51 protein-coding genes and 2 pseudogenes (1 of these 53 running past the window's edge) are annotated in these 57,671 nt (G+C 67.9%); 10 read left to right on the forward strand and 43 right to left on the reverse strand.

What is annotated here, in order from left to right:
• Positions 1-287: 287 nt before the first annotated feature.
• The 4 genes and pseudogenes from Q0A27_RS02235 to nadA all read right to left on the reverse strand — a co-directional run.
• A pseudogene (locus tag Q0A27_RS02235) lies at positions 288-587 on the reverse strand (DUF6308 family protein); the annotation flags it as partial.
• A pseudogene (locus Q0A27_RS15000) lies at positions 577-966 on the reverse strand (DUF6308 family protein); the annotation flags it as partial. The pseudogenes Q0A27_RS02235 and Q0A27_RS15000, both read right to left, overlap by 11 nt.
• Positions 967-1,277: 311 nt before the next feature.
• On the reverse strand, positions 1,278-2,246 hold the full coding sequence (nadC, locus tag Q0A27_RS02240; RefSeq protein WP_291473453.1) for a carboxylating nicotinate-nucleotide diphosphorylase: 969 nt from the start codon (positions 2,244-2,246) through the stop codon (positions 1,278-1,280).
• Positions 2,247-2,257: 11 nt separating this feature from the next.
• Complete coding sequence (gene nadA / locus Q0A27_RS02245; RefSeq protein ID WP_291473454.1) at positions 2,258-3,352, reverse strand: quinolinate synthase NadA; 1,095 nt, start codon at positions 3,350-3,352, stop codon at positions 2,258-2,260.
• Between the two features lie 59 nt (positions 3,353-3,411).
• Between nadA and Q0A27_RS02250 the strand changes: the two genes are divergently transcribed.
• On the forward strand, positions 3,412-4,617 hold the full coding sequence (locus tag Q0A27_RS02250) for an alanine racemase (RefSeq protein ID WP_291473455.1): 1,206 nt from the start codon (positions 3,412-3,414) through the stop codon (positions 4,615-4,617).
• Entirely contained in the window at positions 4,614-5,924 is a 1,311-nt protein-coding gene (locus Q0A27_RS02255; protein ID WP_291473456.1) for a D-arabinono-1,4-lactone oxidase, read from the forward strand. The genes Q0A27_RS02250 and Q0A27_RS02255 overlap by 4 nt, the downstream gene beginning before the upstream one ends.
• Here Q0A27_RS02255 and rarD read toward each other — a convergent pair.
• From rarD to lspA, 4 genes are read right to left on the reverse strand one after another with little or no spacing between them, the layout of a single operon-like run.
• Entirely contained in the window at positions 5,894-6,814 is a 921-nt protein-coding gene (gene rarD, locus Q0A27_RS02260) for an EamA family transporter RarD (protein ID WP_291473457.1), read from the reverse strand. The two genes, Q0A27_RS02255 and rarD, sit on opposite strands and share 31 nt — an antisense overlap.
• A complete protein-coding gene (locus tag Q0A27_RS02265; RefSeq protein WP_291473458.1) occupies positions 6,811-7,497 on the reverse strand; it encodes a hypothetical protein in 687 nt (228 codons plus the stop codon). The genes rarD and Q0A27_RS02265 overlap by 4 nt, the downstream gene beginning before the upstream one ends.
• On the reverse strand, positions 7,497-8,432 hold the full coding sequence (locus Q0A27_RS02270; RefSeq protein ID WP_291473459.1) for an RluA family pseudouridine synthase: 936 nt from the start codon (positions 8,430-8,432) through the stop codon (positions 7,497-7,499). The genes Q0A27_RS02265 and Q0A27_RS02270 overlap by 1 nt, the downstream gene beginning before the upstream one ends.
• On the reverse strand, positions 8,429-8,905 hold the full coding sequence (gene lspA / locus Q0A27_RS02275) for a signal peptidase II (protein ID WP_291473512.1): 477 nt from the start codon (positions 8,903-8,905) through the stop codon (positions 8,429-8,431). The genes Q0A27_RS02270 and lspA overlap by 4 nt, the downstream gene beginning before the upstream one ends.
• Before the next feature lie 167 nt (positions 8,906-9,072).
• On the opposite strand from lspA, the gene Q0A27_RS02280 reads away from it, so the two are divergent.
• Entirely contained in the window at positions 9,073-9,990 is a 918-nt protein-coding gene (locus Q0A27_RS02280) for a hypothetical protein (RefSeq protein ID WP_291473460.1), read from the forward strand.
• Between the two features lie 7 nt (positions 9,991-9,997).
• On the opposite strand, the gene Q0A27_RS02285 is transcribed toward Q0A27_RS02280, so the two are convergent.
• The gene (locus Q0A27_RS02285) at positions 9,998-10,594 is read right to left on the reverse strand and encodes a hypothetical protein (protein ID WP_291473461.1); all 597 of its coding nucleotides are present in this window, start codon (positions 10,592-10,594) and stop codon (positions 9,998-10,000) included.
• Positions 10,595-10,651: 57 nt separating this feature from the next.
• Here Q0A27_RS02285 and Q0A27_RS02290 point away from each other — a divergent pair, with 57 nt between their 5' ends.
• On the forward strand, positions 10,652-11,569 hold the full coding sequence (locus Q0A27_RS02290; protein ID WP_291473462.1) for an asparaginase domain-containing protein: 918 nt from the start codon (positions 10,652-10,654) through the stop codon (positions 11,567-11,569).
• Here Q0A27_RS02290 and Q0A27_RS02295 read toward each other — a convergent pair.
• The 23 genes from Q0A27_RS02295 to Q0A27_RS02405 all read right to left on the reverse strand — a co-directional run bounded on the left by Q0A27_RS02295 (position 11,475) and on the right by Q0A27_RS02405 (position 39,307).
• Complete coding sequence (locus Q0A27_RS02295; RefSeq protein WP_291473463.1) at positions 11,475-12,887, reverse strand: DNA polymerase IV; 1,413 nt, start codon at positions 12,885-12,887, stop codon at positions 11,475-11,477. The genes Q0A27_RS02290 and Q0A27_RS02295 overlap by 95 nt on opposite strands.
• 24 nt (positions 12,888-12,911) lie before the next feature.
• Positions 12,912-14,381, reverse strand: coding sequence for an amino acid permease (locus tag Q0A27_RS02300; RefSeq protein WP_291473464.1), 1,470 nt, complete (start codon positions 14,379-14,381; stop codon positions 12,912-12,914).
• Between the two features lie 160 nt (positions 14,382-14,541).
• A complete protein-coding gene (gene ileS, locus Q0A27_RS02305; protein WP_291473465.1) occupies positions 14,542-17,748 on the reverse strand; it encodes an isoleucine--tRNA ligase in 3,207 nt (1,068 codons plus the stop codon).
• Between the two features lie 282 nt (positions 17,749-18,030).
• Positions 18,031-18,189 (reverse strand): hypothetical protein, encoded by a 159-nt coding sequence (locus Q0A27_RS02310; RefSeq protein ID WP_291473466.1) that lies wholly within the window; start codon positions 18,187-18,189, stop codon positions 18,031-18,033.
• A 21-nt stretch (positions 18,190-18,210) separates the two neighbouring features.
• Positions 18,211-19,257, reverse strand: coding sequence for a DivIVA domain-containing protein (locus Q0A27_RS02315; RefSeq protein WP_291473467.1), 1,047 nt, complete (start codon positions 19,255-19,257; stop codon positions 18,211-18,213).
• Positions 19,258-19,581: 324 nt separating this feature from the next.
• The gene (locus Q0A27_RS02320; protein WP_291473468.1) at positions 19,582-19,881 is read right to left on the reverse strand and encodes a YggT family protein; all 300 of its coding nucleotides are present in this window, start codon (positions 19,879-19,881) and stop codon (positions 19,582-19,584) included.
• A 6-nt stretch (positions 19,882-19,887) separates the two neighbouring features.
• Positions 19,888-20,484 carry a cell division protein SepF gene (locus tag Q0A27_RS02325; protein ID WP_291473469.1) on the reverse strand — a complete coding sequence of 199 codons (597 nt, stop codon included), beginning with the start codon at positions 20,482-20,484 and terminating at the stop codon, positions 19,888-19,890.
• Between the two features lie 51 nt (positions 20,485-20,535).
• Positions 20,536-21,306, reverse strand: a complete 771-nt coding sequence (gene pgeF, locus Q0A27_RS02330; RefSeq protein WP_291473470.1) for a peptidoglycan editing factor PgeF — start codon at positions 21,304-21,306, stop codon at positions 20,536-20,538.
• Positions 21,278-22,537 (reverse strand): cell division protein FtsZ, encoded by a 1,260-nt coding sequence (gene ftsZ / locus Q0A27_RS02335; protein WP_291473471.1) that lies wholly within the window; start codon positions 22,535-22,537, stop codon positions 21,278-21,280. Before ftsZ ends, pgeF begins: the two co-directional genes overlap by 29 nt.
• 146 nt (positions 22,538-22,683) lie before the next feature.
• Positions 22,684-23,379, reverse strand: coding sequence for an FtsQ-type POTRA domain-containing protein (locus tag Q0A27_RS02340; RefSeq protein ID WP_291473472.1), 696 nt, complete (start codon positions 23,377-23,379; stop codon positions 22,684-22,686).
• Between the two features lie 5 nt (positions 23,380-23,384).
• A complete protein-coding gene (gene murC, locus Q0A27_RS02345) occupies positions 23,385-24,869 on the reverse strand; it encodes a UDP-N-acetylmuramate--L-alanine ligase (RefSeq protein ID WP_291473473.1) in 1,485 nt (494 codons plus the stop codon).
• Positions 24,870-24,872: 3 nt separating this feature from the next.
• Positions 24,873-25,985 (reverse strand): undecaprenyldiphospho-muramoylpentapeptide beta-N-acetylglucosaminyltransferase, encoded by a 1,113-nt coding sequence (gene murG, locus Q0A27_RS02350; RefSeq protein ID WP_291473474.1) that lies wholly within the window; start codon positions 25,983-25,985, stop codon positions 24,873-24,875.
• On the reverse strand, positions 25,982-27,511 hold the full coding sequence (locus tag Q0A27_RS02355) for an FtsW/RodA/SpoVE family cell cycle protein (protein ID WP_291473475.1): 1,530 nt from the start codon (positions 27,509-27,511) through the stop codon (positions 25,982-25,984). Before Q0A27_RS02355 ends, murG begins: the two co-directional genes overlap by 4 nt.
• Before the next feature lie 13 nt (positions 27,512-27,524).
• Positions 27,525-28,946, reverse strand: a complete 1,422-nt coding sequence (murD, locus tag Q0A27_RS02360) for a UDP-N-acetylmuramoyl-L-alanine--D-glutamate ligase (protein WP_291473476.1) — start codon at positions 28,944-28,946, stop codon at positions 27,525-27,527.
• A 12-nt stretch (positions 28,947-28,958) separates the two neighbouring features.
• Positions 28,959-30,059 carry a phospho-N-acetylmuramoyl-pentapeptide-transferase gene (gene mraY / locus Q0A27_RS02365; protein ID WP_291473477.1) on the reverse strand — a complete coding sequence of 367 codons (1,101 nt, stop codon included), beginning with the start codon at positions 30,057-30,059 and terminating at the stop codon, positions 28,959-28,961.
• Positions 30,060-30,071: 12 nt separating this feature from the next.
• A complete protein-coding gene (gene murF, locus Q0A27_RS02370) occupies positions 30,072-31,589 on the reverse strand; it encodes a UDP-N-acetylmuramoyl-tripeptide--D-alanyl-D-alanine ligase (RefSeq protein ID WP_291473478.1) in 1,518 nt (505 codons plus the stop codon).
• Entirely contained in the window at positions 31,586-33,217 is a 1,632-nt protein-coding gene (locus tag Q0A27_RS02375; protein WP_291473479.1) for a UDP-N-acetylmuramoyl-L-alanyl-D-glutamate--2,6-diaminopimelate ligase, read from the reverse strand. Before Q0A27_RS02375 ends, murF begins: the two co-directional genes overlap by 4 nt.
• Positions 33,214-35,136, reverse strand: coding sequence for a penicillin-binding protein 2 (locus tag Q0A27_RS02380; RefSeq protein WP_291473480.1), 1,923 nt, complete (start codon positions 35,134-35,136; stop codon positions 33,214-33,216). Before Q0A27_RS02380 ends, Q0A27_RS02375 begins: the two co-directional genes overlap by 4 nt.
• A 127-nt stretch (positions 35,137-35,263) precedes the next feature.
• Positions 35,264-35,986, reverse strand: coding sequence for a hypothetical protein (locus tag Q0A27_RS02385; RefSeq protein WP_291473481.1), 723 nt, complete (start codon positions 35,984-35,986; stop codon positions 35,264-35,266).
• A 53-nt stretch (positions 35,987-36,039) separates the two neighbouring features.
• Positions 36,040-37,062 (reverse strand): 16S rRNA (cytosine(1402)-N(4))-methyltransferase RsmH, encoded by a 1,023-nt coding sequence (rsmH, locus tag Q0A27_RS02390; protein ID WP_291473482.1) that lies wholly within the window; start codon positions 37,060-37,062, stop codon positions 36,040-36,042.
• A gap of 192 nt (positions 37,063-37,254) precedes the next feature.
• The gene (gene mraZ / locus Q0A27_RS02395; RefSeq protein ID WP_291473483.1) at positions 37,255-37,686 is read right to left on the reverse strand and encodes a division/cell wall cluster transcriptional repressor MraZ; all 432 of its coding nucleotides are present in this window, start codon (positions 37,684-37,686) and stop codon (positions 37,255-37,257) included.
• 587 nt (positions 37,687-38,273) lie between these two features.
• The gene (locus tag Q0A27_RS02400; protein ID WP_291473484.1) at positions 38,274-38,657 is read right to left on the reverse strand and encodes a DUF3040 domain-containing protein; all 384 of its coding nucleotides are present in this window, start codon (positions 38,655-38,657) and stop codon (positions 38,274-38,276) included.
• A gap of 188 nt (positions 38,658-38,845) precedes the next feature.
• On the reverse strand, positions 38,846-39,307 hold the full coding sequence (locus Q0A27_RS02405) for an SAV_6107 family HEPN domain-containing protein (RefSeq protein WP_291473485.1): 462 nt from the start codon (positions 39,305-39,307) through the stop codon (positions 38,846-38,848).
• A 161-nt stretch (positions 39,308-39,468) separates the two neighbouring features.
• On the opposite strand from Q0A27_RS02405, the gene Q0A27_RS02410 reads away from it, so the two are divergent.
• A complete protein-coding gene (locus tag Q0A27_RS02410; RefSeq protein WP_291473486.1) occupies positions 39,469-40,074 on the forward strand; it encodes a GNAT family N-acetyltransferase in 606 nt (201 codons plus the stop codon).
• Between the two features lie 24 nt (positions 40,075-40,098).
• Here Q0A27_RS02410 and Q0A27_RS02415 read toward each other — a convergent pair whose 3' ends face one another.
• Entirely contained in the window at positions 40,099-41,106 is a 1,008-nt protein-coding gene (locus Q0A27_RS02415; protein WP_291473487.1) for a methylenetetrahydrofolate reductase, read from the reverse strand.
• 118 nt (positions 41,107-41,224) lie between these two features.
• Between Q0A27_RS02415 and Q0A27_RS02420 the strand changes: the two genes are divergently transcribed.
• Together Q0A27_RS02420 and Q0A27_RS02425 are read left to right on the forward strand one after the other, a co-directional pair.
• A complete protein-coding gene (locus Q0A27_RS02420) occupies positions 41,225-42,346 on the forward strand; it encodes a polyprenyl synthetase family protein (protein WP_291473488.1) in 1,122 nt (373 codons plus the stop codon).
• Between the two features lies 1 nt (position 42,347).
• Positions 42,348-43,961 (forward strand): alpha-(1->6)-mannopyranosyltransferase A, encoded by a 1,614-nt coding sequence (locus tag Q0A27_RS02425; protein WP_291473489.1) that lies wholly within the window; start codon positions 42,348-42,350, stop codon positions 43,959-43,961.
• Here Q0A27_RS02425 and Q0A27_RS02430 read toward each other — a convergent pair.
• Positions 43,875-44,237, reverse strand: coding sequence for an Rv2175c family DNA-binding protein (locus tag Q0A27_RS02430; RefSeq protein ID WP_291473513.1), 363 nt, complete (start codon positions 44,235-44,237; stop codon positions 43,875-43,877). The genes Q0A27_RS02425 and Q0A27_RS02430 overlap by 87 nt on opposite strands.
• Before the next feature lie 164 nt (positions 44,238-44,401).
• Here Q0A27_RS02430 and pknB point away from each other — a divergent pair, with 164 nt between their 5' ends.
• Positions 44,402-46,579 (forward strand): Stk1 family PASTA domain-containing Ser/Thr kinase, encoded by a 2,178-nt coding sequence (pknB, locus tag Q0A27_RS02435; RefSeq protein ID WP_291473490.1) that lies wholly within the window; start codon positions 44,402-44,404, stop codon positions 46,577-46,579.
• Positions 46,580-46,619: 40 nt separating this feature from the next.
• Here pknB and Q0A27_RS02440 read toward each other — a convergent pair whose 3' ends face one another.
• From Q0A27_RS02440 to Q0A27_RS02450, 3 genes are read right to left on the reverse strand one after another with little or no spacing between them, the layout of a single operon-like run.
• A complete protein-coding gene (locus tag Q0A27_RS02440) occupies positions 46,620-48,008 on the reverse strand; it encodes a class II 3-deoxy-7-phosphoheptulonate synthase (RefSeq protein WP_291473491.1) in 1,389 nt (462 codons plus the stop codon).
• A gap of 57 nt (positions 48,009-48,065) precedes the next feature.
• A complete protein-coding gene (locus tag Q0A27_RS02445; RefSeq protein WP_291473492.1) occupies positions 48,066-48,587 on the reverse strand; it encodes a polyadenylate-specific 3'-exoribonuclease AS in 522 nt (173 codons plus the stop codon).
• Between the two features lie 11 nt (positions 48,588-48,598).
• A complete protein-coding gene (locus Q0A27_RS02450; protein ID WP_291473493.1) occupies positions 48,599-49,735 on the reverse strand; it encodes an acyltransferase family protein in 1,137 nt (378 codons plus the stop codon).
• 58 nt (positions 49,736-49,793) lie between these two features.
• Here Q0A27_RS02450 and Q0A27_RS02455 point away from each other — a divergent pair, with 58 nt between their 5' ends.
• Positions 49,794-51,035, forward strand: coding sequence for a glycosyltransferase 87 family protein (locus Q0A27_RS02455; RefSeq protein ID WP_291473494.1), 1,242 nt, complete (start codon positions 49,794-49,796; stop codon positions 51,033-51,035).
• On the opposite strand, the gene Q0A27_RS02460 is transcribed toward Q0A27_RS02455, so the two are convergent.
• From Q0A27_RS02460 to Q0A27_RS02480, 5 genes are all read right to left on the reverse strand, one after another.
• The gene (locus tag Q0A27_RS02460) at positions 51,023-51,802 is read right to left on the reverse strand and encodes a 1-acyl-sn-glycerol-3-phosphate acyltransferase (RefSeq protein ID WP_291473495.1); all 780 of its coding nucleotides are present in this window, start codon (positions 51,800-51,802) and stop codon (positions 51,023-51,025) included. The two genes, Q0A27_RS02455 and Q0A27_RS02460, sit on opposite strands and share 13 nt — an antisense overlap.
• A 14-nt stretch (positions 51,803-51,816) precedes the next feature.
• Positions 51,817-52,776 (reverse strand): ROK family protein, encoded by a 960-nt coding sequence (locus tag Q0A27_RS02465; protein WP_291473496.1) that lies wholly within the window; start codon positions 52,774-52,776, stop codon positions 51,817-51,819.
• 77 nt (positions 52,777-52,853) lie between these two features.
• Entirely contained in the window at positions 52,854-54,050 is a 1,197-nt protein-coding gene (locus tag Q0A27_RS02470; RefSeq protein WP_291473497.1) for a glycosyltransferase family 4 protein, read from the reverse strand.
• Between the two features lie 8 nt (positions 54,051-54,058).
• The gene (locus Q0A27_RS02475) at positions 54,059-55,204 is read right to left on the reverse strand and encodes an NlpC/P60 family protein (protein WP_291473498.1); all 1,146 of its coding nucleotides are present in this window, start codon (positions 55,202-55,204) and stop codon (positions 54,059-54,061) included.
• A 183-nt stretch (positions 55,205-55,387) separates the two neighbouring features.
• Positions 55,388-55,981: a C40 family peptidase gene (locus Q0A27_RS02480; RefSeq protein ID WP_291473499.1), complete on the reverse strand. Its 594-nt coding sequence runs from the start codon at positions 55,979-55,981 to the stop codon at positions 55,388-55,390.
• A gap of 401 nt (positions 55,982-56,382) precedes the next feature.
• Between Q0A27_RS02480 and Q0A27_RS02485 the strand changes: the two genes are divergently transcribed.
• Positions 56,383-56,955: a PolC-type DNA polymerase III gene (locus Q0A27_RS02485; RefSeq protein WP_291473500.1), complete on the forward strand. Its 573-nt coding sequence runs from the start codon at positions 56,383-56,385 to the stop codon at positions 56,953-56,955.
• A gap of 128 nt (positions 56,956-57,083) precedes the next feature.
• Here Q0A27_RS02485 and Q0A27_RS02490 read toward each other — a convergent pair whose 3' ends face one another.
• Positions 57,084-57,671 carry the 3' portion of a cytochrome bc complex cytochrome b subunit gene (locus Q0A27_RS02490; RefSeq protein WP_291473501.1) on the reverse strand. It continues 1,059 nt past the right edge of the window, so the window shows 588 of its 1,647 coding nt (coding positions 1,060-1,647); its start codon lies beyond the right edge, outside the window; it ends in the stop codon at positions 57,084-57,086.

The following is a 57,671-nucleotide window of genomic DNA, read 5'->3' on the forward strand; positions in this document are numbered from 1 at the left end:
ATACCCCACCCCCCAAAAACTCCCCTAAAACAATAAACCGTCCTTCCTAAATATTTGTAACCCCTCCCCAATGCCCCAACTCCCCCCCCCCCCCGCTTGCACCCTCGAGAATGTCAGAATTGCCTCCACCGCAATCGCATCTATCTTTGTCGAGAAACTCGGTCGGCAACATCTCTTCCAGATCAGGACCAATGTCCACCAGATCAATTCTTTCGACGGAAGAGCTACCGGAGCCACCGCATCCGGCTACAACTACGATCTATGCAGACACGGCCGCAAGATGCTCTTTACTTTTTACGCAACAAACACCAGGTGAGAGCTTGGCGTGCTGTCAAGCGATGACCGCAAACTTCTTGAAAGCCGCCTAGGTTCGGAATCGTGCCGCCTTGGATTCTGGGGCCGTTCCAGCAAGCTGCCTCGACGATCGAGTATTTAGAACCACCTTTAGTGGCTTGAGCCCTACCCTCCATCCAGACGAGGACGTCGAAGATCCGGAGCAGCGACACATCGGTCGGAAGCCCGGCTTCATCATGGACATCGGCGGGGAACCCATGCAAGCTGTTGTCCTGACACGCCTCATGCACAGTGCCGACGAAGCTTCCAGCCGTTCATCACATCCGCCGGTCGAACCAGGTCCCGACCCACCTTGTCAATGACCGGGTACAACTGCGGTCGCTTGCGCGCAATCAGCTTGGATGCAGTAGTAACCCCGATGCCCCGCACACTGGTGAGAAGCTCTTCCGACTTCCAAGGAGCCCACTGGCCATCGACTGGCTCACGAGCCTCCCACAGAGGCATACCGATCGGAATTCGTTCCAGGAGAAAGGTAACCTGCTTCCCAAAATCCGGATCTAGGAGCAGGCGGCGAGCCGCCACACCCGGCACATACACGCTCAGTAGCTCAACTGACACCAGATCGACAGCCGTGAACTCATTCAGTTTACTGCTCCGAGTAGCTGATGGATCGAACTCGTCGAATCAGGCACCCGTGTAACTCTTCCGCTCGGATGGCTCGTCGCCTGGATACCTGGACCAGTAGTAGTTCCGCAGCGACGCAACCGCACGACCAGCATCATGTTTCTCTATGACCTCGGGCAGATTCAGCCCTTGCTTCGGCATGAGAAATGAGCCTACGCGAGAATCCCTGCGGTCATCCCCGCTGCAGCAAATCTGCGTCAGGCACGAATCGCGATATCCGTGCCACGGATGACCGAATCTGTGCCTGACGCAGATCTGAAGCCCACCCCACCCTGCCTCCACCGGGGAGGGCAAGCGCGTCACTCCAGGTCGAGGCCGATGTCCAGGGAAGTGACAGAGTGGGTCAGCCCACCGACGGCGACGGAGTCCACGCCGGAGGCCGCGTAATCTCCGACCACGTCGAGAGTCAGACCACCGGAGGACTCGAGCAGCACATTCGGCGCCTTCTCCGTACGCATGCCGACCGCGACGACCGTGTCCACGACGGAGAAGTTGTCCAGTAGCACCTGCTGTGGCGGACGCTTCAGCGCCAGCACCTCACGCAGCTGCACGAGGTTGTCGACCTCCACCTCGCACCACAGTTCCGGGTGCGCGGCACGCACGGCCAGGTAGGCGTCCACCACTCCACCACCGGCGGTGACATGGTTGTCCTTGACCATCGCCTGGTCAGAGAGGTTGTAGCGGTGCGGCACTCCGCCGCCGTGGACCACGGCCCGCTTCTCCAGCAGACGCAGCCCCGGCAGGGTCTTACGGGAATCCCGGACAGCGACCGAATGGTCCTCAGGCGCGGTCTCCTCCACCGCGGACACCCAGGCCGCGGTCTGCGTCGCCACACCGGAGGCGTGGGAGAGCATGTTGAGTACCGTGCGCTCCAGCTGCAGGATCGCGCGCACCGGACCTGTGAGCACGCCCACCGTGTCGCCCGGCGCGACGACCGCACCGTTGGCCACTGCGTCAGTCAGCGCGACCGCCCCACCGAGCACGGCGGCGAAGGACGGCTCTGCGGCCTCGACGAGGATGGAGCGGACGGCATCGATACCGGAGACCACGCCACCGGACCGGGCGACCAACAGACCGCGTCCGGTCTCGCCCTTCGCAACGGTGGCCAACGTCGTGGCGTCCCCGTCGGAGAGGTCCTCCGACAGGGCGGTCCGGGCGAGAGTGGTGAACAGGGAGGGTGCGCAGCCCAGGTCGCCCAGCGGGGCGGTGTAGGGGAAACGCTGATCAGCCGGGAACATCTCCCGACGCGAAGTCTTGGTAACAGGCACGGCGGACAAACTTACTCCCCACCGCCCGGATTTCCGACAGCGATCATCCGCTCCACCGCCCGACGTGCCTTTTCCGCCACGTCAGGGGCAACGTCGACCTCGTCTGCGCCCAGGGCGAGACAGCGCAGCAGCGCCGCCGGGGTGATCATCTTCATGTACGGGCACGCCGCCCGCTCGTTGACGGGTGCGAAGTCGACGTCCGGGGCCACGCCGCGCAGCTGGTGGAGCATGCCGACCTCCGTGGCGACGAGCACCTTGCCGCGTCCGGCGTCGGACGCCACCTTCGCCGAGGTGAGCATCTCTCCGGTGGAGAGCATGTGGACGCGTTCCGGGGCGATGACGCCCTCACCCGCCAGGTAGATAGCGGAGTTGGCGCAGCCGCACTCAGGGTGGATGAACAGGTCGGCGTCCGGATTCTCCTCGGCCCGGCGCGCCAGTTCCGGCCCGGAGATCCCGGCGTGGACGTGGCACTCCCCGGCCCAGACGTGGATATTGTCGCGGCCGGTCTGGCGGCGCACATGGGCGCCGAGGAACTGGTCCGGACCGAAGAGGATCTCCTTGTCCGCGGGCAGTCCGGCGACCACGTCGACGGCGTTGGAGCTGGTGCAGCAGACGTCGGTGAGGCCTTTCACCGCGGCGGTGGTGTTGATGTAGCTGACCACCAGGGCGTCCGGGTGCTCGGCCTTCCACTCCGCCAGTTCGGTCTCGGTGAGGGAGTCCGCCAGGGAGCAGCCCGCCTCGGCGTCCGGGATGAGGACGGTCTTGTCCGGCGAGAGGATCTTCGCGGTCTCTGCCATGAAGTGCACGCCGCAGAAGACGATGACCTCGGCGTCGGTCTCCGCGGCGATGCGGGACAGGGCCAGGGAGTCGCCCGTGTGGTCGGCGATGTCCTGGATTTCGGGCAGCTCGTAGTTGTGGGCGAGGATCACGGCATTGCGGGCCTTCTTCAGCCGACGGATCTCCTCGGCCCAGTCTTCGTTACCGTCGATCCCTTCCCAGCGTCCGACCGGTCCGTCGGGGCCGACGTGGCCGGGGGCGCGGTGTACGGCGGACAGTAGTCGGCTGTCCAGCGCATCCAGTGTCTGAGGAGTGGTCGTCACAGTCATGACGAAGAATCATACGGTGTTCAGCTGCGTAAGGACCACAAATATGGAATTATCCGGGAATGAGTGTTCCCCGTCCTTCCGTCCGCGCCGCCGTCGCAGACCGTGAGGCGCCGTTCAGTGTCCTCGACCTGGACGCCGCCCTCGCCAACACCGCCGATCTCGTCCGCCGGGCGTCCGGCACTCCGGTCCGACTGGCCACGAAATCCGTCCGTATCCGCCCGCTGATCTCCCGCCTTCTGGAGTGCGAGGGCATCAAGGGCCTGCTGGCCTACCACCTCGGTGAGGCTCTCTGGCTCGTCGACGGACAGGTCAGCGACGACATCCTCGTCGCCTACCCCTGTGTCACTCCGTCACTGATGCAACAGCTCACGGCGGAGACCCGCTACCTGGACGCGGTGACCGTCATGGTCGACAGCGTCGAGCACCTCGACCTGCTGGACGCTGCGTCCCCGCCCGAGGACCGCGCCGGTACCGTCCGCGTCTGCCTCGACGTGGACGCCTCACTCAGCGTCGGCCCGCTCCACCTCGGCGCGCGTCGCTCGCCGGTGCACACCGTGGAGGACGCCACGCGTCTGGCCGAGCAGGTCTGCGCCCGGCCCGGTGTGGAACTCGTCGGCATCATGGCCTACGAGGGACAGGTCGCCGGCACCACCGACACCTCCCCGGCAGTTGCGGCGATGAAGGCAGCCTCGGTGAAGGAACTGGCCGGGCGCCGCGCGAAGGTCGTCGCCGCGGTCCGCAGCATCGTCGAGACCCACGGCGGGCAGCTGGAGTTCGTCAACGGCGGTGGCACCGGCTCGGCGGAGACCACCGCCGCCGAGGACGCCGTCACCGAGATCGGCGCGGGCTCCGGGATCATCGGTTCCGGACTCTTCGACCACTACCGCACCTTCTCCCCCGCAGCCGCCGAATGGTTCGTGCTGCCGGTGGTACGCCGTGCCGCCGCAGACATCGTCACCGTCGCCGGAGGCGGACGCATCGCCTCCGGTGTCCCGGGTGCCGACCGCGTGCCGACCGTGGACTACCCCGCCGGACTGTCCTTCTCCGCCACGGAGGGCGCCGGTGAGGTCCAGACCCCGTTGCGCGGAGCCGCCGCCCGCGACCTGGGCCTCGGTGACCAGGTGTGGTTCCGTCACGCCAAGGCCGGCGAGCAGTCCGAGTGGACCGACCGGGTCACCGTCGTCTCCCGCGACCCCGCCGACAACACCACCCACGTCATCGCCGACTGGCCCACGTACCGCGGCGAAGGAAAGAGCTTCGTATGACCACCACCTGGCACAACTGGTCCGGTGCACAGACCGCGCACCCGCAGGCGTTCGTCCAGCCCGCGACCGAGGCCGAACTCCTCGGCGTCATCACGGACGCCGCGTCCCGTGGTATGCATGTGAAGACCGTCGGCGCGGGGCACTCCTTCACCCCGACTGCGGTGACCGACGGCATCCTGGTCAACCTCGACAACCTGACCGGCCTGGTCCACGTCGACAAGGACGCCATGGAGGTCACCTTCCTCGCCGGTACCCGGCTGCGGGACATCCCCGGACTGCTCAAGCCACACGGGCTCGCCCTGGCCAACCAGGGTGACGTGGATCCGCAGGCGCTCGCCGGTGCGCTGTCGACCTCCACCCACGGCACGGGTGTCGGGTACACCGGCTTCGCCGGCATGGTCCGGCGGCTGCGCATCGTCACCGCCGACGGTGTGGTCCATGATGCCGGACCCGGTGACCCGCTCTTCGAGTACGGCCGTGTGAGCATCGGCGCGCTCGGCGTCCTGACGCAGGTGACGATGGCGGTGGTGGACACGTTCATCCTCTCCGCCGTGGAAAAGGCCGAGCCGCTGGGACCGGTGGTGGAGAACTTCGCCGCCCTGGCCCACGAGGTCGACCACCTGGAGTACTACTGGTTCCCCGGTACCGACGTCGCCCACGTCAAGCGCAACACCCGTCACCCGCTGTCCGACCGGGGCACCGTCCCCGGGCCGGTGCCGCGCTGGAAGTCGGTCATCGACGATGAACTGGTGAGCAACGCCGCCTACGGCGCGATGTGCCGGGTCATGTCCATGGCCCCGAGGACCACCGGGTTCTTCAACCGGGTCTCCGCAGGTGCCCTGGCCCAGCGTGAGTACGCCGACGTCGCCCACGACGTCTTCGTCTCCAAGCGCCGGGTGCGGTTCAACGAGATGGAGTACTCCGTGCCCCTGGCGGACGCCCCGGAGGTGCTCGCCGAGGTCCACCGCGTCATCGACACCTGCGGCATCCCGGTGGGCTTCCCCATCGAGGTCCGCGCCACCGCCGCTGACGATGTGCCGTTGTCCACGGCGAAGGGACGTGAGTCCTGCTACATCGCCGCGCACCGCTACCACCGTGACGACTACCGCGAGTTCTTCCGGGTCATCGAGCCGATCCTCGTCGCCGCGGGAGGACGCCCCCACTGGGGCAAGCACCACACCCTGGGGTTCGCGGAACTCTCGACGGTGCATGACGATCTCCACACCGTGGCGGATCTACGGGCGCAGGTCGACCCGGACGGGGTGTTCCGCAACCGCTACGTCGACCGGGTCTTCGGGCTGGGATGAGTGGGCTGGGTCAGTCTCGGACGCCGCGGCACATTGAACAGTGTGTCCGTGGTGAAGATGATCACCGCCACCCAGATCAGGCCGAAGCCGACCCAGCGCGCCGGTTCAATGTGTTCGTGGACGACGAAGACCGCCCACAGCATCTGCAGCACGGGAGTGATGTACTGGATCATTCCCAAGGTCGTCAGTGAGAGTTCGTGGGCGGCGCGGGCGAAGCACAGCAGCGGCAGTGCGGTGACCACACCGGCGGTCATGAGCAGCAGCACGTGACCCACGCCGTGGTCGCCCTGGACCATCGTGTTGGTTCCCTGGGTCTGCAGCCAGGCGAGGTAGAGCACGCCCACCGGGGCGAGCACCAGGGTCTCGGCGGTGAGCGACCGCAGCGGGGGCAGTGGCACCTTCTTCTTCATCAGACCGTAGAGCCCGAAGGAGAACGCCAGCGCCAGTGACACCACCGGCGGCGTCCCCAGGGCGACGGTGAGGATGATGACCGCCACCCCGGCCACGCCGACGGAGACCCACTGCATCATCCGGAGTCGCTCCCGCAGTACGAGCACACCGAGAAGGACGCTGACCAGCGGGTTGATGAAGTATCCCAGGGCGGCGTCGGCGACATGGTCGTTGTTCACCGCGTAGATGTACAGGCCCCAGTTCCCGGCGATGAGGACGGCGGCCACGGCGATGCGTCCCCACTGCCGCAGGGAGAGCTGACGGAGCCAGCGGAAGCCACCGCCGTGGTTGCGCCCGAGCAGCAGCAGGACGACGGCGACGAACGCCAGGGTCCACACGAAACGGTGGGCCAGGATCTCCATCGGGTCGGCCGGCTCGAGGAGCGGGAAGAATGCGGGGAAGAAGCCCCACATCAGGTAGCAGGCGACTCCCCAGATCACGGCGCGGGAGCCTCCGGCAGATCCTCGGGCAGGTCTTCGGCAGGCGGGGTGTCCTCCAGCGGACGCATGCCGAACCGGCCGTAGACGGCGTCCTCCGGCAGCGGCTCCACGGCGCGCACCCCGGGGGTGGCCGCCAGGGAGTGCAGCTCGGCAGGCGTCCCGTGGACGATGACGCCGGTGATCCCCAGCGCCTCATCGGTGTCCGGAATGCCGGCGGAAACGGCGACACGGTGACGGGCCCGGGCGAAGACGTCCTCACGGCGGTGGCCGACCGAGGGCTCGGGCAGGGCCCACTGCACCCCACCGGCGAGCAGGGTGCTCACCCGCAGACCCGGCTGGTCCGTGAAGAGCGCGGTCAGGGCGGCGACATCCGCCGGGCCCTCCGGGGACACCAGGGCCCACCGCGGGGCATCCCCGGTCGTTTCGGCGAGAGCCTCACCGGCCCGGGCGAGATAGTCTTCGGTGGACTCGCCGGTCTCCGGGCCGAGGACATCACCGTTGATCGCGGTGGCCTGCGACATCCGGTCGGAGTTCGACAGGGCGAAAACGGTCACCACCAGGGCGATGAGGCAGGCCACGGACAGCCACATCACCCAGGCGGGACGACGGGTGTCCTCCCACTCGAGCCTGCGCCGCGTCCGTTTGTCGGCAGGGATCTGCTCGGCGGACCGGAACCTGCCCATCAGTTCGTCTCCCGTAACCGGTCGAGCGCGGTCTGCAGGTCCGCCGGGTACGGCGACTCGATGTCCATCCACCGGCCGTCCGGGTGCAGGAACCCGAGGTGGACGGCGTGGAGCCATTGACGCACCAGACCCAGCCGCTTCGACAGCGTCGGATCGGCGCCGTACATCGGGTCACCGGCGCACGGGTGGTGCAGGGCCGAGAAATGGACGCGGATCTGGTGGGTGCGTCCGGTCTCCAGGTGGACACGCACCAGGGTGGCCTCGCGGAAGGCCTCGATGGTCTCGTAGTGGGTGACGGCGTGGCGTCCCCCGTCTTGGACGGCGAACTTCCAGCCGTGGCCGGGATGACGTGCGACAGGCGCGTCAATGGTGCCGTCGGTCGGGTCCGGGTGCCCCTGGACGAGCGCATGGTAGGTCTTGTCGACCGTGCGGTCGCGGAAGGCCCGCTTGAGGACCGTGTAGGCGCGCTCGGACGCCGCGACCGCCATGACACCGGAGGTGCCGACATCGAGGCGGTGCACGATCCCCTTGCGCTCCGGCGGTCCGGAGGTCGAGATCCGGTACCCGGCGGCGGCCAGACCGGAGGTGACGGTCGGGCCCTCCCAGCCGATCGTGGGATGGGCGGCGACACCGACCGGTTTATCGACGACGATGACGTCGTCGTCGGAGTAGAGGATGTCCATGCCCTCGACGACACGGGCCGGCTCGGCGGCGAGGTCACGGGGTGGGGCAGGAAGGGTGACGTCGAGCCAGGCACCGTCGACGAGCCGGTCCGACTTGCCGGCGGTCTTCCCGTCCTGGACGATGTCGCCCGCCTCGGCGAGCTCGGCGACGACGGTGCGGGACAGGCCGAGCAGCTTCGACAGGCCGGCGTCCACCCGCATGCCCGCCAGGCCACCGGGCACGGGCATCATCCTCGACTCACGGTCGCTCATGCCTGCTCCTCCTGTTCCGCTTCTTCCTTCTGCTGCTTCGGCTCAATGAACAGCCCGTAGATGAGGTACACGATCACGCCGACGGTGATGCCAGAATCCGCGACATTGAAGATCGCGAAATCCCCGATCGAGATGAAGTCCACGACATGGCCGTGCAGTCCGCCCGGATCCCGGAACACCCGGTCTATGAAGTTGCCGGCCGCCCCGCCGCCGATCATGCCGACCGCCGCAATCGTCCACGGGTTACGCACACGGAACGCCAGGACGACGCACAGCAGTGCAGCCAGCAGCTGGATGACAGCGAAGACCGGGGTGGCGCTCTCCCCCATGGAGAACGCGGCCCCGGAGTTACGGATGAGGTAGAGGCGGGCGAACTCACCGAGGACCGGGTAACTGGTCCGTGGTTCGAGGAACTCGACGACGGCCCACTTGGTCACCTGGTCGAGAACGACCACACCCACCAGAACCGCCAACGCCCGGGGAACAGCTCCGGACCTGCTGCGGGCCGGGCGGGAATCCGCGGTCTCAGCGGAGGGTCGGGAAGAGGGGGCCTGGGTCACGGGTCTCCATCCTAGCGGGTGTGCCAGGAGAGGTTGGTAACGTGACGGTCGTGCACAGACGACGATCCTTTCCTTCCACCGTGGCAGTCCTGGTCTCCACCGTCGCCCTGGGGTCGACCCTGGGCCTGAGCGGGTGTGTCTCGTCGGATGACGAACCTGACCGCACCGATCCCGTCGAGTCCGCCGTAGACGGCGTCGCGGTGAAGCTCCTGGACGCCGGAACGTCCCCCACCGACCCCCTTGTCTGGTCCGCCGACGAGGAGGAGCAGCAGACGACCTTCTCCGTCGCCCAGGGGCTGGGCCAGCACACCACCGGTGGTGACGAGCAGGGCACCGCCGACGGCGAACTGCCCTACTCCGAGGTCACCATGGAACTGCCGCTGACGGCGACCACCGCATCCGACAACGGTGAGGGCCTGGCGGCCACCGTCACCGCAGGAACTCCCAGCGGTGACAACGACGACCGCAACGAGGACATCGCCACCGCCGAGGGCTTCCGCATGGTGCAGAAGTACAGCGACGACGGCAAGGTGAGCTCCCGGTCCTTCGCTGCGCCGGAGAACGCGACCGATTCAGCCCGTGCCAGTGTGGAGCAGGGCTTCACCCTGATGACCGATCTCCCCCTCGTCTTCCCGGAGGAGGCTGTCGGTGAGGGTGCCCGCTGGACGGTGACCGGCCAGGTCAGCGACTCCGGGTCCGGGGTGTCGATGCGGCAGACGGTGACCTACACCATCGCCTCGCGCAGCGGCTCGCAGGTGAACCTCGACGTGGACGTTGAACGGACCCCCACGGTCAAGCAGATGGCGGGCACGGACCTGCAGGTGATGGACTCCACCACCGAATCCACCGGTTCGTTGACCCTCGACCTGCGGCACCCCCTGCCGGTGAGTGGGTCGGTGAAGACGACGACCGAGATCACCTACGGTCAGCCGGATTCCCCCGTGACGGTGGTGCAGGAGTCCCGCACCACCTCGACCTGGTCCTCCGACGAGGACTAGGCGGTAACTAGGCGGCCGGGGCGTCCTCCGCAGGCGCTTCCTCGGCAGGGGCCTCCTCCGGAGCCGGGGCGTCCTCGGGGACTTCCTCGGGCAGTTCCTCGGCGACGTCCGCCGCGCAGAGCGGCGGCACATTGTCCGGGGCGACGTTCTCGATGAGCGTGCAGGCCCACTCGCGCTTGAGCTTCCAGACGTCGTTCTCACGGATGAACTCCACACCCGAGACCGGCATCGGGTCGCGGTCCGGGATGATGAAGTTGACGGTCACGGAGGCGGTGTCGGGCAGGATGCCGGGCAGCACCGGATCAACGACCTCGAGGGTCGCACCGGACTCCTCCTTCGACTGCGTCATGACGTCGAAGAGTTCCAGGGCCTGGTCACCACCCTCGACGGTGTCGGCCTTCTGGTCGGAGGGGATCGCCGGGTCGACAGCCCGGTTGAGCACGTCGTTGAGCTCGGCGGCGGTGGGCAGTGCGGTGGACCGGGTGGTCGTCGCGGCACTGGTGGTCGCGTCGGTCGAGTCATCGTCATCGGAGGAGCAGGCGGACATGGACAGACCTGCGGCGACGGCAGCCACGACGGCAACGGACTTCATGGAGTATTTCATGGTGAATCAGCCTACCCACCCCACGCTCCCTGCGTCACACCAGTAGTCTGTGTCCCCATGAGCGCGTCCTTCCCCGTCACCCTGCTCGCCACCGGCGGAACCATCGCCTGCACCGCAGGTCCCGACGGCACCCTACGACCCACACGCACCGCCGCAGACCTCTGCGCGGACGCCGGGCTCACACCCGACGACGTCACCGCGACCGACGCCCTTCACCTCGACTCCTCCGAGATGACCCTGGCCGACCTCGACGGCCTGCTGGCTGCGGTCCACGCCGTCGGCGGACCGGTGGTCGTCACCCACGGCACCGACTCGATGGAGGAGACCGCCATGGCCGTCGACCGGTTGCTCGGCGGACCCGTGGTGCTCACCGGTGCGCAGCGTCCCGCCGACCACGCCGACCCGGACGGCCCCGCCAATCTGCGGGACGCCGTGTCCGCAGCGGCGACAGCGACCGGCCCGGTCGTGGTGACAGGTGGTGTGACGGTCCCCGCCTACGGGGTGCGGAAGGTCCACACCACCGCGGACCGGGCCTTCGGGGGACCGGACTCCCCCGTCCACCGCCCGGGGCCCCTCGTCTCCCGCGGTCAGGCTCCGGTCCCGCTGTCGGGCCTGCGCGTCGACATCCTCACCGCCTACCAGGGGGCCGACAGCACCCTGGTGGACGCTGCACTGGCAGCGGGTGCCGACGGCCTGGTCATCGCCGCCTTCGGGTCGGGCAACGCCGGCGGGCTCGCCCCCGGGATCGGCCGTGCCCTGGACGCCGGAGTGCCCGTCGTGTTGTGCACCAGGGTCGCCGCCGGCGGGGTGGATGCCGTCTACGGCGGTGACGGCGGTGGGGCGACCCTGGCCGCGGCAGGTGCCCGGTCCGGTGGGGTACTCAGTCCCGCACAGGCACGGATGGAGCTGCTGTGTCAGCTGGCGGTGCAGCGGGAGGATCCCACGCCAGGGACTCCAGCGGGTCCGCAGGACTGAGGTCCGGGTCGTCGACCGGGAAGGTACGCGTCCGTCCCGGCCCGGTGGCACGGGTCTCGAAGCGCACGCTGACCACACCGCCGCCGGTGCCCTGCACCCACCCGTGACCGAACCCGGTGTGGTGGACATCCTGGGTGGCGCGCCAGCGACCGTAGGATTCGGCGGCCGGCGCCGACTCCACCACCGGGTCCGGTCCGGGTGCGTCGACGTGCACCACTTCCCGGGCCCCGATCTCGGAGAGCTCCGGGAACAGGGCCCCCTGCCGCTCATCGGTCAGCCCTGAGAGGCTGACGCCGACCAGTCGCACCGCCCCGGACTCCTCCGGGTGCGGCATCACCGAGCGTGACGCCGCGATGATGTCCTCGAGGTCCTCGGTCGGCACCGCGAGTGTGAGTGACCGGGTATGGGCACGGAAGTCCGCGGTACGGGTCTTCACGGTGACGGTCCGGGCCGCCCGGCCGTCCTTCTTCAGCCGGGTGTGCGCGGCGGTGGCCGACGCGACGAGCACCGGGTCAGCTGCGGCGGTCGTCGCGGCGTCCACCTCGAGGGTGCGTTCCGCGGAGACCTGCTTGGCACGTCCCCTCGCCGCGACCGGTCGGGGGTCGACGCCGCGGGCGTACCCCAGCAACTGGGTACCGACAGAACCGAGGAGACTGCGGACGTCGGCGTCGTCCATGGCGGTGAACTGGCCGATGGTGGTCACACCGACCTCGGCGAGCCGGGCCTGCGCGACCGGACCGATGCCGCCGATCTCCCCGACCGGACGGGGGCCGAAGACCTCGTCGCGGTGGTCCGCGCCGACGACGGCCACGCCGTGGGGCTTGTCGAGGTCGGAGGCCATCTTGGCGTGGAGTTTCCCGGTGGAGACACCGATGGAGCAGACCAGTCCGGTCTCCTGTTCAACGGTGTCCTGAAGGGCGTGTGCCCACGTCTCGGCGTCCTGCGTGGTGGCACCGGCCAGGACCGCCGGTTCGGCGAAGCCCTCGTCCACGCTGAGCCGCTCGATGAAGCCCGCCTCGCGCTCGAGGATCCCGAAGATGCGTTCGGATGCCGCCGAGTAGACCACGAAGCGGGGATGCACCACCGAGGCCTTCCCGCGGCACAGTCGCACGGCCTGGCTCATCGGCATCGCCGAGCGCGCACCGTACACCCGCGCCTCGTAGGACGCCCCGGCGACGACTCCCCTGCCCGATGCCCCTCCCACCAGGACCGGACGGCCACGCAGCGTCGGCCGGGTGAGCTGCTCGACGGACGCGAAGAAGGCGTCCATGTCGACGTGCACCACCCAGCGTCGCTCACCTGTCCCGGAACCTGTCACGGCCCCCATCCTAGATCGCCCGGGCTACGTCGCCGGGTTCACGGAGGAGCGGTCGACCTTGAGCGCGAATTCCTCACGGCGATGCTCCACACTCGGCTTCACCCAGCGCCAGGAGAACCAGACGACGAGGATGATCGGGACGGAGACGATGACCGTCCAGAAGCCGATCGAGTCGCCCGAGGCGACGAGCACGACGACGAGCAGCAGGAAAGCCAGGGTGACCCAGTTGGAGACCGGGGCCAACGGCATCCGGAAGGACGGACGCTCGAACTCGCCGGCCTCGGCCCGCTTCCGGAACTTCATCTGGGCGATGATCATCGAACCCCAGGTGAGGATCAGCGTGACCGCGGTGAGGTTCATCGCGATGTCGAAGGCACGACCCGGGGCGACGTAGTTGATGACCACACCGACGATGATGACTGCACTGGTCAGGGCGATCCCACCGAAGGGGACGCCACGGTTGTTGAGCTGGCCGAGTGCATGCGGGGCCGACCCGGCGTGGGACATGGTGCGGATGACGCGTCCCGTGGAGTACAGGCCGGCGTTGAGGGAGGACAGTACCGCGGTGATGACGACGAGATTCATGATGTCGCCCATCTGGGAGACACCGACCTTCGAGAACACGGTCACGAACGGGCTCTCGTTCGCCTTGAACTCGGTGTACGGCAGCAGGAACGACATGACGAGCACGGAACCGCAGTAGAGGACCAGGATGCGCCAGACGACGTTGTTCACCGCACGCGGCATCTCGTCACGGGCGTTCTCGGTCTCACCGGCGGCGGTCGCGATGACCTCTATGCCGAGATAGGCGAAGAAGACACCGGAGGTCACCACGGCCAGCGGGACGACGCCCTCGGGGAAGATGCCGTCGTGGTCGGTGATGTTGTCCAGACCGGCGGAGAACCCTCCGATCTCATGGCCGGTGAGGATGAAGACAATGCCGGTGACCAGGAAGATCACGATAGCGGCGACCTTGATGAAGCTGAACCAGAACTCCAGCTCACCGAAGACGCGCACGCCGATCATGTTGAAGGCCACGACGACGACCAGTGCAACCAGCGCCAGCACCCACTGCGGTACCGGGTCGAAGACCGGCCAGAACTTCAGGTACAGGGCAAAGGCGGTCACGTCGGCGATACCGGTGATGGCCCACTGGAGGAAATAGTTCCACCCCAGCAGGTAGGCGGCGCGCTCTCCGAGGAACTCACGGGCGTAGGAGACCACGCCACCGGAGCTCGGGCGGTGCATGACCAGCTCGCCGATGGCACGCAGCACGAGGAAGCCGAAGAAGCCGCACACCGCGTATGCGATGAACAGGGACGGGCCGGCGTCGTGGAGGCGTCCGCCGGCGCCGAGGAACAGACCGGTACCGATGGCGGAACCGATGGCCATCATCTGGATGTGGCGGTGCTTGAGGCCCTTCTGATAGCCCTCCTGGTCAGCGGTCAGGAACGACGACGTCGCCTGTGACCTCTGTATCTGATTCTCTGTCACCGTAGGGCGACCTTCCTTGATATATACCGAAGTAAACTAAGTTAACCCGGTCCGAGAGAACACCACCGCCGGGACCGTCACCCCGGCATATCTGTCGGAGATCAGGTCCCGGCGGTGTTCCGTCGGGATGGTCTGTTGCTCTTGAAGCTGACGGTCGGCGTCAGTTGCCGGTGACGCGCTCCACGGTAACCGTGCAGCCGTCGCCGGTGTCGTGCGTGAGAACCTCACCGGTGATCACCTTAGCCGTGGTGGCGAGAACCTCACGGGCGATGGTGTCGATGTGGGCCTCCGCCCACCCCCGTCGTCCCTCCGGGACGGACAGCACGAGGCTGATCCGGTCGGAGACGTCGAAGTCCTCGGTGCGGCGGGCGTCCTGGATCCCCCGGATACGGTCCGCGGCCCAGCCCTCTGCCTCCAGCTCCTCGGTGAGCGTCATGTCGAGCACGACGAGGCCCTCCGTGCCGGGGATTTCGGCGGTGCGCTCCGGGTCGACGGCGACGAGCTTGCGGGAGTACTCCCCCTCGATCAGACCGATACCGTCGGCGACGACCGCACCGGCCCCGGAGACGGTGTAGTTGCCGGACTTCACGGCCTTGATGACTTTCTGCACGTCCTTGCCGAGGCGGGGGCCGGCGACCCGGGCGTTGACGACGACATCGAAGCGTCCCACGGAACTGACGTCATCGGTCAGGATGACCTCCTTGACGTTCACCTCGTCACCGATGATGTCGGTGAAGTCGGCGAGACGTGCCGAGGACGGCAGCGCCACGGTGAGGCTCTGCAGCGGCAGACGGTTGCGCAGCTTGTTCGCCTTCCGCAGCGAGGACGACGCGGAGCAGACGCTGCGGACCTCGTCCATCGCTGCGACGAGAGCGGCGTCCGCCGGGAACTCCTCGGCGTCCGGCCAGTCGGTGAGATGCACCGAGCGTCCACCGGTCAGACCGCGCCAGATGACCTCGGTGGTCATCGGCAGCAGCGGGGCGCTGATACGGCAGAGGGTCTCCAGCACGGTGTAGAGGGTGTTGAAGGCCTCCGGGAACTCACCGTCGCCGGCCCAGAAGCGGTCACGGGAACGGCGCACGTACCAGTTGGTCAGGGCGTCACAGAACTGCCGGATCTCGTCGGTGGCCGCGGCGATGTTCGTGGCGTCCAGCGAGGCGGTCACCTCGACGACCGTGTCGTGCAGCTTCGCGAGGATGTAGCGGTCCAGCACGTTGGTGGACGTGGTCGAACGCTCCGCCGGGGTGTGGGCGTAGAGCCGCAGGAAGGAGTAGGCGTTCCACATCGGCAGCATCGCCTGGCGCACGCCCTCACGGATGCCCTGCTCGGTGACGATGAGATTGCCGCCACGCAGGATCGGCGAGCTCATGAGGAACCAGCGCATCGCATCGGAGCCGTCACGGTCGAAGACACCGTTGACGTCGGGGTAGTTGCCCTTGGACTTGGACATCTTCAGGCCGTCGTCGCCGAGGACGATGCCGTGGGAGACGACCTTCTTGAACGCCGGGCGGTCGAAGAGCGCGGTGGACAGCACATGGAGCAGGTAGAACCAGCCACGGGTCTGGCCAATGTACTCGACGATGAAGTCCGCCGGCGAGTGGGTGTCGAACCAGTCCTTGTTCTCGAAGGGGTAGTGCACCTGGGCGAAGGGCATGGAGCCGGAGTCGAACCAGACGTCGAGGACGTCGGGGACGCGCCGCATGGTGGACTTCCCCGTCGGATCATCCGGGTTCGGGCGGGTCAGCTCGTCGATGTACGGGCGGTGGAGGGAGTCCGGACGGACGCCGAAGTCCGCCTCGAGCTCATCGAGGGAGCCGTAGACGTCGATACGCGGGTAGGCGTCGTCATCGGAGACCCACACCGGGATCGGGGAACCCCAGTAGCGGGACCGGGAGATGTTCCAGTCGCGGGCACCCTCCAGCCACTTGCCGAACTGGCCGTCGCGGATGTGCTCCGGGATCCACTCGATCTGGTCGTGGTTGAGCTCGACCATACGGTCACGGAATGTCGTGACGGAGACGAACCAGCTGGGCAGCGCCATGTAGATGAGCGGCTCGCCGGACCGCCAGGAGTGCGGGTAGGAGTGCTCGATGGTCTGGTCGCGGACGATCCGCGCCTTCTCCTTGAGATCCCGGATGATCTGCCGGTTGGCGTCGAAGACGAGCTGACCCTGGTAGTCGGGCACCAGAGAGGTGAACTTGCCGTCCATGTCCACCGGGATGACGACCTCGATACCTGCGGCGTTGCAGGTGGTCATGTCGTCCTCACCGAAGGCCGGGGCCTGGTGGACGATACCGGTACCGTCCTCTGTGGTGACGTAGTCGGCGGCGAGGATACGGAAGGCACCCTGCTCCGCACGGTCGGCGAAGTAGTCGAAGGGCGGGATGTAGGTCAGGCCCACGAGCTGGTCGCCGGTGAACTCGGCAATGACCTCGGCGGCCTCGGACGCCCCACCCAGCTCCTTCACGTAGGCGCCCATGAGGTCCTTGGCCAGCAGCACCTTCTGCCCTGCGACCGCCCCGGCCCCGTCGTCGGCGACCTTGACCAGGGCGTAGGTGACCGCCGGGTTGACGGCGAGTGCCAGGTGCGAGGGCAGGGTCCACGGGGTGGTCGTCCACGCCATCGCGGCAGCGTCCGCGAGCTCGGGGTGCGCGGCGAGCGTGTCGACCGCGGCGGTGCCCGGCCAGGCGCCGGTCACCGGGAAGGTCACGGTGACCGTGGGGTCCTGACGCATCTTGTAGGAGTCGTCCAGGCGGGTCTCCTGGTTCGACAGCGGGGTGTGCTCGGCCCAGGAGTACGGCAGGACGCGGAAGCCCTGGTAGATGAGCCCCTTGTCGTAGAGGGTCTTGAAGGCCCAGATCACGGATTCCATGTAGGACAGGTCCATGGTCTTGTAGCCGTTGTCGAAATCCACCCAGCGGGCCTGACGGGTGACGTAGTCCTTCCACTCCCCCGCGTACCGCAACACAGACTCGGCGCAGTAGTCGTTGAAGGCGGCGAGGCCCATCTCCTCGATCTGGCCCTTGTCCTTGATGCCCAGCTGCTTCTCCGCCTCGAGCTCGGCGGGCAGACCGTGGGTGTCCCAGCCGAAGACGCGCGGGACCTTGTAGCCGCGCATGGTCTTGTAGCGCGGGACGATGTCCTTGACGTAGCCGGTGAGCAGGTGGCCGTAGTGCGGTAGGCCGTTGGCGAAGGGCGGGCCGTCGTAGAAGATGTACTCTTCGGCGCCCTCACGGTTCCTCAGCGACTCCTGGAACGTGTCGTCCTCTGCCCAGTAGGACAGGACGTTGCGCTCCATGAGCGGGAACGAACTGGTTCCGTCACTCATGTCGGTACGGGGGTAAGCACCGCCGGCGGGGGTGGTCATCGCGGACTCCTTGAAGGTTGTTCGTCTCAAGTCCGCGGGGACGCTCCCGTTGCCGGTCGCGCGGTACCACCCCGCTTGATCTCCCCCACCGTCGAATGTCGTGGGGAGTTCCGCTCATCGTGCGGCGTGACGTGCCGCGGTCCCGTCCGGTTCTACTGGGGACACGGGGCTCAACGCCCGGTGTCCGGTTCTTCCGGAGTGCTCCCCGGTGATGGCCGGATCAGTGCACGTGGTGGTCCCGCACGGCGGCGCAGGACCCACCAGGGGGTCAGTATAGCCCCTCTACCGTCGTTTCAGTGCAACCAGGTCGACGACGAACAGCACGACGCCGACAGCAGCGACCCCCACACACACCCACGCCCACACCGCCGAACCCACGTACAGGGCCACCAGTAGTGCGATGAACCCGAGGAGGGACAGGATGAGGGAGAGGGCGAGCATGGGGGTCAGTGACTCCGGTTACTACTTGTTGTTGCCGAAGTTGATGTTGTTCGCCGCGGGGGCGGCGGTGCTCCGGCTGTTGAGCTCCTCGAGCTGGGACTCGAGGAAGGTCTTCAGACGGGTACGGTACTCCCGCTCGTAGGTACGCAGTTCCTCGATGCGTCCCTCAAGGGTCGTCTGCTGCTTCTTGATGGTCGTCATGATCTCGGTGTGCTTGCGCTCAGCGTCCTGCTCCAGGGAAGTGGCCTTCTCCTGGGCGGCCCGGACCTGGGCCTCGGACTGGGCGGTCGCGTCGGCGAGGAGAGTGTCCGCCTTCTGGCGGGCGTCGCTGACCAGTGTGTCGGACTGCTGACGGGCATCGGCCAGGAGCTTGTCGGAGGTCTGCTTGGCATCGGCGAGCTGCTTCTCGGACCGCTGCTTGGCATCGGCCAGCTGGGACTGAGAGGTGCTGTTGGCGGAGTCGAGGGTCTTGTCTGCCTCGGCACGCGCCTCGGAGAGCATGGACTGGGCCTCCTGCTTCGCATCCCCGGTGAGACGGTCGGCCATCTCCTGGGCCAGGGACAGGACGCGGGCGGCCTGCATGTGGGTCTCGGCGGAGGCGTTGCCGTCGCCGGCCGCGGCAGCGACCTGCTGGGCCGGGGCGGCCTTATCACCCTGCTCGGAGGCCTTCTGGGCATCCGCCGCAGCGCGCTCGGCCTTGGCTGCCCGCTCCTCGGCGGCCCGCGCAGCGGTCTGCGCGTTCTTGAGCTGGAGCTCCAGGTCCTTGACCCGGGCCTCGGCGCGGGAGCGGCCCTCTTCCGCGGACTGCGCAGCGGCGGTCGCACGGTTGAGTTCCTCCGGATCCGCGGCAGACGCGGCAGCAGCGGCTCCGGACACCTCGGCAGCGGGGGCTGCGGAGGCACCGGCTTCGAGCTGGGAGCGGAGCTCCTCCTTCTCGTCCTCGAGCTCGGCCAGCGTGTCCTCGACGAGGTCGAGGAACTGGTCGACCTCGTCCTCGTTGTAGCCACGCTTGCCGATCGGCGGCTTGCTGAAGGCCACGTTATGAACGTCAGCGGGAGTCAACGGCATCGGTAGTTCCCTTCACAGTCGGTGTATCAGGTTCAGATCCTAGCAGGCACCGCAGACGAGAGTCTGAAGTTCAACCTCAAGTGCAATCTAACAGCAAAGTTATACAGCAACTTCAACCCCACTAGCAACAGAAGCCCCGTAATGATCCACCGGAACCCCCGGAAAATGAAGAAGCCGCCGTCTCACCCGGACCCACATTCCAGGGAAGACGACGGCTTCGGTCACTACACACGACATCTCCGTGGACTCAGGGCCACGAAGACGATTCCAGTGTAGCGGCCCCGCGAACGGGACACAACGGATATTGCGATATTGGTTTCTCGGTCACGCCATGCCGTTGGCGACGGTGATGAGAATCGTGACGAGAATCGACAGTCCGAAGAAAAGCACCAGGATCGAGACATCCAGCGCCACTCCCCCGAACCGGATCGGCGGAATGAGCCTCCGCAGCGGCTTCACGGCGACATCCGTGAGTACGAACATCGGTTCTGCGACCAGCGCAAACCCGCGTGACGGGGACCACCGGCGGGAGAAGGACCGGATCATCTCGACGATCACCCTGCCCAACAGGATGAACCAGTAGACGCGCAGGACAAGAGCGATGATGTAGAGCGCAGTTGCCACAGTCGGTTACCGCTCCCCGGAAAGCCGGGACTCGAGGGTGTCCCTCTGGTCCAGGTTCAGTCGGATGCCTTCGGGCAGCAGGGCGAAGTTCCGGGAACCTCCGATCTTCTCGACCTTGCCGTCGAGGCCGGCGGCCAGCCCGCCGACGTAGGCGAGGAACTGCAGCCCCTCGGCCTTGTCGAGGTCACTGAGGTTGAACCCGACGATGTCGCCACGGCGGTACTCCGGGGTGACCTTGTTGACGTCGCGGTACTCACGGACCTCGACGATGACGAGCTCCGGGGTACGCGCCGGAACCACGGCAGGCTCGGCGACCGCCGGCCGACCGGGTACACGGTCACCGAGGGCGGCGCCGGGGCGTGCGCTCTCCGGACGGCCGTACCGGCTGTGCTCCCGGGTGGGGGCCGGATCGGCGTGTCGACCCGACGGGGCACCGTAATGGTCCTCGTGCACCGGACGGCGCTCCTCACGACGGTCGTCGTCCCGGAAGTCGTCCCGGAAGTCGTCCTGGAAGTCGTCCCGGGGGTAGTCCCGGTCGTCGAAGCTGTCGATAGCACCGAAACCGAAGAAGCCCTTGGTCTTCTCGATGAATCCCTCTGCCATGGTCTCTCTCACTTTCGTCGCTCGTCGTTCTCTGGTCCAAAGGTACCGGTGTCAGGGCATCCAGACCACTGAAGCCTGCCGGCCCGTGGTGCCTTCTCTCCGGTAGGAGAAGAAGTTCTCCTCTGCCACCGTGCTGCGCGGATCAGCGTCAATGGACCTGACACCGAGCCCCAGCAACTGCCGGGTGATCCCGGCCCTGATGTCGAGACCCGGGGTGCCCACCCTGGTGGTGGTCCGGGACCCGGGGAGACGGGACTCCACATCGGCCGCCATGGCCTCGGGAACCTCGTAGTCCTCCCCTGCCGCCGCTGCACCGAGCAGAGCGTGGATCCGGGCCGGGGATGCACCGAGTTCCACCATCGCATCGACAGCCTTCGGGACGATGCCGTTGCGGGCACCGGTCCGACCGGCGTGCACCGCGGCGACCACACCCGCCTCCTCATCGGAGAGCAGGACAGGCACACAGTCGGCGGTGAGGACGACCAGTGCCACACCTGGCAACGTGGTGACCAGCGCATCAGTCACCTCCACCGGGTTACCGTGGAGACTGTCGAGCAGCTCAGCGGTGACCTCCGTGACGTTCGGCGAATGGATCTGCTCCATGTAGACCATCTGCTCGGCCGGGAGCTCCAGCAGGGACGCCAGACGGGCCCGGTTGGCGGCGACGGCGGCCGGGTCGTCCCCGACATGGTCACCGAGATTGAAACTGCCGTAGACGCCGTCGGAGACACCGCCGTTGCGGTCGGTGACGACCTTACGGACCTTCCGGTCCCTGCGGTCGTCTCCCACGGACTCAGAAGAAGTCGGGGAGATCAAGGTCATCCTCCGCTTCCTCGCGGCGGCGGGAGCCCCGGCCGTTGCGGGCCGCGTCCTCGTGCGGAGTGAACAGACCGTCATTCTCCCGCTGCTGACGCGACTGGGCCGCAGCACGCTGGGAGCGGTCCGGGGCGGCGTCCTGGCCGAAGATCCCCTGACGGGACTCAGGTCCGCGGGTCTCGCGGGCCACAGCCGGCGCCGGGGACTGGTCGGGCTGCTCGGCGGCCTGCACCGGATCCACCGGCTCCGGTGCGCGGTGCTGACCGCGGCTCGGCAGGGCGTTGACGTTGGCGGAGTCGTCGAAACCGGTGGCGATGACGGTCACGCGGACCTCGTCACCCAGTGAATCGTCGACGATGGTGCCGAAGATGATGTTGGCGTCCTCGTCGGCGAGTTCCTCGACCAGGGACGCGGCTTCGTTGACCTCGAACAGGCCGAGATCGCCGCCACCGGCGAAGGACAGCAGCACGCCGGTCGCCCCCTCCATGGTGGACTCCAGCAGAGGGGAGTTGATCGCCGCCTGGGCAGCCTCCTTGGCACGGTTGTCGCCACGGGCGACACCGACACCCATGAGGGCGGAGCCGGCGTCCGTCATGACGGAGCGGACATCGGCGAAGTCGACGTTGATCATGCCCGGGGTGGTGATGAGCTTGGTGATGCCCTCGACACCGGAGTGCAGGACCTCGTCTGCCAGGCGGAAGGCCTCCATGAGCTGCAGTGCCGGATCACTGTTCTTCAGCAGGCTGTCATTCGGGATGACGATGAGGGTGTCACAGACGTCCTTGAGGGCGTCGATGCCCTCCAGGGCCTGCTTCGCACGCTTGCGACCTTCGAAGCCGAAAGGGCGGGTGACGATACCGACCGTCAGCGCGCCCTGCTTCTTGGCGATCTGCGCGACCACGGGAGCAGCGCCCGTACCGGTTCCTCCGCCCTCGCCACAGGTCACGAAGACCATGTCGGAGCCCTCGAGCATCTCCTCGATCTGGTCCCGACTGTCCTCGGCCGCGGCACGGCCGACCTCAGGGTTGGCGCCGGCACCGAGACCGCGGGTCTTCTCCCGGCCGATGTCGAGCTTGGAGTCCGCGTCGGTGAACATCAGCGCCTGTGCGTCAGTGTTGATCGCCACGAACTCCACCCCCTGAAGGTTCGCCTCGATCATCCGGTTGACGGCGTTCACTCCGCCGCCACCCACACCGACCACGGTGATCTTGGCGATGTGGTTGTCAAAGTCGCTCATGTTGCGTGTTCTCCCTGTGCTGATCTGCTGCTGTTCAGGCCCTCGCTCGTGGAACCCATCTTGAGGGACACGGCGCAGAATTGCCGGAACATTTTCTGTGGCGTGTCGTATCCCTCAACTCAAGGTTGAGGGTTGCGGGACTTTTCTCAGTCCCGGACGGCCGGCTGTGCCGGATTCGAGACATTCCACCGTGCACCCTCGCGGGTGAGCACGATGCGCGTCGCCTCCGCCTTCTCGTCGGCTCGGTCGGAGGTCCCCCAGAAGATCTCCCGGTCGTCACCGAACTTGAGCGTGACGCTGTCGGACGCGGGGGCGTCGACCTCGGTGACCCCTGCCCGGAACTCCGGGTCCATCTCGTCCAGGGCGCGGAGGACCTCCGCGGCGGCGGTGACCGCGTCCTGGTCGGTGGACGAGACCCGCATCGGGGTCGCACCCTCGGGCCGGACATCACGGAGGAACTGGTGTCCTCCGGTGTCGACGGCGACAGGCGTGCCACCGTCATCGAGGACACCGACTGCGGTGTGCTCGGTGACGGTGATCTTCACCGTCGACGGCCAGGACCGCGAGACCGTGACCGTGTCCACCCAGGGCAGCGAGGAGACCGCCGAGGCGGCCGAACCGGTGTCGATTCCGGCCATCCGGTCACCGTCGTCGATGCCCGAGGCGTCCTGCACTGACGCGGCGTCCTGGTTGACGGTGCCGTCGATCTGTACCTTCTTGACGGTCAGCAGCTGACTGACGAGCACGAGGCCGATGACCACGACGACGACCGCCGCCACGGTGGGCAGCAGCCAGCGCGGACGCGACTTCCGGTTCCTGTCCTTCCGGCTCTTCCGGGCCACGGGGATCAGGCCTCCCCGCCCAGTCGCCGCAGAATCTCGTCGGCGAGCATCGTGACCGTGCCCGCACCGACGGTGAGCACGACATCACCGGGGTGGGCGACCTCGGCCACCCGTTCCGGAACATCGCTGAAACGCTCCTCGTAGACCACCGGTACCGTCATGCGGTCGGTGATGATCCGGGAGGTCACACCCTCAACCGGGTCCTCGCGGGCACCGTAGATGTCTAGCACCACAGCGGTGTCCGCCAGGGACAGGGCCGCGGCGAACTCCTCGGCGAAGGTGATGGTGCGGGAGTAGAGGTGCGGCTGGAAGACCGCGATGACACGGCCCTCGGCCCCCTCCGCGGCGGCGCGGGCGGCGACCTTGTCGCGGGCGGCCGAGAGCACGGCCCGGACCTCGGTCGGGTGGTGGGCGTAGTCGTCGTAGACCTCGACACCCCCCGCGGTGCCGTGGTACTCGAAGCGACGGCGGACACCGTCGAAGGCGGCGACACCGTCGATCACCTCGTCGAGGTCGGACCCGACCAGTTCCCCGGCCAGCACGGCAGCGGTGGCGTTGAGGAGCATGTGGCGGCCAGGGGTGCGCACGGTGACGGTACGGACCGTGTCGGACTCCGGGAACCGGACGGTGGCCTGCGAACCACCGTAGACGGTCGTTCCGGCGTCCACGACCACCGCGCCGACCGGCACCGTCGGGTGGGCCTCGAAGGCGGCTGCGGTGCCGTAGCCCAGCACCCGTGCCCCCTCGGCCAGCTCGACCTCGCCGGCGACGACGCGCTCGGCGAGTTCCGCTGCGCCCGGGTCGTCGACACAGGTCACGAGGTAACCGTCGGGGACAACGCGCCCGGCGAAGGCGCCGAAGACCTCGTGGTAGGCCTCCTCGGTGCCGTAGAAGTCCAGGTGGTCGGCCTCGATGTTGGTGACCACCGCGACGGTCGGCGAGTAGGACAGGAAGGATCCGTCGGACTCGTCGGCCTCGGCGACGAAGACGTCACCGGTGCCGTGGTGGGCGTTGGTGCCGGCCCGGTTGAGCTGGCCGCCGATGGCGAAGGACGGGTCCATACCCGCGGCCTGCAGTCCCACCACGGCCATGGAGGTCGTCGATGTCTTGCCGTGCGTGCCCGAGACCAGGACCGCACGACGGTCCGCCATGAGCAGTGCCAGCAGGTCACTGCGGCGCAGCAGCGGGATCCCCCGCTCCGTGGCGGTGACGAGCTCAGGGTTGTCGTGCGGGATGGCGGCGAAGGAGATGACGACGGCGTCCGGCAGTTCTCCCCCGGAGGTGAGGTTCGCGGCGTCGTGGCCGACGGAGATCCGCGCACCGGCGGCGCGCAGCGCGAGGACGACCCGGGACTCCTTCATGTCGGAACCGCTCACGGCGATGCCGTGGTCGAGCAGGATACGGGCGATACCGGACATACCGGAGCCGCCGATACCGACCATGTGCACCCGGTGCAGCTGGTCGATGGAAGTGATGGGATTCGCGTTCATGGTCTACTTCCTGCGTGCAGTCTCGATGACGACGGTGGCGATACGGTCGGCGGCGTCCCGGTGCCCGGCGCCGCGGGCGGCCTCACCGGCGGCAGCGAGGCGTTCGGCGTCACGCAGCAGCGGGACGATCTCGCGGGCGACCCGGCCGGGGTCGAGCTCGGCGTCCTTGACGATGACGCCGCCGCCCGCGTCCACGACCGGACGGGCGTTGAGTTCCTGCTCCCCGTTGCCGTGCGGCAGCGGCACGTACACCGCCGGCAGACCACACGAGGAGATCTCGGCGACGGTCATTGCACCCGACCGGCAGAGCACCATGTCCGCCGCGGCCAGGGCGAGGTCCATCCGGTCGATGTAGGGTACGGCCACATAGGCCGGGGCACCGTCGACCTGTTCGACGTGGATGCTGTTCTTGCTACCGTAGGCGTGGAGGACACCGATACCGGCGTCCCCGAGCGTGCGGGCGGCACCACTGACGGCGTCGTTGATGGACGCCGCACCCTGGCTTCCACCGGTGACCAGCAGCACCGGCGAATCAGGGTCGAGGCCGAAGAACTCGCGGGCCTCGGCACGCAGTGCGGCGCGGTCGAGCTCCAGCAGTGACTGCCGTACCGGAATGCCGACGACCTCGGCACCCTTGAGTCCCGAGCCTTCCACGGCCTCGAGGACCCGGGCGCCGAGCCTGGCACCGAGCCGGTTGGCCATGCCGGTGCGGGCGTTCGCCTCATGGACGACAGTGGGGACCTTCGCCCATTTCGCGGCAAGGTAGGCCGGTCCGGAGACATAGCCGCCGAAACCGACGACGACATCGGCGTCCAGGTCATTGAGGGTACGTCTGGTCCGGTTCAGCGCACCGACGAGCCGGAAGGGGAAAGTGACGAGGTCTTTGTTGATCTTGCGGGGCACCGGGACCGCCGGGATCAGGGAGAGGGTCACTCCCCGCTCCGGAACGAGCCGGGTCTCGAGTCCGCGTTCCGTGCCCAGCGCGGTCACCCGGATACCGGGCTGTGCCTTGCGCAGTGCCTCGGCGACGGCGAGTGCCGGCTCGATGTGTCCGGCCGTCCCTCCACCTGCGAGAACAACGGACAGGGGTCGGGCGGACTGGGATGGATCATTCACGGACGGTGACGCCTCCTGGGCTCATCGGTGCGGTACTGACGTTGCTCGCGGGACCGGGTCCGGTCGTCGCGCTCCGGAGTATCACGGTACCCTGCCCGGGCACTCCGGTGGCGGGCGTCCCGGCGGTCGACGAAGTCCCCGGACCGCGGACCGGACCGACGGGTGACCGGTTCCCCGTAGCGGCGGGCCTGCGGGCGCACCCGGTCGCGCTGTTCGGCACCGGAGGTGTACGGCGCCGGCTCACGCAGCAGCAGGACGCGGTCGAACCAGGGGCGTCCCTCATGCTGCATCGACGAGACGGTCTCGGGTTCGTGACGGGCACAGTTGGCCAGCAGACCCAGCGTCGCCAGCGTGATGACGGCGGAGGTGCCGCCGGCCGAGATCAGCGGCAGCTGCACACCGGTGACCGGGAGCAGGCCGCAGACGTAGCCGATGTTGTAGAAGGCCTGACCGACGACACCGGCGGTGAGGGTGGCGGCGAGCAGCCGGAGGAAGGGGTCCGTCTGCCTGATCGCGGTACGGATGCCGAACCAGCCGAGGATGGTGAACAGGAGGATCACCGCGCCGGCGCCGAGGATGCCGAGCTCCTCACCGATGATGGCGAAGACGAAGTCGTTGGTGGCCTCCGGCAGATAGTTCCACTTCGCGCGGGACTGGCCGAGACCGACTCCGAGGAAGCCGCCGTCAGACAGCGAGTAGAGGCCCTGACGAGCCTGGTAGGCGGCGGCCTGACCGGTCTCGTCATCGAAGTTGAGACGGACGGCGTTGAACCATGTGCTGATCCGGTCGGACCGGTAGCTCATCGCCGTGATGGCGAGGGCACCGACCACCGTGATAATGCCCACCGCCACACCGAAGGCCCGGGTGGCGACACCACTGAACAGCAGGAGTGCGAGGACCACCAGGGCGAGGGAGAACATCATGCCGAGGTCGCGCTGCAGGAGGACCAGACCGAGGATGGCGAAGGAGACCATGATGAACGGTCCGAGCCCGTTCCTGATGTCCGGGCTCCGCCGGGTGTGCATCGACACCGCGGCTGCACCCCACACGGACAGTGCGAGCTTGGCGATCTCGGAAGGCTGGAAGGACAACGGTCCCAGGGCGATCCAGGACCGTGAACCGATGTCGTCGCCGACACCGATGACCAGCACCACGAGAAGTAGGGCGAAGGCCACGAACAGGAAGCCCGGCGCCCAGGCACGCAGCTTCGCAGGTCTGACCCACAGTGCGCCCCACATGACCGCCAGGCCGACGAGGACGATCACCGCCTGCCGGAGGAACTGGGCGAAGACGCTGCCGGAGCCGTCGGCGCCACGTGAGGTGACCATCGACGAGGACAGGGAGATCATGAGGCCGAGTGCCACGAGGATACCGGTGACCAGGACGATCACCTTGTAGTCGAGCTGCGGGGAATCCAGCAGTCGGCGCCACTTCTCCTGCAGCCCCTTCCACGGGGACGCGTCGGCGGACGCCCTCTGCCGGGGACGTCGCGACGCGGTCGGCCGCTGTGTCGTACGGTCACTCATCTGCGTCCCGTCCTCACTTCAGTGTCGACTCGCGTGCGTATTCGGCGAACAGGTCGCCACGTCGGGACATGCCAGGATACATGTCGAGCGAGGCCGCGGCGGGAGCCAGAACGACCGTGTCGCCTGCGGTCGCGGCAGCCCGGGCAGCGGCGACGACTTCGGCCATCGCGGCCGCCGGGTCGGTGGAATCCACCACGGTCACCGGGACGCCCGGTGCGGCGGACGCCAGTTCGTCGGCCAGGATCCGACGGTCCACACCGAGCAGCACCACGGCCTTGAGTGCCGGGGCGACCGCGGCGACGAGACCGTCGACAGCGGCTCCCTTGAGTTGTCCTCCGGCGACCCAGATGACGTCGTTGAGTCCGCGCAGTGCGGCCTCGGCGGCATGCGGGTTGGTCGCCTTGGAGTTGTCCACCCAGTCCACGCCGTCGGTGGTGGCGACGACCTGACCGCGGTGGGCGGCGACGGTGAACCCGGCCAGGGCACGGGACACGGCCTGCGGTGAGACGTCGACGGCCCGGGCCAGGGCGGCGGCGGCGGTGGCGTCGGCCACACCCGCCGGACCCGCCGGGGAGATCCCGGTGGCCGGGGCGAGTGTCGTGACGGTCCCGGTGGCTGCGTCAAGTTCGACGATCTGCCCGTCGCGCACGCCGGTCACCACGGACGCACCGGTGGTGTCGTCCGCGGGATCACCGAGGGTCACGGCACGGTGCGCTCCGGTGACGACACCGGTGTCGCGGACACTGTCCAGCACCGCGGCATCGTCGAGAGCCAGCACCGGCACCCTCCCGGTCAGGACGCGGACCTTGTCAGCGGCGTACTTCGCGAAGGAGCCGTGCCAGTCGAGGTGGTCGTCGGCGAGATTGAGGACGCAGCCGGCGTCTGGCGCGAAATGCGGTGCCCAGTGCAGCTGGAAGCTGGAGACCTCGGCGGCGAGGACGTCGACCCGCGGCTCGGCGAGCAGTGCATCACCGGGCGGGGTACCGATGTTGCCGACGGCGGTGACCGACCGACTGTCCGCCGCGAGCACCGCGGCGAGCATGGCGGTAGTGGTCGTCTTGCCGTTGGTGCCGGTCACCGCGAGCCAGGTCCGCGGATCTCCGAAGAGGCCCGCGCGGTCGGCCAGCCACGCGGCGTCGATGTCACCGATGACCGGCACACCGGCGTCAGCGGCGGCGACGAGCAGTGGGGAGTCCGGACGCCAGCCCGGGGACGTGACCAGAAGGTCGACCTCGCCCAGTGCGTCCCGTGCTTCGGTGACTGACACGGCGAACGCACCGGTCTGTGCCGCGAGCTCCTGCCCGCGGTCGGTGTTGTCGTCCGCGAGGGTCACGGTGCAGCCCAGCGGCGCGAGCATCCGGGTGACACCGGCGCCGGCCACCCCGGCTCCTGCGACGAGGACCCGGCCGGACGAAAGTGCTTCGGTGATGGTCACGGTGTGTCTCTCCTAGAGGCCTGCGCCACGGAGCCATTCGCTGTAGAACAGCGCGACACCGCCCATGGCGAAGAGTGCGGAGAGCAGCCAGAACCGGACGACGACCGTGGTCTCCGCCCAGCCCCCCTGCTCGAAGTGGTGGTGGAAGGGCGCCATGCGGAACACGCGGCGTCCGGTGGTCTTGAACGAGCCGACCTGGATCACGACGCTGGCGGCCTCCATGACGAAAAGGAAGGCGACGACGATCATCAGCAGCTCGGTGCGGGAGGTGATGGACAGACCGGCGACGAGACCACCGAGGGCCAGGGAGCCGGTGTCACCCATGAAGATCTTGGCCGGGGCGGCGTTCCACCACAGGAAACCGAGGCAACCGCCGAGTCCGGCGCCGGCGAGCATCGCGAGGTCCAGCGGGTCGCGCACCTGGTAGCAGCTCACCGCGGCGTCCACGGAGCAGGAGTTGCGGAACTGCCAGAAGGTCATCACCACGTAGGCGGCGAGCACGATACCCGAGACACCGGCAGCCAGGCCGTCGAGTCCGTCGGTGAGGTTCACGGCGTTCGACCAGGCGGAGATGACGATGTAGATGAAGACGAGGAAGATGATGGTGCCGATCACCGCACCGCCGACCTTGAGGTCGAAGGTGTTGATGTCACGGATGAAGGACAGCTTCGTCGACGCCGGGGTGAGGTCGTGCGAGTTCGGGAACTGCAGGATCAGGATGCCGAAGACGACGGCGATGATGAGCTGCAGGGCGAGCTTCGCCCGGGCGTTGAGGCCGAGGTTCCGGCCCATGACCAGCTTGATGTAGTCGTCGGCGAACCCGACGCCACCGAGGGCGAGGGTGAGGCCGAGGACGAGCCAGCCGGAGGCACCGGGGCCGGCACCGTTGGTCGCCAGGCCGACGATGACGGCGACAAGGTATCCGACGGTGATACCGACGAGAATGGCGATACCGCCCATGGTCGGGGTGCCACGCTTGCGCAGGTGGGACTTCGGTCCTTCCTCACGGATCTCCTGCCCGATGCCCTCAGCGGAGAACCGCTTGATGAGGGCCGGGGTGAGGAAGATGGCGACGAAGAACGAGACTGCCGCTGCGACGATGATCTGCATCATGGGATGTGCCGGTTACCTTGCCTGGGAGGAATTGGAGACGGCGGCGTGGAGGCCTTCGGCCACGCGCCACAGTCCGTCAGAATAAGAGGCCTTGACGAGGACGACGTCGCCGGGGTGGGTGGGCGCGCCGGTGAGAAGGTTCACGGCACCGTCGACATCGTCGACCTGCCGGGTCCAGATCCCGCCGTCGGTACCGGCGGCGGCCAGGGCATCCTGGTTGACGCCGTGGCCGACGACGATGAGCCGGTCGATGCCGCGCTCGGCGAGGTACCCGCCGATGCCGGTGTGTTCACCGACGGCATCCTCCCCGAGCTCCGCCATCTGGCCGAGGACAGCCCAGGACTCCTTGCCGGCACGGGTCGACGTGGCGTGCGCCAGGGCGTCGATCCCGGCCCGCATCGAGTCCGGGTTTGCGTTGTAGGAGTCGTTGATGACAGTGAGCCCGTCGGGACGGGTCCGCACGTCCATGCGGTTCGCACTGGCGGCGACGTAGCCGGTCAGCGCCGCCGCGACCTCCGAGGGGGCCAGACCGCACTCGATGGCGGCCGCCGCGGCAGCCAGGGCGTTGGCGACATTGTGCGCGCCGAAGACGCCGAGGCTGACCTTCACCGGATCACCCTTGGGGTGGTGCAGGAGGAAGGACGCCCGGGCGACCTCGTCGAGGGTGATGTCCGAGGCCCGGTAGTCGGCGGTGCCGTCGGCGCCCTGGTCGGCCGAGTAGTACACGACCCGCGCGGTGGTGCGCGGCGCCATCCCGGACACCAGGTCGTCATCGGCGTTGAGCACCGCCACACCACCGTCGGCGGCCGACGGCAGTGCCTCGACCAGCTCGCCCTTGGCCTGCGCGATGCCCTCGCGGGAACCGAACTCACCGAGGTGGGCGGTGCCGACGTTAAGGACCACACCGATCTGCGGCGGGGCGATGCGTGCCAGGTGGGCGATATGACCGCGACCACGGGCCGACATCTCCGCGACGAGGTACTTCGTCGTCCGGCCGGCCTTGAGCACGGTGTACGGGTGACCGATCTCGTTGTTGAGGCTGCCGGGCGGGGCGATGGTCTCGCCGTCGCGGGAGAACACCGCACCGAGCAGGTCCTTGGTCGAGGTCTTACCGGCCGAGCCGGTGACCCCGATGACCGTCAGACCGTTCTCCGCGACGAGCACGTCGGTGCTGTGTCGGGCGAGCCGGGACACCGCGGTGATGACCCGCTCCCCCGCCCCGTCGGGGTCGTTGTCGAGGTAGGACGCGTTGCGCTGCGTCCCCTCCTCTTCCCCGACCACCGGGCAGAGCAGTTCGGGCAACGAGGTGGGCCGGCCGGCCATGACGAGGGACGCCCCGGCCTCGAGCGCGGGGCCGACGAAGTCATGCCCGTCGACACGGGCGCCGGGCAGTGCCATGTAGACACTGCCGGCGGTGATGCGGCGGGAGTCGAACTCCACAGGCCCCGTCACCACCGTGTCAGGGTCTGCGCCGTCGACCAGGGTGCCGCCGGTGACATCGGCGATTTCTCCTGCGGTCAGTTCGATCATGCTTCAGACTCCTTGTGTTCAGGGAGGTCGGAGAGTGCGTCAGCGAGTTCCACCCGGTCGTCGAAGTCGACGACGGTGTCCCCGATGATCTGCCCGGATTCATGGCCCTTACCGGCCACGACGATGACGTCGCCGGAGCGGGCCCAGGCCACGGCGGCGCGGATGGCCTCGGCGCGGTCACCGATCTCCCGGATCCCGGGTGTCACCCCGTCGGTGCGCCGGGCCGCGGCGTCGGTGGCACCGGCGAGGACAGCGGCACGGATCGTCGCAGGGTCCTCATCACGCGGGTTGTCGTCTGTGACGATGACGAGGTCTGCCACGGCAGCTGCGGCGGCCCCCATCTTCGGGCGCTTCTCGTGGTCACGGTTGCCACCGGCCCCGAGGACGACACCGAGACGACCTCGTGAGGTGCCGCCCCGACCGGCCGCCGCTCGGTCGAGTTGGCCGTTGAGGGTGTCGAGGACCGCGGTGACGGCGCCCGGCTTATGGGCGTAGTCGACCAGGGCGAGGAAGTCCACGGCAGTCTGCGGGGAGGATCCGGAGATCTTCTCCATCCGGCCCGGCACGCTGACCTCGGCCAGTTCCGCGGCGATCGAGGCGTCCTCCCCTGCCGCCACAAGGGTGGCCAGGGCGAGGGTGGCGTTGGCGACGTTGAAGGCGCCCGGGATCGACAGGTCGAAATCGACCGCCCCCTCCGCCCGGTCCACGGTGATGTGCTGGGTACCGTCGGGGTGGACGGCGACATCGCTGACCTGCCAGGTCGCGGCCTCGCCACCGGTCGATACGGTGACTGTGTCGTCCCCGGTACGCTCTGCGAGGCGCCGGCCCCACCCGTCGTCGACGCAGACGACGGACACCGGCAACTCGGCGGTCGGGTCCTGCGGCTCGGTGAACAGCAGGGACTTCGCGTCGAAATAGTCCTCCATCGTGGGGTGGAAGTCGAGATGGTCCTGGGAGAGGTTGGTGAACCCGGCGACGTCGAAATCGACGCCACGGACCCGGCCGAGGACCAGGGCGTGGGAGGAGACCTCCATGACCACATGGGTCACCCCCTCATCGCGCATCCGGGCGAAGAGCGCCTGCAGGGTCGGGGCCTCCGGTGTGGTCAGCGAGGTCGGGATCTTCCGGCCGTCGATACGCGTACCGGTGGTGCCGATGAGACCGACATGGCGACGCCCCAGCAGGGCGCGCTCCATCATGTAGGTCGTCGTCGTCTTGCCGCTGGTGCCGGTGACACCGATGACGGTCATGTCCCGTGACGGGTGGCCGTGGATCTCCGCGGCGACAGGGCCGAGCCACTGCCGGCAGTCGTCGACCACGAGGACGGTCCCCTGCCAGGACTCCTCCGCGAGGACGCCGAGACCTTCCTCGTCGGTGAGCACGCTGTGCCCGGCGGACTGTCCGGCGAACCGGGCGCCGTGGGCACGGGTGCCGGGAACGGCCATGAACAGTCCGTCGGCGGGGACGTCGCGGGCGTCGATGGCCGCGGTGGCGACGGTCTGACGTCCCTGCTCAGCGGTCGCCGCGGTACCGTCCACGTCGACGAGGCGGCCACCGGTCAGCTCGGAGAGGCGGGCGAGGGTCGGACGGGTCGGATGTGACGGGCTTGTCGGGCTGGTCGCTGTCACTGGGCCTCCAGGATGAGTCGAGGTGCCTCCGTGGCGGACAGCGGCACGTTGTAGTGGTCGAGCAGCCACGAACCGACGTCGTGGAACAGCGGGCCGGCGGACTGACCGCCGCTGCCGTCGGAACTGCGCTGCGGGTTGTCGAGCATGATGCCCACGACGAACCGGGGATCGTCGGCCGGGGCGATGCCGGCGTAGGTGATCCAGTAGTCGGAGTTCGAGTAGGCCTTGGTGTCAGGGTCGATCTGCTGGGCGGTACCGGTCTTGCCGGCCGTCTGGTAGCCCTCGATGCCGGCGCCGGGCGCGGTGCCCTGCTGGATGCCGGTCGGGTCGGTCTGGTTCACCGCCCGGAACATATCGACCACGGTGCGGGCCGTCGCCGGGGAGACCACACGGATCTCCTCCGGATCGTCCTGCGGGATCTCCGTACCGTCGGGCGAGGTCACTGAGCTGATCAGTGACGGGGTGACACGCACGCCGTCATTGGCGAGGGCCTGGTAGATGCTCGTCATCTGCAGCAGGTTCATCGACATGCCCTGACCGATGGGCAGGTTGGCGAAGGTGCCGCCGGACCACTGGTCGAGGTCCGGGACGTAGCCTGCGGTCTCCGACGGCAGTCCGAGATCGCTGGCCTGGCCGATGCCGAAGTTATGGAGGTACTCGGCGAACTTTTCCTCGCCGACCCGGTCGGCGAGCATCAGCGTGCCCACGTTGGAGGACTTACCGAAGACACCGGTGGTGGTGTACGGCACGACCCCGTGGTCCCAGGCGTCCTTGACCGTCACGCCGGACATCTCGATGGTGCCGGGGACCTGGAGAACCTCGTCCGGGGTGGTCTTGCCCTCCTCAATGGCTGCGGCGGCGGTCATGACCTTGGCGACCGAACCCGGCTCAAAGGCGTTCTCGACGACCCGGTTGGTGAACTCCTTGCCCTGGTCGACCTGCTTGTTGAGGTCACCCATCGGGTTGATGGTGTCCGAGGTCGCCATGGCGATGACCTCGGCGGACTTCGCGTCGAGGACGACGGCGGACGCGGACTCCGCGCCGGACTTCTCCTTGGCCTGCTGGACCTGCTGCTGGATATAGGCCTGGGCGTCGGTGTCGAGGGTGAGCTGGAAGGAGTCGCCGTCGACGGCCGGGTGGCGGTCACGGACCGTACCCGGGATGACAGCGGAGTCGCCGACATCGGAGGTGACGCTGCCGTTGGTGCCCTGCAGGCGGGCGTCCTGCGACAGCTCGAGGCCGTACTGCCCGCCCTCGATACCGTCGCCGACCCAGCCGTACTTGCCGACGATGTTCGCGCCGACCGCACCGTTGGGGTACTGGCGGACGTCCTGGTTCTCGGTGGACAGTTCGGGCCACCGGGCGACGATCCGCTCCGCGATGTCGGGGTCGACGTTCTGCACCAGGCGGACGTAGTTCTTGTCGGAGGTCAACGCCTCGCGCAGGTCCTCCTTCTTCACTGCTTCGGTGTCGCCCTCGAGCATGGCGGGCAGTTCCTCGACGATCTCGTCGAGCTGCTCGTCCGGGGGCAGTGCACCCTCCGGATTGTCCTCGGTCCGCTTGTCGATCTTGTAGCGGTCGGCCATGTAGGTTTCGAGCTGGTTGGGGAAGGCGACGATCATCGAGGCCTTCATGGTGTATGCGAGATCACGGCCGTCACGGTCGGTGACGGCACCCCGGTCGGCGTACAGCGGGGTCTGTACGGTGCGTTGCTCGGAAGCACTGTGGGCGAGCCCGTCCTGCTGGAGGAGCTGAACCTGGACCAGTCGGGCCATGAGCACGAGGGCCACGACGACGACCACCACCACGACGACGGTACCGCGGATCTGGAACCGCCCGGGGCTGGTGTCCAGCGTCCGCCAGGAGTTGCCGGGTACGCCGCGACGCGTGCTGCGCCGGTCAGTCCGGTCCTGTTCCACGGTATCGGTCTCCCATCTCCCGGTTCTTCCGGGCCTCCCCGGTCACGAATGTCTTACCCTACCCGGCGCAACCGGCCGATCCCGCACCCGTGGGACACGGCAGGTCACATCGGGTCGGTGTCCCGAGTCAGTACGGGAGCTGACCGTTGCCCGACGCCGCCGAGGGTGAGATCGGTGCGACCGGGGCGCCGTCACCGGAGTCCCCGTCGACCGGCGCTCCGTCACCGTCGACCGTGGCGACCGGACCGTCGGAGGTCGTTCCCGACTGGTCCGTGGTCGGACGGTCGGTCCGGGGCACGCCACTGCGGGTGGCGTCGAGGTCGATGACGGCGGAGTCGTCCACCGGATCGGCCGGACGGGTCTCGTTGACCTGGTCCCCCTGGACATCAAGGACGCCTGCCTGACCGGGCACGACCATGCCCATGCGGGATGCCTCCGCAGCGAGGTTCTCCGAGGAGCTCAACTCCTTGTAGTCGCGGTTGAGGGACTCCAGCTCATTGGACAGCGTGTCACTGTGCGCCTGGGCGTCCTTGAGGACGAAGGCCTGCTCCGTGGTCTTGCCGGACAGGAACATGGTGGCGCCGATGCCGACGGCGACGAGGATCACGAGGACGACGACGAGCTTCAGGTAGCCGGGGGCGCCCGATTCTCTGGTGGAGACGCGGCGTCCCCGGACCGAGACCTGCTGCAGCGACCCGGTGCGCGGCGGAACCAGGCGGTGGCGGCGGTCCCTGGTACCGGTTCCGCGGATACTTCCGGTATCGGTGGTACGGGCGCGGGAGGGCGTCCGCTCCTGCGTCTTCCCGCGGGTACCGATGGTGCCGGTGCCGGTCATGATTCCTGTGCTCATTGGGTGCCTCGCTGTCCTGGAGAGTGGTTGGTCGGTGGTGGTCGACATCGGGGTCAGTGTCCGGGTCTCGGTCGGATCCGGCGGACCGCCCGCACCCTCACGGGTGCGGACCGGGGGTTGCGTTCGATCTCGGCGGCGCCCGCTTTCTCCGCACCGCGGGTGACGAGCTCGAAGGACGCCGCAGTGTCCGGGAGATCGACGGGCAGTCCCGGCGGGGTGCGGTTGGCGGTGAGTTCGGCGAGCGCCTTCTTGACGATCTTGTCCTCGAGGGACTGGTAGCTCATGAACACCGCCACGCCGCCGAGCCCGAGCCGGTCGGTCGCCGCCGGGATTACCGCGGCCAGGGAATCCAGCTCGGCGTTGACCTCGACACGCAGTGCCTGGAAGGTCCGCTTGGCCGGGTGACCGCCGGTACGACGGGTCGCCGCGGGGATCGTGCGGTAGAGCAGTTCGACGAGACGACCCGAGGTGGTGAACGGTTCCTGCTCACGCTCCCGCAGGACCGCCGAGGCGATCTTGCCGGCGAAGCGCTCGTCCCCGTAGGCGCTGAGAATGTGGGCGAGATCGCCGTGACTGTAGGTGTTGAGTACCTCGGCGGCCGTCAGCGACGAGTCCGGGTCCATCCGCATGTCGAGCGGGGCGTCCTGCGCATAGGCGAAGCCGCGCTCGGCCTGGTCGAGCTGCATCGAGGAGACGCCGAGATCGAAGAGGTAGCCGGAGACGCCGGTGGTGGAGAACTCCCCGGGCAGCCGCCCGTCTGCCGACAGGTCGTCGAGGGCGTCGCCGAGGCCGTCGAACCGGGTGCGGTAGGCGATGAACCGGTCACCGAAGCGGGCGAGCCGGTCCTGTGCCTGGGCGATGGCGTTGGGATCGCGGTCCAGACCGACGACGACAGCCTCCGGGAAAGTCTCCAGGAAGACCTCGGTGTGTCCGCCGGCGCCGAGCGTGCCGTCGACGATGACGGGACGGCTGGCACCGGTGCCCTCGACTCCGGCGCCGACCAGCTCAACCATGCGGTCCCGCATCACGGGGACGTGGCCGAACTCACCACTGATCCGGCGGGACGGTTCTGACATGGTGTGGCCTTTCATCGGAGTCGGAGGTACAGGAGGTACAGGAGGTACAGGAGGTACAGGGAGGGGCTGCATACGGGGCCTCACCTGCGCGGGTCCGATTGACGTCGGGGAAGTACATCAAGCGGATCGTCCGCGCAGATGAGGGCCGGCATACAGCCCGGGGTCGTGCACGCTGCGGATAACAGGGTCCGGCTAGAGGAAGCCGGAGAGAGCGTCGTCGTCACCTTCGGCGAAGTCCGCCTCGTGCTCGGACAGGTAGCTCTCGTAGGCGTCGGCGTCCCATACCTCGATCCGGTCCACCGACCCGATGACCACGCATTCCTTGGTCAGCCCCGCGTAGCTGCGGTGGGCCGGGGCGACGGTGATCCTCCCCTGACTGTCCAGCGTCTGCTCGTCGGCGCTGGCACCGAGGCGACGGACGAAGGCCCGCACCCGGGGGTTTGACCGGGACGACTCCGCGGCCTTGCGTGCGCGGACCTGGAATTCCGCCTGCGGGTAGATCGTGAGGCTGTGGTCCTGCCCGTTGACGACGACGAGTCCGTCCGCGAGTTCCTCACGGAACTTCGCGGGCAGTGTGAGTCGTCCTTTGTCGTCGAGCTTCGGAGTGAAGGTGCCGAAGAACATGTCGTCGACCCCTTTCCCCGGGTGACCGGCCGCTGGTGATCATGCAGTGTGCTGTCGCTGTGAAGTTGTCACGGAACCACTCTCCTGCTCCGCTGGCGCCCACCTTACCCCACATTCCCCCACTCATTCCATGCCCCGCCGGCACATAACTGCAGAAAACGGACCCACAGGTCAAGACAGAACATCCACAAATACTCGTCTACCTGCAAGGATTGCACTCGCGGATCCAGTGGGGAGATGTGGGAGGTTTCTTGCTCGGTGAGCGCTTTCCGAGCACTTCAGCCCCATTTGTACCGACAGTCACACCAGTGACACGTAGCTATTTCCGACACGAATCTTCTTGGTTGCCGCCCCGAACCCACCCAGGACCAGCATGAATACGTGATCCCCCGTCACAAACTCCCCATTCCCCACATTCACCCGACGTCATCCGTCACCCGGCCAGCCCGGCGAGGAAGCAGTGGTGGGTGGAAGTGGGGGATCCGGGGGATCCCCGGTCGGCCCCCACACAAAAACACCGGTGCCTCCGCAGGATCATTGTCCTGCGGAGGCACCGGTGTGGACCGGGGAAGCCGGGGCTGCCTGCCCTAGTCGAAGCGACGGCGGAAGCTGTCCTCCATGCGGTCGGCGATTCCGCCGGAGTTACCGGATGCCTTGGGCTTGCCGCCGTAGTTCTTCTTCGAGCCCTTCTTGGCCGATGTTCTGTCGGACCGGAACGCCATGAGGCCGCCGGCGAACATGATGAAGAAACCGACGAGGCCGAGGATCACGAACCAGAGACTGCTCTGCGCCAGCGCAATGCCGCCGATGAGTACACACAGTCCGACAAGGAACACGGCGATCGACCGGATACCTACGGTCACCCCACCGAGGGCCGCCGTGCGGTTGCGTTCAGCGAATGCCGGATCATCGGCGATGAGCGCCTGCTCGATCTCCTCCAGCATCCGCTGTTCCTGCTCTGACAGTGCCACTGTCGTCCTCCCCTGTCTCTTCTCGGACCGCCTGTTCGGCCACGGGTTAGGTAGGTCATCTAGTCCAACGCACGGGGGTCCGAAAAAGTTTCCCGACCTGTCATCCTCTGGACCACTTTCTGATGACGCCCATGCTACCCCACTCCGCCTCCACCTCTCCCATAATCTTCCCGGGGCTACCATCAGACTCAGGCGACCTCCGGCAGATAGCCCACCATGCCCCGGACCTCGTCGATGAAATCGCAGACCGCGGCATAGAAGCTGTCCGCGTCGGAGTCCCGGAGTTCACGCTCGAGCCCCATCTCCACCCGGGTGACGAACCGGGCGTAGATCTCGAAGCGCTCCACAGTGTCCGCCATCCCGGGCACGGCGGCACGCAGCCGCGCCCAGGCACTGCCGGAGGTCCGACGTCGCTTCCCGGTACGCACATCCTCGATCGCCGCTCCAGCGCCGCGCAGGGCCGCCCGGTAGGCCCAGGTGATGCGCTCGGCCGGCTGGTGTTCCCGGCGCGCCCGCTCCAGCAGACGCTCCGCCTCGTCGACGTAGGAGGCGGCGGTCACATGCGGTGAGCCACCCCGTCGCAGGCGCGTCACCTTCGCCGTCGTGGTCCTGTCCGTCGTCCTGTCCGTCGTCCTGTCCGTGGTTGACACTGTCCGCCTCCTTACCTCGGCTCTTCCTGTCTTCATGTTCTGACAGGGACACTAGGCAGCATCCGGACGTCCACTTCTCTCCCGTCTGGTTAATCGAACATACGTTCCACATGCTCCTCGGAAGCGGTCACCTTTGGCACCATGGAGGAGTGACCGGCACCGTGAAACGAGAAATGGACTCCACCGTCAGCGTCTGCGACATATCCCCGCAGACCTACCTGCAGCGGGTCAACGAGCTTGTCGAACTCCACCTCAAGGCCATGGACTACCCCCGGTCGTCGTTCACCCAGCGCCGGATTCTCTGGGCCGCGAACTCGACCCGCCCCGGCTTCACCGCCGCCGTCGCGCTCGACCACGGTGCCGCAGTCCACGCCGACCCCCGCGCCCCCCACCAGCGCGTGGTCGGTATCGCGTACGGTTTCCCCGGAACCCCCTCCTCCTGGTGGTACCGGGAGGTCTTCCGCGGCCTGCGTGGTGCCGGGATGTCGATCGAGGACGCCACCACCGCCCTCGACGACTTCGACGAGGTCTCCGAGGTCCATGTCATGCCCGGCTACCAGGGCCACGGCATCGGCCGCCGGATGATGGACAACCTGCTGCCACGGCTGCAGCGTCCGGTGGCCCTGCTCTCCACCCCGGAAGTGCCCGACGAGGCCAACGCCGCCTGGAGTCTCTACCGTGAACTCGGTTTCCGCGATGTCCTGCGCGACTTCCGGTTCGGTACCGACCCCCGCCCCTTCGGGATCCTCGCCCGCCCCCGCGGCTGAGCCGGAGGATCCTCCGGTCCGCCTCTAGCGCACCATGTCCTGGCCGAACTTCGGTCCGTAGGCCGGCGCCATACCGAGGTTGTGCAGCACCTCCTGCGTCGCCCGGACATTGTTCATCGTCATGAAGTGCAGGTCCGGGGCTCCCTCGGCGATCAGCCGCTCGGCCATCTTCGTGGTCACCTCGATACCGACCTCCCGGATCGCCGCGGCATTCTTCTGCTCGTCACCGTTGGCGACCTTCGTGAACAGTTCCTCCATGTCGCGGGGCAGTTCACAGCCGGCCAGCTCGACCTGACGGCGGACCGACCGCAGCGAAGTGATCGGCATGAGGCCCGGAATCACCGGCTTGGCACCGTGCACCGGGTCGTAGGCGGCCAGCCGGTCGCGCAACCGCAGGTAGTGGTCGACATTGAAGAACATCTGGGTGATGGAGTAGTTCGCTCCGGCACGCAACTTCTCCACGGTGTAGCGGGTGTCCGTCTCCAGGCTCTCCGCCCGGTAGTGCTTCTCCGGGAAGGACGCGATACCGATGTCGAAGTCCTCGCACTCCGGCATCGAGCGCACGAGTTCGATGAGATGGACGGCATGGCTCAGCCCGCCGGCGATGCCCTGCCACTCCCCCGTCGGATCCCCCGGCGGGTCGCCGCGCAGGGCGAGCAGGTTCGTCAGCCCCAGGGACGCGAACTCACGGAGGATGTCGCGCAGTTCCTCCTCGGTGTGACCGACCAGTGTCATGTGCAGCAGGGTGGTCAGCGGCTTCACCGCGAGGCGTCCTGCGACACGCTCGGTGCGGGCCCGACTGGAACCACCGGCACCGTAGGTCACCGAGACGAAGCTCGCCCCGAGGTCGTGGAAGGCCTCCGCGGCGGACCACAGGCGGGCCTCGGCGGCGTCGTCGCGCGGCGGCATGAACTCCACGGAGAAGGGAACACGTCCAGGGGTTCCGCGCTTCAGGGTGTCGGAGACCGCCACCTGGAGGCTGGGCGGCGGTGGTGTGGTGGCAGGTGACTCTGGACGTGGCGCGGGTGACATACCTGACGATCATAGAAGACGTGTCAGGGCGCTTGAGCGAGGGTCTCCCCGGTCCACCTACTATGGAGCCGTCAGAATCCGTTCATGTCCGCCCATCGCCTCCGGAGAGTGCCTTCGAATGACCTACGCCCCGACCTCCTGGACCCTGGACAGGCCCCTGGTGGACGTCCCTGCCGCGGTGGACGCCGAACTGGACCGTTTCTTCCGCGACCGGCACGCCGAGTTCGACGGCCTGGATCCGGTCGTCGCCGACGGGGTGGATGCCCTCGAGCAGTTCGTCACCGGTGGCGGCAAGCGACTGCGTCCGCTGTTCGCCTGGGCCGGGGTGCGCGCCGCCCTCGACGGCGGCGGCGGGACGCTGTCCGGGTCGACCCGACCGGAGGACCTGCTGCGCGCGGTGGGGTCCCTGGAGTTCATCCAGGCCTGCGCCCTGATCCACGACGACATCATCGACCACTCCGACACCCGGCGCGGCCGGCCGACGACCCACCGTCGTTTCGAGGCGTCCCACCGGGCCGACGGCTGGTCCGGGGACGCCGTCGGCTACGGCGAGAGCCAGGCCATCCTCGTCGGCGACCTCGCCTTCGCCTGGGCCGATGACATGCTCGTGGATTCCGGGGTGGACGCCGCGTCCCTCGCCCGTGCCCGGGAGCCCTGGCGGAAGATGCGTACCGAGGTCATCGCGGGGCAGATGCTCGACATCGCCCTGGAGAACAGCGGGTCCGAGGATCCGGCGATGTCCGAGAAGGTCAACACCTACAAGACCGCGGCGTACACGGTTGAGCGACCGCTGCACCTGGGAGCCGCACTCGGGGACGCGGATGCCCGCACGGTCGACCTGCTGCGCACCGCGGGCCGGGAGATCGGCATCGCCTTCCAGCTGGAGGACGACCATCTCGGCGTCTTCGGTGATCCACAGGTCACCGGCAAGGCCGCCGGTGACGATCTGCGTTCGGGCAAGCGCACCTGGCTGGTCATGCGCGCCCTGGCGACCGCGGACCGGAGCGATCCGGCGGCCGCCGCCCGGCTCCGTGAGGGCATGGGGACGGTGCGCTCCGACGACGAGGTCGACGAGCTGCGGCAGATCATCGTGGACTCCGGGGCCGCCGCACAGAACACCGGCCGGGCCCGGGAACTCACCGACAAGGCGGTGGACGCGCTGCGGACCGGCCACCTGGGGCAGGACATCGTCGATGAGCTCGTCGCCGTGGCCGAGCAACTCACCGAGCGCAGGAGCTGAGATGGCGTCCACAGTCACCGCCCTGGTGCGTGGCATGTCGCGACGCACGGCGATTGTCCTGGGTGCCGTCGGCTCACTGGTGATGGCACTGACCTCCCATGCCGTCGGCGCGACCCGTACGCGTGGTGGTGTGCTGCAGTCCCTCGGGTTGACCAACCTCAGCTTCGGGCACTTCGCCGGGATCCTCGTGGTGGTGCTGTGGCTGGGTGTTCTCGCCATGGTGGTCTCCTGGTCCGTCCTCGGCGGACGTCTGCTGCGCCGGGGCGAGGCCCTCGGCGTCGCCCCGCTGGTGGCGTGGACCGCACCACTGCTGCTGGCCGGCCCGCTGATGAGCCGGGACGTCTACTCCTATCTCATGCAGGGGACACTGAGCCACGAGGGTTTCGACCCCTACGAGGTCGGTGCCTCCGCTGTCCCGGGACGGGTGTTCTTCGAGGTCAGTCCGGACTGGCGCAACACCACCACCCCCTACGGTCCGCTGCACATGTGGATCGGTGAGGGCGTCGTCAGCGTCACCGGTGACAACGTCACCGCCGGTGTGATCGTCTACAAGATCTTCTCACTGGCCTGCTTCGCCGGTCTGGTGTGGGCCGTCGCCCGCCTGGCCGCCGCGTTGAAGGTCAATGCGTCGCTCGCGGTATGGCTGGGGGTGGCCAATCCACTGTCGGTGATCCACCTCGTCGGCGGCATGCACAACGAGGTCACCATGATGCTGCTGGTGTGCACCGGGCTGCTCGCCGCGGTCCGGTTGCCGGCGGTGCGGGGAGCACTGCTCGGTGCGGTCCTCGTCGGTGCGGGTATCGCCCTGAAGGCCACGGCGGCGATCGCGTTGCCGTTCCTGGTGTGGATCTTCGTCGCCCGCTATGCCGGGCCGCTCGGGAAGGACGCCCCGGTGCGGCGTCCGGTGAAGGAGGTCGTCGCCGATGTACGGCACGGGACGCTGCGCCGTGCGGTCACTCTCATCACCGGTGGCGTGGCGTGCCTGGCGGTGTCGGTGGGCATGCTCGCCCTGGTGACCGTGGCCAGCGGCCAGTCCTGGGGCTGGGTCTCCGAAATCAGCGGCAACTCCAAGGTGATCAACCCGCTGGCGGTGCCCTCGCTGGTCGCCTCGGTACTGGTACGCCCGATCGGCGCGGTCAACGAGAACATCTTCTTCAACGACATCATCGACGTCGTCCGGCCGGTCTCGACCGTCGTGATGGTGCTGATCCTCGTCATCGCCTGGGCCGTGTGGCGCCGCTCGGTGAAGGAGGCCTTCGTCGGGGCGACCGTGGCGTACGTGGCGACCTGCCTGTTCAACGCGGTGGTCCTGCCCTGGTACTACATGGCGCCCCTGGCCCTGGTCGGACTGTGGATCCGGGACCGCCGCGCGGTGTTCGCCGTGGCCTGGCTGGCGATGGTGCTGTCGATGACCTTCGACGGTTCCGGTAACAACCGGCTCTACAACATCCCCTGGCTCATCCTCGTGGGCCTGGTGATGTGGTGGCTGGCGCGGACCTGCCTACGCCAGGATGACTCAGCGGAGGAATCAGCTGATGGCCATCCCCTGGGCGCGGCGCATGACCTCGCGGGCGAGGTGCCCGTGGAGGGCGTCGACGGGTCGCCCCGGCAGTGACTCATCGGTGGTGAAGAGGAAGTCGAGGATCTCGGCGTCCTCCCAGCCACCGTCGGCGAGCAGGGCGATGACACCGGGCACGAACTTGTTGATCTCGGCGTCGTCGGTGAAGAAGCGCGCGGGGATGTGGCGCACTCCGTCAACGTCGACGGCGATGAGCCGGTGACGGTTGAGCTCGTCCATCACCCGGGTGACGATGACGCCGAGGAGATCGGCGACATCGGGGACGGTCAGCAGTCGTTCGCCGGCGGGTATCCCGGACAGCGGGGAGGTCAGGACGAGGCCGGAGCCGTCGGGGGAAGTGTTGTTGTCGTTACTCACGTCTACTACCTTAACCGCCCTCCCCCGTATAATCGCCGGGTACCCGTCTGTCCCCGACACGACCAGCGACACGACCACCGACACGACCACCGACACAACCAGGAGGCGATCCCCCCACCGTGGCAGCACAGCTCCAGGCCGGCGATCTGCTCGACGGTCGCTACCGTATCGGGGCGAGTATCGCCCACGGCGGTATGTCGACCGTCTACCACTGCATCGACACCCGCCTCGACCGCGATCTCGCGGCCAAGGTCATGGACCCGGCCCTGGCCGCGGACCGTGACGCGCGGACGCGGTTCGAGCGTGAGGCGCGTGCCGTCGCCCGGCTGGACCATCCCTGCCTGGTGAACGTCTTCGACCAGGGGACCGACGAACGCGAGGACGGCGACCTCGTCTTCCTCATCATGGAGCTGGTCCCCGGCGGGACGCTGCGTGAACTGCTCCGCGAACGCGGCCCGATGCCGCCGCACGCCGCCCTGGCGGTCACCGAGCCGGTGCTGCAGGCTCTCGCACTGGCGCACCGGGAGGGGATGGTCCACCGGGACGTCAAGCCGGACAACGTCCTCATCCGCGACGACCACCAGGTCAAGCTCGCGGACTTCGGGCTGGTGCGGGCGAGCCGCCAGCAGTCCGCTGCCGGCGGTGGCCCGGTCATCGGCACCGCCGCCTACCTGTCCCCAGAGCAGGTGCAGGGCCGCAGCACCGGCCCGCAGAGCGACGTCTACTCCGCCGGCGTGATGCTCTTCGAGCTGCTCACCGGCCACCCACCGTTCCGCGGCGCCACGCCCCGGGACACCGCGGCGATGCGGCTGGACCGGGATGTCCCCGCCCCGTCGGCGGTCATCGCCGGTGTCCCGCAGGAGCTCGACGACCTGGTGCTCATCGCGACCCGCCGCAACCCGGTCCAGCGCTTCGAGGACGGGTCCCAGTTCCTCGAGGCCGTCCGTGACACGGTCCGGGATCTGGGACTTCCGGCGTTCCGCGTGCCGGTCCCCGAGAACTCCGCCGTCCACCGGGCACTGGCGGGGTCGGTCTTCAGCGACCGGCTGAGCTGGGATGACGCAGCAATGGCCACGAGCATGGTCCCACAGGTCACCCCCGACCAGCACACCGCGCAGACCAGTTACCAGGAGCCGGAGCCGCCACGTCGTGTGGAGGAACACCCCACCCACGTCACCCGCCGGGTCCCCGAGCCGGTCCCCGCCCCGTCGGGACCGCCGCTGAGCAACCGTCGCCCGGTCCGCACCGTGCTGTGGACCGCCCTCGTCCTCGTCATGGTCATCGCCGTCGCCGTGGGGTCCTGGTGGGTCGCCTCCGGCCGCTACGGTGAAGTCCCGCAGGTTCTCGGCCAGGACGTGACCGGCGCCCGTTCCGCCGTGGAGCAGGCGGGCTTCACCTCCACGGTCTCCGAGATCTGGTCAGACGACGATCCGGCGGACGCGGTCACCGGGACAGACCCGGGGTCCGGCGAACGGGTGGTACGCGGCAGTGAGGTGGCGGTACTGGTCTCCCGGGGTCGGCCGACCGTCCCCGAGCCGAGCGACACCGACACCCTGGCGTCCTACCGGTCGAAGCTGCAGGACCGGACGCTGACCTGGACGGTCGGCGACGAAGTCTGGGACGACGACGCCCCGGCGGGCGTCGTCGCGAAAGTCTCCCCCTCCTCCGGCACCACGGTGGATACCGGCACCGAGATCACGGTGCAGGTCAGCAAGGGCCCGCGCCCGGTGAAGGTGCCCGGCGTGTCCGGCATGACCGAGAAGAAGGCCACCCAGACCCTGGAGAATGCCGGACTGAAGGTCTCCGGGACCACCGAGGAGTTCGACGCGGACGTCGACGGTGGTGACGTGATCACCACCGACCCGGACACCGACACCGAAGTCCCCTCCGGCTCCGAGGTGCACCTGGTCATCTCCTCGGCAGTGACCGTCCCCGATCTCGCCGGCAAGTCCATGGAGGACGCTGCGGAGGCGCTGCGTGACGCCGGGCTGAACCCGGTGACCGGTGACGCTGTCTCCGACACCGACGAGGACGCCGGGAAGGTGGCGGAGACTTCCCCGACCTCCGGAACCCGCCTGGACCCCGCCCGGAACAACACGGTGACCCTCCATCCCTCCGACCAGGTCAAGGTCCCCTTCGTCATCGGCAAGTCCGCCGAAGACGCGACGGAGGCGCTGGAGGACAAGGGCTTCGAGGTGAAGATCGACGGCCGGTCGGGCGGCCGCGTCATCACCCAGTCCCCCGGCCCCCGCACACGGGTCACCGAGGGAACCACGGTGACCCTGCGGACGATCTAGCGTCCGACCGGCGACAGACTAGCGACAGACTAGCGACAGACTAGCGACGCAGCATCTCGGCGACGAGGAAGGACAGCTCAAGCGCCTGCTGGGTGTTCAGTCGGGGGTCGACCACCGTGGCGTAGCGCGACGGCAGGTCGACGTCGGTGATGTCCTGGGCGCCGCCCACGACCTCGGTGACGTCCTCACCGGTGAATTCGATGTGCACGCCACCCGGGTGGGAGCCGAGTGCACGGTGCACCTCGAAGAAGCCCTGGACCTCGTCGATGATGCGGTCGAAGTCACGGGTCTTGTAGCCGTTGGAGGAGGTGTAGGTGTTGCCGTGCATCGGGTCGCACTGCCAGATCACCTTGTGGCCGGTGGCCTCAACCGCCTGGACGATCGGAGGCAGGGCGTCACGGATCTTGTCGTACCCCATACGGCTGATGAGGGTGAGGCGGCCCGGCTCGTTGTCCGGGTCCAGCTTCTCGACGTAGGCGACGGCCTCCTCGGGGGTCGTCGTCGGGCCGATCTTCACACCTACCGGATTGCCGACCAGCGCGGCGAAGGCGATGTGGAAGTCCTCGGGACCGCGGGTACGCTCACCGATCCAGATCTGGTGGGCGGAGAGATTGTAGAGGACGTCTTCACCGTTCTCGCCGTGGGCCAGACGCAGCATGGCACGCTCGTAGTCGCGGACCAGGGCCTCGTGGGAGCAGTAGATGTCGGCCTGCTGCAGGGTGGAGTCGGTGACACCACAGGCCTGCATGAACTCCAGGCCGCGTTCGATCTCCTCCGCGAGGGCCTCGTAACGGGCACCGGCCGGGGAATTGGCGACGAACTCACGGTTCCATTCGTGCAGCTTCGCCAGGTCGGCGGTGCCGGAGCTGGTCAGGGCGCGGACGAGGTTCATCGCCGCCGCGGAGTTCGCATAGGCGCGGACCATGCGCGACGGGTCGTGGCGGCGTCCCTCCTCGGTCGCCTCGATGCCGTTGACGATGTCGCCACGGTAGTTGAGCAGACCGTTGGAGTCCTTGTCGGCGGAGCGTGGCTTGGCGTACTGGCCGGCGATGCGGGCCATCTTGACGACCGGGGTCGAGGCACCGTAGGTCAGCACGACGGCCATCTGGAGGAGAGTCTTGACGTTGCCGCGGATGTGCGGCTCGGTGTTCGACTCGAAGGTCTCGGCGCAGTCACCACCCTGGAGCAGGAAAGCGTGGCCGTTCGCGACGTCGGCGAGCTGCGCGCGCAGGCGACGGATCTCCGGCGCCACGACGATCGGGGGCACGGACTCGAGGATCTTGCGGACGCGGTCCGCATGCCCCTGGTCCCAGCCCGGCTGCTGCTTCGCGTCGCGCGCGACGGCATCCTGGAAACGGTTCTCGAGCTCTCCCGGCAGCGGTGGCAGATCGGGGAGTTCGTCAAGCGGTGCGTCAATAGTCCAACCCATGTGCGTCATCATACGAGAACACACGTCCAGACAGTGAAACCGCCCCGTCTTCCCGCGTCAGCGGTGACGTGCGTCTCTCGCCTGCACGGACAACCGGTACTTCGTGACGTTGAACCGGGCGTCGGCGAGCGCGTCATGGGCGTTCGACGGCTCGTCCGGGAGCTGCGGGCGTCCGGCGTCCTCCCAGAGCTGGCGCAGCTCCCGGGTGAAGCGCGGGAGTTCCCGCGGCAGGCCGGTCATGTCGCCCCACAGTTGGGCGAAGGCGACATGGTCGTAGGCTCCCAGCCACGCCCACATCTCCGGACGCAGCGACGCCGGCAGCCAGTCGCCGGGCGTGTGGTCCGGCAGGAGGAACTCGTAGAGACGCTCCCGCAGCACCGCCCGCGGCATCCATGCCGGATCGGACCGGGGCGGCAACTGCGGCAGGACGTTGCGCCGCACCCAGCTTCCCGCCCGTCGCTCGTTGAAGTCCGAGGAGACGGCGTAGAACTCGCGACCGTCCTCGGCGACGACACCGATGGAGACCAGATCGATCGTCCGGCCGTCCTCGATGAATTCCGTGTCATAGAAGTAGCGCACGGGAGCTCAGCCTAGTCGCCGGGGCTCAGGCGGCGGCGTGGCAGAGCCGGCGGGTAGAGGATCCACCCGATGACAGGGAGCCTGCCGATCCGGTAGAAGATCCAGCCGGTCACCGCACACACCGCGAAACCGAGGAAGATCCGGAAGTTCATGCCGGTGAGGAACTCCCAGCGCTCCGGGTCGCTCTCGACGAGGGGACGGATGATCTCCTCATTGACCAGGTACAGGGCCGCATGGTGGGATACGTAGATCGGCAGGGTGTGGCGCCCGATACCGGCGAAGACGGTCGAGAGAACCGGGGTACGCGAGATCCACACCGCCACAATGATGCCCACGGGCACCGCGGTGAGGATCCGCACCATCCCGGTGAGATTGATCAGCCCCGCCTCTGCAGTGGTCCAGCCGTCCGGGTTGACGTGGTCGACCAGCAGGTCCATGACCCACTCCCAGCCGACGTAGGCCGCGACCGCACCGAGGATGACACGCCAGTCCGTCGCCCAGGCGGCGAGCAGGAAGAACACCGCCCGGAAATGCAGCCCCAGGAAGAAGGCCGGCATGTAGGCGGTGATGTGGGTGATCTCGTTGTACTGGGTCAGGCCGGCGGCGGCGACGCAGATCGCCGGGACGACCGACAGAGCCACCGCCCCCGGCGGCGGGACGCGACGCAGCAGGCAGGCGGCGATGTTGAAGACCATCAACGCATAGAGGAACCAGATGCCCGGGTCGCCGAACAGGATCGCCCGGCCGAGGTTCCGCCAGGTGACGTCCTCGACCATGTCGATCCTGATCGCTGCCTGGACCGGGGTGAAGACCAGGTACGGTACCAGGAGGAACCACAGCCGCCGGTACCAGAGGTCACCGAGGGTGCGTTCGATGACGCGGTGGGCGAAGAGTCCGGAGATGAGGAAGAACATCGGCATCCGGATCGGGTCCATGACATCGTTGAACCAGTGCCACCCCGAGCCCTGGCCGCCGGGCACACCGGTGACGACGTGCATGTAGCAGACCGCGATGATCGACAGGCCTTTGGCGCAGTCCGCCCAGAGCAGCCTGTTCGACGTGGGGGTGTGGGTGGGTTCGCCGGAGGTTCCGGCAGCCTGCTGACTGTCGGACGCGACCGGCACACCTGTCCCCACGGAATCTGACACAGGTATCCACCCTGCCGTAGTTCACAGGAAACCTCAATTCGACGTAGGCTGAGTTCCCGTGAATAGAGCTTCCAGCGGTGCGCTGGTTCTGTGGATGGTATTCGGTGTTCTCGCTGTGGCCTCCGGGGTACATGCACTGGTCACGTACGTGGTCAACGGGGACGGGGTGCCGTACCACATCGACTTCGACGTCTACCGTGAAGGCGGTCGGGCGGTCCTGGACGACATCTCCCTCTATGAGGGGGTCTTCAGCGTCGGGACGATCAGCCTGCCGTTCACCTATCCCCCGTTGTCCGCCCTCGCCTTCGTCCCCCTGGCGATGCTGCCCCTCGACGTCGGACAGATCCTGTTCACTCTGGTCAGTGTGGCGACGCTGGTCTTCACCGTGGTGATCGTGCTCGCGGCTCTCGCCCGGGAGGCAGGACGCGGACTCTCCCGCGGCACGCTGTGGGCCCTGGGCACAGGTACCGCCCTCCTCGCCACCTGGATGTGGCCGGTGGCCTCCACCCTCGAGTACGGACAGATCAATATCCTGCTCATGCTGCTGGTCATCGCCGACCTGCTCCTTCCGAGGACGCCATGGCCGCGCGGTACGCTCATCGGCCTCGCCGCCGCACTGAAGCTCACTCCGGCCGTGTTCGGCCTGTACTTCCTGCTCCGTCGGCAGTGGCGCGAGGCAGCGACCTCCCTGATCTCCGGGGTTCTCTTCAGTGCCGCGGCCTGGGCCTTCCTTCCCGCGGACTCGCACCGGTACTGGACCGAGACCGTCAGTGACCCGACACGCATCGGTGGACTCATGTACTCCGCGAACCAGTCCTGGCGCGGCATGGTCGCCCGGTTCACCGGGGATCCGGCACAGACCCGGATCTGGATGGTGCTCGCCGTACTGACGTTCATCGCGGTGGTGGTCGTCATGCTGCGTCAGTTGGCCGTCGGCGCAGTCACCGCTGCGGTGTGCACCAATTCCCTGCTCGCGCTGCTGGCGTCCCCGGTGTCCTGGGCGCACCACTGGGTGTGGGTCGTGCCGATGGCGCTCGTCGCGGTGGTGTCCTGGTGGTGGGGAGGACGCCGTGGCGGCATCGTGCTCGGCGCGGTGTTCATCGTGGTGACGACCCGGCTCATGCTGCACACCTGGTTCCCCTCGACGCACAATGCCGAGATGGACTGGAACCTGCTGATGAAGATCGTCGGCTCCGAGCTGGTGCTGCTCGGTGCCGCGTGGCTCGCCGTCGGCGGCCTGTCCCCCCGGACGACCCTCCCCGCCCGGGAATCTGCCCCGGAACCTGCTCAGAGCCGGTAGCGCAGGAACTTCGGCTTCGGTTTCGTCCCGTGGATCCGGCCCTTACCGGGCTCGGTGCCCTCCGGGTACCCCTGCCCGGCCTCCAGGGACTTCTTCACGTCGGCGGCGTAGGTGTCGCCGACGTACTCCTGACCCGAGAGGGCGGCGAGCTGCTCCATGACATGGTCAGTCAGGGCGCGGGCCTGGGCGTAGGCGTCCCCGGCACCCGCGAAGTCCGCGGGGTCGACCGGATCACCGACGACCACACCGATACGGTAGGGACGCAGGAGCCAGGAACCGGCGATGTTCGCCTTCTGGGTGTCGATCATGGCGACCGGGTAGACCATGGCACCGGACTCCAGGGCTATTCGCGCCATCCCGGTCTTGCCACGGTAGAGACGGCCGTCCGGGGAACGGGTGCCCTCCGGGTACATGCCCAGCGGGTCACCCTCGGCGAGGACCTTGAGGGCGGTGTGCAGGGCGGCGTCCTGCTGATCCTTGTCGCCGCGGTCGATGGGCACCTGCCCCACCGAGGAGAAGAACCACTTCTGGATACCGCCGGCGAAACCGGGAGTGGTGAAGTACTCCTTCTTCGCCAGGAACGTGATCTGCCGCTTCGAGAGGAGCGGCAGGTAGAGCGAATCCATCACGGCCAGGTGGTTGGACGCCAGGATCACCGGCCCCTCAGACGGGATCTTGTCGAGCCCACGGGCGAACGGTCGGTTGATCAGCCACAGCCAGGGACCGATCACGACATTCTTCAACCACCAGTAGGTTCGGTTACGCAACGGAATTTCCTCTCTCAGGGGTTCACTGCTCCGGCGAGAAGCGCCACGCCGATCATACCTGCGTCCGCTCCGAGCACTCCCGTCTCCACGCTCGCGAGCGGGCGGTGTCCGGCGCCGACGACATTCTGCGCCATTTCAGCGACGGCCTCGGTCAGGTAGAGATCCGAATCACGGCTCACGCCGCCGCCCAGGACGATGAGTTCGGGGTCGAGGATCTCCTGGACGACGGCCAGGCCCCGGCCCAGCCAGCGGGCGAAGTCCGCGATGACCTCACAGGCCAGCACATCGCCTTCACGGGCCAGGTTGACCACGGCCCGGCCGGTGATGCCCTCCGGGGCGGAGTGGTAATGCTGGGCGAGGGCACTGCGGGGGTGCCGACCGGTGGCGATGAACTCGCGGGCGGTGAGCTCCAGTGCACTGCCGGAGCAGTAGCGCTCCAGGCAGCCACGCTTGCCGCAGGGGCAGGAGCGTCCGCTCTGGACCACGGTGAGGTGACCGAACTCCGGTGCTGTGCCGAAGGCGCCACGGTAGATGTGGCCGTCAGTGACCAGGGCGCCACCGATACCGGTACCGACGGCGAAGAAGGCCCAGGTACCGGCGTCGCGGCCGGGTCCGAGGATCTGTTCACCCCAGGCCGCGGCATTGGCGTCGTGCTCCAGCACCACCGGCAGGCCCAGGACACGGGTCAGCCTGTCACGGACCTCCATGTCCCGCCACGGCAGATGCGGGGCGAAGCGGACGGAGGTCTGGTCCGCGGTGATGAACCCGGCGACAGCCAGCCCCACAGCCGTGACCTCGTGGCGTCCGCGGAGGATGCCGACGACATGGCTGATGGCGGTCTCGAGCGCGTTGACCGAACTCGGGGTGGGGAGCTGCTCGATATCGATGATCGAGCCGGTCCCGTCCACGACCGCGGCGCGCAGATTCGTCCCGCCGATGTCGATACCGATGGTCAGCTGTTCACTCGTTGACACGTCCGCGTCCACGTCCTCTCAGATCACACGCCAGAACACAGCGGCAGTCGCCCTGTGCAACCCTCCCAGGGTATCGGTCAGCCCCGCCAGTTCCAACTGTGCCTCGGCGGGCGACGCCCGTCGCCGTCGAGCACGGCGGAGAGCTGTTCGCCGAGAATGTGCCAGTTCCAGGCCTCTTCGACGTAGCGGCGTCCTTCCGAGGCATAGTTCTGCGCCCGCTCCGGATCAGCCAGGAGCCGGGCGATGTCGTCGGCCACGGCGTCGGTGTCGGTTCCGTCGACCACGTCACCGGTACGGCCGTCGAGGACGGATTCAGGGGCTCCTCCCCCGTCCCCGGCGACCGTGGGCACGCCACAGGCCTGGGATTCGAGGAACACGATGCCGAGACCTTCCACGGAGAAGCCGCCGCCCTCGGTGCGCACCGGCATGGCGAAGACGTCGCCGGCGCAGTAGTGGGCGACGAGTTCCCCGGCATCCACCGGGCCGGTGAGCGTCACCCGGTCCCCGAGCCCCCGCTCCCCGACCATGGTGCGCAGCGTCTCGGCGTAGTCACCGGGACCGACGATGAGCAGGTGGGCGTCCGGCACCCGGTCGAGGATCCGCGGCATGGCGGCGACGAGAGTGTCCTGCCCCTTGCGCGAGACGATCCGGGAGACACAGACGATGACCCTGCGGTCGTCGATGCCGTGCCGGGTCCGCACCGTCTCCCGACCCTCCGGGTCCGGTCGGAAACGGGCGGAGTCCACCCCACCGGGCATCGGCTCCCAGGCGACCGTCGGGCCGAAGGACGCCATGAAGCGCCCGCGGGCGTACCGGGAGACGTAGGTCAGGCAGTCGACGGAGCGTCCGATCCAGCGGAGGACGGAGCGCCCGCCCGGCACCATGGACCAACCGACCTCGTGGCCGTGGGTGGAGGCGACGATCCGTCGGGCACCGGCCCGCCGTGCCGCGTTCGCCAGCAGAGCGAAGGGTGTCGAGGAGCCGAACCACACGGTGTGGATGTCGTGTTCGCGGATGACCTGTGCCATCCGGCGGGCCTCGGCCGGGAAGGGGAACAGGATGCGGTGGGGCCACCTGACCACCGGGAACGGCAGAGTGGCGTCATAGGCCGCCGCGGCCTCGGCGTCTTGCGTGGACGCCAGCACCACGAGCCGGCCGGGCTCGCGTCGTTCCAGCTCCAGGCAGTAGTCCCTCAGGTAGCTCTGGATTCCGCCGAAGGTCGGAGGGAAGTCGTTGGTGACGAGCAGGACGCGATGCTCGGACCGGGCGGGCATTACAGCTCTCAGTAGCGGGCTGCGCCGGCGAAGGGCATGCTGTCGACACTGACGACCTGGACGGGGATGCCGTAGTCGGAGGCGTGGACGATCTTGCCGTCACCGATGTACATGCCGACGTGACTCACACCGGAGAAGTAGCCGACGATGTCGCCAGGCTGGAGTTGGTCACGGGAGACCGGGGTGCCGCCGGCGATCTGGGCACTGGAGGTTCGCGGGATGGACTTGCCCATCTGCTGGTAGGCCCAGAACATCAGTCCGGAGCAGTCGAAGGCGTCCGGTCCGGTCGCACCCCAGGAGTAGGGGCTGCCGAGCTTGCTCATCGCCGCACCCACGACGCCGCCGGCGACGGCGGAGGCCTCGTTGAGGAATTCCTCGACGTCGACCTGGATCGGACCGTTGCGGTCGATCCACCGCTGCTTCTGGTCCTGCGGCATCGCGTCGACGGCCTCGGAGATCTGCTCCTTCATGGAGTCCAGCTCGGCAGTGCGGGCGTCAAGGTCTGCCTGACGCTGTCCGAACTCGATGAGCTGGAAGTCGGCGGTGGCCTTCGACCGCAGGGCGAGGGACTTCGACGCCGCAGCGTCGGACAGGGAGGTCTGGAGGTTCTCGACCGTGGCGGTACGGGTGGCGTTGAGTGCCGACCCGTAGGCACTGCGGTCGATGGCGTCCTGCGGGCTGGCGGAACCGATGGCGGCGGTCACCGGATCCACGGTGGCACCTCGGTAGAGCGACTGGGACAGTTCGGTGACCGGGCCCCGGGCCGCCTCGGCACGGGCGACGGCCTTGTCCGACGCCTGGGTGTAGTAGTCGAGGGCGGCGTTCGAGCGGTCAAGCAGCGTGCGCGCGCCGTCCAGGGCGGCGCGGTTCTCCTCGACCTTGTCACTGGTCGCCTCGGCCTGGCGGGAGATCTCGTTGAGTCGGTCGAGCAGACCGTCCGCATCCGACGGGAGCGGGGAGGTGTCCACCGGGGTGGAGGAAAGGTCCGCGGCATTGTCGGCGGGAGCCGGTGCAGCGGGCTCCGCCTGTGCCACGGAAACACCGGCGACAGCCGTGCCGATGCTGAGCCCGAGTCCGGCGACTGTCCGCATGGCCGGCCGGGTACGGGCGGCGGGAGCGGTGGCACGGTGGCGGGCAGTGTAACGCTTGGTCACGGTTGTAGTACCTCTTCGGGTGGGGAAGGTCGATCCGTTGAACATATTGCCACAACTTCGTGACCGAACTGCAACCTTAGGGTGGCAACTGACGAAGTTGTGACAGATGGTGCTGATGTGATTGAAGAACAACGACGCCGACACCCCGTGAGGAGTATCGGCGCCAGAGCCGGGAGTGCGGTCCTAGAAACGGACGGCGTTGTTGATCGGCATGTAGTTGATGTCGTTGACCTGGACGGGAGTGCCCTCGTTCACGGCGTGGACGATCTTGCCGTCGCCGATGTAGACCGCGACGTGGGAGGCGCCGGAGTAGTAGGAGATGATGTCGCCGGGCTGCAGGGCATTCAGGGACACCGGGGTTCCACCGGAGGCCTGGGCACCGGAGGTGCGCGGGATGGACTTGCCGACCTGACTGTAGGCCCACGAGGTCAGACCGGAGCAGTCGAAGGAGTTCGGGCCGGTGGCACCCCACACGTAGGGGGCACCCTGCTTCGACATCGCAGCGTCGGCGATCTTCTGACCGGTGGAGGTCGGGGCGGCGGAGGCCACGGCCGACTCGGCGGCGGCAGCAGCTCCGGTGAAGGCGCTCGTGTCCACGTAGTTGCCGGCAGCGTCCAGGACCTCGTTCGGGACGTCGACGGAGAAGTCGGTGCCGGGAACCTGGACGGGGGCAGCCTGGGCGGTCGCAGGCAGTGCGACGACGGCGCCGACGCCGATCGCAGCCGCGGCCACGATGTTGCGCCGGGGGGAACCGTTCTTCAGACTGTGCTTACCCATAGGAGGAAATTGCCTTTCGAGATCGTTGCGGGGACGCTCTTCGAACCGCGCCCCTCAAGGTCACGATGAGATTACGAAACGATCACGCTCCGTGTCCAGCGGACGAGACCCGCGAAGCTGAACTCGGCGCCGTTATCCAACCGTGACCAAGCCCAGATAGAGATATCACTACAACTGGTGAACTACTGAAGATCACGGTTCGATAACGCCGCAACCAGCAGAAATGTCGCCAGCGACCACGCGACAGGACACAGAGACACAGGTCACATCAGCCGTCCCCGGTCAGCTGCTGTGATACTCATCACAAATGGCAGATCGCAACTCACCACCGGCCGGTAACCTTCCCTCCAATCACAGCAGTCACACTTCAGTGCCTCTGAGCACCGCTAGAATGGGACCCCATGACCCCCCGCTCCGCGCACGACGAGCTCCGGGAGAGCCTCCGCCGGAGCCTCCGGGACTGCGTCGTCGTGGACTGCGAGACCACCGGACTGGACCCCGACAGCGACCGCATCATCGAGATCGCGGCTCTACGGGTGCGTGAGGGGCGTCCAGTCGCCCTCTTCCATCGCCTGGTGGATCCGGGACGGCCCATTCCCGAGATCATCACCTCTCTCACGGGTCTGACCCACCGACAGGTGCGTCAGGCCCCGCCGGTCGACGACGTCCTCGGGGAACTCTCCCACTTCCTCGCCCATGACACGGTCGTAGGCCACAACGTCGGCTTCGACCTCGCCTTCATCGACGCCGGGATCAGCGCCACGCACAGCGCCCCACGGACGGCGTCGTCAACCCTGTGTACCGCAGAGACCGCACGTAGCCTCGTCCCCCGCTCCCGTGTGGGCCGCTACCGTCTGCAGACCCTGGCGGACGCTTTCGACCTTGCCCACCGCCCGACGCACCGTACGGTCTCTGACGTCTTGGCGACACTCGATCTTCTCCACTATCTCTGCGGCGTGAGCGAGTCGGGGTAGGCCACTCTGTACACGATCGTCACGGATCAGCGTCCTCCGGACAATGCAGCCGTACAACGCAGACCCCGGGCCCACCGTGTGACGGTGGGCCCGGGGTCTGCGTGTATGACGGGCGGAACTCAGCGGTCCTAGGGGTTGGAGTGGCCCTTGTCCTCGAGAGCGGCGCGGTTGGCCTCGTTGAGGCGACGCAGCATCTCGATCTTCTCGTGCTCGTTGGCCTCCTCGATCTCGGAGACCTTCTCGACGATGTCCTCCGGGTCCGGGCGGAAGAATCCGCCCCGGCCGGGCTGACCGGCGAAGCCGAGCTGGTTGAGCTTGGTCGGCACCTGGGCGCCGGCATACTCCAGCGGGATCGGATGACCGTGCTCGTCGACCGGGCCGATGGGCTGGTGGACCTCGATGAATCCACCGTTGGGGAGCTGGCGGATGGTGCCGGTCTCGATACCGTGCTCCAGCACCGCGCGGTCGTTGCGCTGGAGACCCAGGCAAATCCGGTAGGTGACGAAGTAGGCGATCGGAGGCAGCACCAGGAAGCCGATGCGACCGATCCAGGTCATGGCGTTCAGCGAGATCTGGAAGTGCAGGGCGAAGAGGTCGTTACCACCCGAGAGGGTCAGCACGAAGTACGCCATCATGGCCATGACACCGAGGGAGGTACGGACCGGCACATCGCGCGGACGCTGCAGCAGGTTGTGGTGCGCGTTGTCCTTGGTGAA

It is taken from the genome of Corynebacterium sp., from assembly GCF_022712275.1.
GTDB lineage: Bacteria > Actinomycetota > Actinomycetes > Mycobacteriales > Mycobacteriaceae > Corynebacterium.

What these genes read in the sequence shown, in the direction of transcription:
- nadA (WP_291473454.1), bottom strand. Translation starts at nt 3,352, where the DNA reads ATGACTGTGACGACCACTCCTCAGACACTGGATGCGCTGGACAGCCGA.
- Q0A27_RS02250 (WP_291473455.1), top strand. Translation starts at nt 3,412, where the DNA reads ATGAGTGTTCCCCGTCCTTCCGTCCGCGCCGCCGTCGCAGACCGTGAG.
- Q0A27_RS02255 (WP_291473456.1), top strand. Translation starts at nt 4,614, where the DNA reads ATGACCACCACCTGGCACAACTGGTCCGGTGCACAGACCGCGCACCCG.
- Q0A27_RS02265 (WP_291473458.1), bottom strand. Translation starts at nt 7,497, where the DNA reads ATGGGCAGGTTCCGGTCCGCCGAGCAGATCCCTGCCGACAAACGGACG.
- Q0A27_RS02270 (WP_291473459.1), bottom strand. Translation starts at nt 8,432, where the DNA reads ATGAGCGACCGTGAGTCGAGGATGATGCCCGTGCCCGGTGGCCTGGCG.
- Q0A27_RS02285 (WP_291473461.1), bottom strand. Translation starts at nt 10,594, where the DNA reads ATGAAATACTCCATGAAGTCCGTTGCCGTCGTGGCTGCCGTCGCCGCA.
- Q0A27_RS02290 (WP_291473462.1), top strand. Translation starts at nt 10,652, where the DNA reads ATGAGCGCGTCCTTCCCCGTCACCCTGCTCGCCACCGGCGGAACCATC.
- ileS (WP_291473465.1), bottom strand. Translation starts at nt 17,748, where the DNA reads ATGACCACCCCCGCCGGCGGTGCTTACCCCCGTACCGACATGAGTGAC.
- Q0A27_RS02310 (WP_291473466.1), bottom strand. Translation starts at nt 18,189, where the DNA reads ATGCTCGCCCTCTCCCTCATCCTGTCCCTCCTCGGGTTCATCGCACTA.
- Q0A27_RS02315 (WP_291473467.1), bottom strand. Translation starts at nt 19,257, where the DNA reads ATGCCGTTGACTCCCGCTGACGTTCATAACGTGGCCTTCAGCAAGCCG.
- Q0A27_RS02325 (WP_291473469.1), bottom strand. Translation starts at nt 20,484, where the DNA reads ATGGCAGAGGGATTCATCGAGAAGACCAAGGGCTTCTTCGGTTTCGGT.
- pgeF (WP_291473470.1), bottom strand. Translation starts at nt 21,306, where the DNA reads ATGACCTTGATCTCCCCGACTTCTTCTGAGTCCGTGGGAGACGACCGC.
- ftsZ (WP_291473471.1), bottom strand. Translation starts at nt 22,537, where the DNA reads ATGAGCGACTTTGACAACCACATCGCCAAGATCACCGTGGTCGGTGTG.
- murC (WP_291473473.1), bottom strand. Translation starts at nt 24,869, where the DNA reads ATGAACGCGAATCCCATCACTTCCATCGACCAGCTGCACCGGGTGCAC.
- Q0A27_RS02355 (WP_291473475.1), bottom strand. Translation starts at nt 27,511, where the DNA reads ATGAGTGACCGTACGACACAGCGGCCGACCGCGTCGCGACGTCCCCGG.
- mraY (WP_291473477.1), bottom strand. Translation starts at nt 30,059, where the DNA reads ATGATGCAGATCATCGTCGCAGCGGCAGTCTCGTTCTTCGTCGCCATC.
- murF (WP_291473478.1), bottom strand. Translation starts at nt 31,589, where the DNA reads ATGATCGAACTGACCGCAGGAGAAATCGCCGATGTCACCGGCGGCACC.
- Q0A27_RS02385 (WP_291473481.1), bottom strand. Translation starts at nt 35,986, where the DNA reads ATGAGCACAGGAATCATGACCGGCACCGGCACCATCGGTACCCGCGGG.
- rsmH (WP_291473482.1), bottom strand. Translation starts at nt 37,062, where the DNA reads ATGTCAGAACCGTCCCGCCGGATCAGTGGTGAGTTCGGCCACGTCCCC.
- mraZ (WP_291473483.1), bottom strand. Translation starts at nt 37,686, where the DNA reads ATGTTCTTCGGCACCTTCACTCCGAAGCTCGACGACAAAGGACGACTC.
- Q0A27_RS02415 (WP_291473487.1), bottom strand. Translation starts at nt 41,106, where the DNA reads ATGTCACCCGCGCCACGTCCAGAGTCACCTGCCACCACACCACCGCCG.
- Q0A27_RS02420 (WP_291473488.1), top strand. Translation starts at nt 41,225, where the DNA reads ATGACCTACGCCCCGACCTCCTGGACCCTGGACAGGCCCCTGGTGGAC.
- Q0A27_RS02425 (WP_291473489.1), top strand. Translation starts at nt 42,348, where the DNA reads ATGGCGTCCACAGTCACCGCCCTGGTGCGTGGCATGTCGCGACGCACG.
- Q0A27_RS02440 (WP_291473491.1), bottom strand. Translation starts at nt 48,008, where the DNA reads ATGGGTTGGACTATTGACGCACCGCTTGACGAACTCCCCGATCTGCCA.
- Q0A27_RS02470 (WP_291473497.1), bottom strand. Translation starts at nt 54,050, where the DNA reads ATGCCCGCCCGGTCCGAGCATCGCGTCCTGCTCGTCACCAACGACTTC.
- Q0A27_RS02480 (WP_291473499.1), bottom strand. Translation starts at nt 55,981, where the DNA reads ATGGGTAAGCACAGTCTGAAGAACGGTTCCCCCCGGCGCAACATCGTG.
- Q0A27_RS02485 (WP_291473500.1), top strand. Translation starts at nt 56,383, where the DNA reads ATGACCCCCCGCTCCGCGCACGACGAGCTCCGGGAGAGCCTCCGCCGG.